This is a genomic window from Bacillus sp. NS1 (assembly GCF_058248265.1).
The window spans coordinates 1-57,671 of the sequence record NZ_JBZAZF010000002.1 but is presented as its reverse complement, the minus strand read 5'-3'; the positions used below and the strand labels follow the sequence as shown (position 1 = coordinate 57,671).

The window sequence follows — 57,671 nt, the reverse complement described above, 5'->3', positions numbered from 1 at the left end:
ATGCCGCCTTTTCCGCCTCCTCCCACTGCCAATAATGCTACAGGCTTATATTTGAATTGTTCGCTGCTTAGAAAATCCAGTGCATTTTTTAAAGCGCCGCTCATGCCGCTGTGATATTCAGGAGATAATAAGACAATCGCATCCGCTTTAGTGACGCGCTGCTTAAGCTCCTGTACCTGCAAAAGTTCGGATTGCTCCGCTTCACCGTTAAAAATCGGCAATATAAACTCGCTTAGATCAATTAGGTCTGTGTGATACAGCGCTGAAATATAGGATGCGGCAATTCTTGTTCTGCCATGTTTTCTGGGCGTACCATTTATGACTAACATATTCATTTTGTGATCTCTCCATTCAAGTTATATTTCACTGCGAAAAGCGCTGCTTGTGTGCGGTCGGCCACTTCAAGCTTTGCCAAAAGATTCGACACATGGGTTTTCACTGTTTTTTCTGAGATAAACAAGGCTGCCGCAATCTCTTTATTGCTTTTCCCGTTCGCAATTTCGTTCAGAACGTCCTTTTCCCTGCGTGTTAATTGATAAAATTTTTCTTTTTCCGGATCGTGCTGATTTCTCATATGTGTCAGCACATGGGGCATAATAGCTGAAGAAAGCCTGTATTCGCCGGCATGCACTTGTCTTAGTGTTTTCACCAATTCCTCGGGCTCTGTATCCTTTAATTGATACGCTTTCGCACCTGCCTGAAGCGCAGGGATGACATGCTCCTGATCGGAATAGCTCGTCAGCACAATGATATTGATCCCCGGAAAATGCTGTACTGCTTTTTTTATGGCTTGAATGCCGTCCATCTCAGGCATAGAAAGATCCATTAGCACAAGATCAGGTTTTGTCTCTTCGATGACACGAAGAGCTTCTGTTCCAGTTGCTGCCTCGCCGGCAACTTCAATGTCATCCTGGGTGGCAAAGAAAAAACGAAGCCCCTTTCTGACAACATGGTGGTCATCCGCAATTACAATTTTCATTGTACTGTCCTTCCTTTCTGATTGGTAAGCGGAAGCCTAATGGACAGCTTTGTTCCCGCTCCAAGCTCTGACTCAATCAAAAACGCCGCGCCGGCTTTTTCTGCCCGTTCTTTCATACCCTTGATGCCGAGTGAAGGCAGGCCTTCATGCACTTCATAACAAAACCCTGCCCCATGATCGATTATATCCAGCTCCGCACGGCACGAAGAAGCCGTCAGACTGACATACGCCGTATCAGTTCCGGCGTGCTTTTTGCAGTTATTTAAAGCTTCCTGTACGACACGCCACAGCATATGCTCCTGCTCATCAGTAAAAACAGGACAGCCTTTTTGTGTGAAAATGACATTCAATCCAATGAGCGCGCCATAGCTTTTAATAGCTTCAGACAGCCCTTTTTCCAATCCTCCGGGGCGAAGCTGCCATATTAACGCTTTCATTTCTGCGAGCGCGTCCTGTGATAGATTTTGAATGAAATCAATCATCTGCTGCAGATTCTCATCTTTTGTTAGTGTCTTTGCCGCTCTAGCTGTTAGACTGACGGAAAAAAGCATTTGATTGACAGAATCGTGAAGCTCCTGAGCGAGGCGGTTACGTTCCATTAAAAGAGCATTTTTTTGTTTATATTCAGAAAGCTTCATGCGCTGGATCGCCGTTCCGATCTGAAAGGCGACAGATTCGAGTAAATGCAGCTCTTCCTCGTCAAACATGGTTTTTCCGGCCGCCGCTACATTTAACAATCCGAATCTCCTGTCCCCGTCTTCTAAAGGAACAGTTGCATGATGCGTAATCCCTTCTGTGTCAAAACAGTGCAGTTCCTCAGCTGATTCTATGCGCTTGCAGTTCATTATATTAGCCGCCCTTCTAAGCCCTCCGTTATTAAATTTCGTCAGGCAGTAGCACTCCCCTTCACACATCAATACTTTTTCCTTGCGGCATAAAGCTGGGGGAAGATAAGCGTCGGCCGCTAACGTATAGGACCCGTCTTCTTCGATCAGAAAAATCCAGCCGGATTGAAGGTTCGTCAGACTCAGCAATTCTTTTAAAACCTCATCCAGTGTTGCTTTGACATCGTGCCCTTGGTTTAAGGTTTCCGCAATCGTTTTCAGCGTTTTTAATTTTTCCATCCTCGTTTTGCTCACATTTCTCACTCCGGCATCGGTCTTGTTATTTAAGATTATACCAGTTTTTTGTATGTCACTACTTCGCTTGAGGGAGGATTTTCTTTCAGACTTTTGGATGAGAAAAAGAAAAAAACCGGATCATTTATAATGATCCAGCTTAAACTCGAATTATTTTGCTGTAGCCTCTACAATGTCATCTACCGTCTTCATTACATCATCAGAAAGAGTGGAAAGACGCGTTTCACTGTCTTCTAAAGAGGTGCCTTTTACGGCGAAATAGAATTTGACCTTTGGCTCAGTTCCGGAAGGACGAAGGCAGAACCAAGACCCGTCTTCCAGGAAGTATTTCAGTACATTTGATTTTGGCAAGTCGATCGCTTCTTCTTTATTTTCCTTCAGAAGCGTGCGTTTGCTTACAGCGTAATCTTCGGCTGTAACAACCTGTTTGCCGGCCATTTTTTGCGGCGGGTTTTGTCTGAAGGAAGCAAGGATCGCTTCAATTTGCTCTGCTCCTTGTTTTCCTTTCAGCGTCAGGGATTTCAGCCCTTCACGGTAAAAACCGTACTCGTTAAAGAGATTGATGAGCGCTTCATACAATGACATTCCTTGTTTTTTATAGAACGCGCAAACTTCAACTGCCAAAAGCGCCGCCTGAATGGCGTCTTTGTCGCGGGCAAAGTCCCCGATTAAGTAACCGTAGCTCTCTTCATAACCGAATTGGAAGGTGTACTGGCCTGATGCCTCGTATTCCTTAATCTTTTCACCGATAAACTTAAAGCCTGTCAGCGTATCAATCGTATCAAGACCGAATGAAGAAGCGACGGCACGCCCGATTTCACTTGTGACGATTGTTTTAAGAACAACACCATTATCAGGCAGGATGCCTTGTTTTTTCTTTTCAGAAAGCAAGTAATGAAGCAGCAGTGCACCAGTTTGGTTTCCTGTCAGCACTGTATATTTGCCTTGATCGTTTTTCACCGCAATGCCAAGGCGATCAGCATCAGGGTCTGTTGCAATGAGAATATCTGCGTTCTGCTCCTCCCCAAGCTTAATGGCATATTCAAATGCCGCATGCTCTTCCGGGTTTGGAGAGCTAACAGTAGAGAAGTCTGAATCCGGCTGCTCCTGTTCTTTGACAACCGTTACATTTTTGTAGCCGAGTGCTTCAAGACCGCGTCTGACCGGTTTATTCGCAGTTCCATGCAGCGGTGTGAACACAACGTTTATATCTACTTCTCCAGATAATTCAGGATGAACGGAAATGGACGTCAATTTTTCTGTATAGACTTTATCAATGTCTTCACCAATGATCTTGATTAAGCCTTTTTCTTTTAACGCATTTTCATCGTCGACAGTGATCGTCAGCTCATTTTCAATCGCGTTTACCTGCTCAATGACAATGTCCGCTTCCTTTGGAGGCAGTTGGCCGCCGTCATCTCCGTATACTTTATAGCCGTTATATTCAGGCGGGTTATGGCTTGCCGTCACCACAATTCCCCCATAGGCGTTCAGCTGTCTGACAGCGAATGACAGCTCCGGCGTCGGGCGAAGCTCATCAAACACGTATGTTTGGATGCCTTGTGTCGCAAGTGTTTTAGCCGCTTCCATCGCGAACTCCGGCGATTTATGGCGGGAATCATAAGCAATGACAACGCCCCGCTTTTTCGCTTCCTCACCTTGCTGCGAGATATATGCCGCAAAACCTGCTGATGCTTTGCGAACAGTGTAAATATTCATCCGATTAGTCCCGGCGCCGATTTCTCCGCGCATTCCGCCGGTACCGAATTCAAGGTTTTTATAGAAGCAGTCCTCAAGAACCTGTTCATTCCCCTCTAACTCAGTGAGGCGCTCTTTCAGTTCCGGATCTAAATTTTCAGTCTGTTTCCAGCGTTCATAGCTCTTTCTCCAAGTCATATTCGTCCTCCTATGTATCAGCTTATGCCATTATTTTATATGAAGCGGGTGCCTCTGTCACTTGATAACCTGAGGTCTGGCACTTTCGGCACGTAAAAAGAAATAACGGGCTGACAGACAGCCCGTTATGATTTATTGTTCGAGCGGTACAACCGCATCGTGTAAAAGCTTGTTGAGGTTTTCTGTATGTTTGTTTTTCGCTTGCTCATCCCATTGGAATCGCTCGCTCATAAAATCAATAACGGCATCTTTATATGTTCTTACCCAATTGATATCAAAAAATAAACGTCCCGTTCTGCGGACAAAGAAGTCAGCAGGTGTTGCCGTCATCTCTTCTTCTATACTGTATTCTGCCTCAGCAAGAATATGAACCGGAATGTGGCGTTTTGCGGCCTCATCTTTCAGCGCTTCCACTCGGTTAAAGACTCGCTCTACGTTAGAGCCGTATCTGATCGCCAGCTGTTTTGCGTCTTTTTCTGATAAGCCGGCTGCGATTCCTTCTTTTGTTTTCGCAGTAACGAAGGACATAAGATTTTTAGAACCGCCGACGTGTCCTCCAGAGATTGGCATGTTTTTCGTTTTACATGGTCCGAAATCCTTTTCGCCTTCTTCTTTTAAGCGATCACGCACAAGATCGACGATGTGCTCTGCCATTTTTCTGTATCCGGTCAGTTTTCCGCCCGCGATGGTGATCAAGCCTGAGTCAGATGTCCAAATCTCGTCTTTCCGTGAAATTTCAGAAGGGTCTTTGCCTTCTTCATGAATCAGCGGACGCAGCCCCGCCCAGCTGGATTCGATGTCATTCGCAGTGATATTCAGTTCCGGGAACATGTAATTGATTGAATTGATGACATAATCACGATCCTCCGTTGTCATTCGAGGATGCTCTAGCGCCTCTTTGTAAACGGTGTCTGTTGTTCCCACGTATGTTTTGCCTTCTCGAGGAATCGCAAATACCATACGGCCGTCAGGTGTATCGAAATATACTGCCTGTTTCAGCGGAAAGACAGACTGGTCAAATACAAGGTGAATGCCTTTTGTATGCTGCAAATGCTTTCCGTTTTTGGAATGGTCTTTTTCTCTGAGCTGGTCTACCCAAGGGCCTGTCGCATTGACAATTTTTTTCGCGTACACTTTATATTCTTTTTTTGTCAGCATATCTTCAATTAATACGCCGACTGCTTTGCCTTTTTCGTAAAGGAGCTCCTTCACTTTGGAATAATTCACAGGCTCTGCACCGAATTTAACCGCTTCCTTCATGACCTCGATTGTCAGTCTTGCATCGTCAGTGCGGTACTCAACATAATAACCGCCGCCTTTTAAGCCGTCTTTTTTCACCAAAGGCTCTTTTTGCAGCGTTTCTTTTGCTGAAAGCATGCTTCTTCGTTCTGATTTTTTCACACCTGCTAAGAAGTCATAAACTCTTAAACCGATAGAAGTTGTGAATGAACCGAATGTGCCGCCTTTATGAAACGGAAGGAGCATCCATTCCGGTGTAGTAACATGCGGACCGTTTTCATAAACGATTGCCCGCTCTTTTCCTACTTCAGCGACCATTTTCACTTCAAATTGTTTTAAATAGCGCAAACCGCCATGCACAAGCTTCGTTGATCGGCTTGATGTTCCCGCCGCGAAATCCTGCATTTCGCTGAGCGCGACCTTCATTCCCCTTGATGCCGCGTCAAGAGCTGTTCCTGCTCCTGTAATTCCTCCTCCGATAATAAATAGATCATATGTTTTTTTCGTCATGTCTGTCAGCATGCGATCTCTTTCAAGACTTGAAAATTGATGTTTCATTATTGCTCCTCCTTGTTGTCACGGTGTGTAAATAGAAAAAGAGACCACAACAGCCAAAGTGCATGTTTACACTTTGGTGCTGTGGTCTCTCCTCATCTCAGGACCGTTCTTATTAACTTGTAACTATTATATCATACTTTTACTTTATTTAAAAGCCATAGCTGCTTTCACGGCTTTTTGCCAGCCTGTATACAGCTCATTTCGTTTTTCTTCTTCTAATTTCGGTTCAAACCGTTTATCCAGATTCCACTGGTTCGCGATTTCAGAACGGTCCTTCCAGAATCCCACAGCAATACCTGCCAAATAGGCCGCGCCAAGCGCAGTTGTTTCATTAATTTCAGGTCGTTCCACAGGAACATTCAGCAAATCGCCTTGGAACTGCATCAAGAAATTATTTTTCACAACTCCTCCGTCTACACGAAGCGTTTTTAATGAAATGTTTGAATCAGCTTCCATTGCGTCAAGCACATCTTTTGTCTGATAAGCCAATGACTCCAGTGTCGCACGGATAAAATGTTCTTTTGTTGTGCCTCTTGTCAAGCCGAAAACCGAACCGCGCACATCGCTGTCCCAGTAAGGTGTTCCTAAGCCGACAAATGCGGGAACAACGTATACGCCGGCAGTTGAATCCACTTTCTCCGCGTAAGATTCGCTTAGCGAGGAATCCTGGAACAATCTCAATCCGTCTCTGAGCCATTGGATGGCGGAGCCTGCGACAAAAATACTTCCTTCTAAAGCATATTCAACTTTTCCGTCAATGCCCCAAGCGATTGTCGTCAACAGCCCGTGTTCGGACTTAATTGCTTTTTCCCCTGTATTCATCAGCATGAAACATCCTGTGCCGTACGTGTTTTTTCCCATGCCTTCTTCAAAGCATGCCTGACCGAACAGTGCGGACTGCTGATCGCCTGCCGCTCCCGCAATCGGGATATTTTTTCCGAAGAAGTGGTAATCAACAGTTTCAGCATACACATGGGAAGATGGCTTCACCTCAGGCAGCATGGATTTCGGTACGCCTAAAATCTCAAGCAGTTCATCGTCCCATTTTAAATCATAAATATTAAACATCAGCGTCCTGGAGGCATTGGAGTAATCAGTCACATGCGCTTTTCCGCCTGACATTTTCCAGATGAGCCATGTATCAATCGTTCCAAACAGCAGCTCGCCTTTTTCCGCTTTTTCTCTCGCACCTTCCACATTGTCTAAAATCCATTTCACCTTCGTGCCGGAGAAATATGGATCGATTAATAGTCCTGTTTTTTCTCTGAATAGATCATTATGTCCTTTTTCACGAAGCTCCTCACAAACGCCAGACGTCTGTCTGGACTGCCAAACGATCGCATTATAGACAGGCTTTCCTGTATCCTTATCCCACACAACCGTCGTCTCGCGCTGGTTCGTGATACCGATGCCGGCAATTTGAGAAGCACTGATCCCAGATTCAGAAATGACTGATGCGATAACAGCGAGAACAGAGCCCCAAATTTCATTCGCATTATGCTCAACCCAACCTGGATGCGGGAAGTATTGTGTAAATTCCTTTTGAGCGGAGTGAACAATTTTGCCTGCTTTATTAAACAGAATCGCTCTTGAACTTGTCGTCCCCTGATCTAAGGATAAAATGTACGTTTCCATAAGATGTCTCCCCTTTGATTAAATATATTTTGAATTTGATAATGTTTTAGCTGAATGTGATTTCGTATAAACATAGAGCCCTAACAATACCACAACCAATATAACGCTTACAATCCAGAAACTGCTCGTGATCTGCCCTTTAAATGCGGCGTTGTAAAATACGCCGCCAAACGATCCGCCCAAAATCGGGCCGACTACCGGAACCCATGCATATTTCCAGTTTGACGATCCCTTGCCCGGAATCGGAAGAAAAGCGTGCGCAATCCGCGGACCTAAGTCGCGGGCCGGATTAATCGCATAGCCTGTGGTGCCCCCAAGAGAGATACCGATCGCTACAATAAGAAAACCGACGATTAAAGGATTAAGCCCTTCTGTAAATTGATTTGCCCCAATGGCCAAGATTCCAAGCACAAGGACAAATGTCCCGATCACTTCACTTAAAACGTTTGCAAATATATGCGGAATGCTGGGACCTGTTGAGAAAACACCCAGCTTGGCAGCGGGATCATCCGTTGCCTTCCAATGCGGAAGGTAATGCAGATAGATAATCACTGCACCGATGATGGCTCCAATCATTTGCGCCGCAATATAAGCCGGAACCTCTTCCCATGGAAAATCTCCTACAAATGCAAGCGCTATTGTTAGCGCCGGATTCAAATGGGCTCCGCTGATGCCGCCAACTGCATAAGCCGCCATGGCAACACCCAATCCCCATCCAAATACAATAACAATCCAGCCAGACTGGAATGAAAGCGATCTCTTTAAATTGACACCTGCACAAACACCTGCCCCAAAAATAACAAGCAGCATCGTACCGATGACTTCTCCCCAAAATGCTGTCATAGCACATTCCTCCTAAAGTCACGATTAAGAAGTATGATAGAGAAGAAGGGTATAAAAAAACCACAACAAACCGCTTTACGGGTGCATAAACATTTACCGTAAAGAGCTGCTGTGGTCTCCGAGTTCTCCATCACAATGTATTAACCTAGTGCAATTGTATCAGTGGATGAAAGCGGTGTCAATCATTTTCCGTCAAAAAGTTTTCATATTTCTTCCATAATTTGGTATTTGACGTTGTAACAGCAACAGCCCCCGCTTTCAATGCCTGTTCCACATCCTCTTCCGTACGGATGAAACCGCCAGCAAAGATGGGAATCCCTGTTTTCTCTTTTATTTCCCGAATAAGTGACGGGACGATGCCAGGCAGCACTTCAATGAAGTCAGGTTTATGCTTGCCGACAAACTCCATGCTTTTCTCCATTGCGCTTGTATCAAGAAGAAACAGGCGCTGAATCGCATAAATTTTCTTTTGCTTCGCTTTGGCAATCACGTTCGATCTTGTTGAAATAATCCCGGCTGGCTTGATGTCCTGGCAAATAAACTCCGCTCCGTATTCATCATGCTTGATCCCTTGAATCAGATCGACGTGCACCATCATGTTCTTTCCATGCTTTTGCGCTTCTCTGATCACGCCCTTTAGCTGGCCGAGATGAATATCAAGAATAACACCGTAGGAAAATGAACTGTTCAAAAACTCATCAAATTGCTTCATATTGCGAATAGCCGGTAAAATGGGCTGTTTGTGAAAACTCATCGTGTGCTCCTTTAACAAATCACTTTTATATTAAATCGTCTTAAAGCTATCTTTCACCGTTTTCACGATAAAGGAAAGGTCCTCTTCTGTCAGGCAAAATGGCGGTGCGAGCTGGATAACGTTGTTGTAGCCGGCGACTGTATCGCCGTTTTTGCCGATGATCAGGCCTTTTTCTTTGCACGCCGCAACCACTCGGTTTACTTTGTCGGCATCAGCTGGCTCTTTTGTCAATTTATCTTTGACGAGCTCGATTCCGATCAGCAGCCCTTTACCTCTCACATCTCCGACTGCCGGGTGTTCTCTTAAAGCCTGAAGCTCACCCAAAAGCGTTGCCCCAAGGTCGCGGGATCGCTGAATCAGCTGTTCGTCCTCCATAATTTGCAGGTTTTTCAACGCCAATGCACAGGCCGCCGGGCTTCCGCCGAACGTGTTCACGTGGCGAAAACGGTCATAAGGCGCTTCACCCTGGTACGCTTCGAAAATATCCCGTTTAACAGCAGTCGCTGACAATGGCAGATACGCGCTTGTGATTCCCTTTGCCATCGTAATGATATCAGGCTTCACGCCGTAATGCATAAACCCGAACGGCTCGCCTGTCCGTCCAAACCCACAGATGACTTCATCGCAAATCAAAAGAGCTCCGTGGCGGCGGCAAATGTCCTCCACCTTCTTCATATATCCGTCCGGCGGCATTAAGATGCCTCCGCCTGTAATGATGGGCTCCATGATGACCCCGGCAATCGTTTCGCTTAACTCCCATGTCATGATGCGGTCAATTTCGTTTGCGCTCTCAAGCGTGTCGGCATCCTCAGGATTCCGGTATACATCTGGCGGAGCTGCATGCAGGAACCCTTGGCTTAAAGGCTCATATTTATATTTCCGCTGTGCCTGTCCGGTAGCTGAGAGCGCCCCCAATGTGTTGCCGTGGTATGCTCTGTATCTTGAGATGAATTTATAACGGCTGTGGTCACCGTTTTGCAGATGGTACTGGCGAGCGATTTTAAAAGCGGTTTCGTTTGCTTCCGATCCGCTGTTGGAAAAAAAGATGACATAATCGCCGCCAAGCCATTCATTCAGCTTTTCCGCCAGTTGAATCGCCGGTGCGTGACTTTGCGTTAACGGGTAGTAAGGCAGCTCCTTTAATTGCTCATAGGCAGCCTCCGCAAGCTCCTTTCTGCCGTAACCAATATTGACACACCACAAACCGGACATCGCATCCAAATAGCGTCGTCCGTCTATGTCGGTCACCCAGGCCCCTTCAGCCTTTTGGGCAATCAGGCTGTCAGCTTGATGCGCTCCCTTCATGGCATGCCACACAAATTGCTCATCTTTTTGCTTTAATCCCTGATTTTGCTGAATGTTTTCCATCCCCATCATCTCCATTTCATTAGCGTTCACTAAAGTGCCAATTCAATTGAAACAGACCTTCTTCTCTTATGTGATGTCTTGGTGATGATTTCCCTGCCTTCAATATAAAGCCAGACGGGGCTAGAGTCAATAAAGCCCGGAAATAATAAAACATCCTCTTTCTCAAGACGAAAGAGGATGCAGCATCCAAAGCAGAACAGGCAAGGTGACAATGCTCAGCATCGTGCTGATAAAGGTCGCGCTCGAAACGACTTCCGGTCTTGTATTAAACTGGACAGCCATTAAAGTCGTGTTGGCAGCGGTCGGCATAGCGGCCACGAGAATCATAATTTGTTTTGTCATGTCATCCACCGGCAATATCATTGTGAAGCCTAGCGCAATCATCGGAGATACCATCAGCTTCAAAAGCAATGAATAAGAAATTTTTCTATATTCAATATTTTTGAAAGAAATCAATGCAAGCTGCATGCCAAGAATGATCATAATCATAGGAATGGCCGCATTTCCGACCAGCTCAATTCCCGTCATTAACTCTTTAGGGATTGAAATATCCATAAGCTGAAGTATTGCACCGAAAAGTGCCCCGTACGCAACAGGCATACGAATAACCCGGGTCATGACCATTTTAAATCCGCCTTCCTCCGAACCTCCTTTTGCCGCATAATACATGCCGATCGTACTCATGATTAATTGCTGCAACACCATTAACACAACGGCCGTGTCCAGTCCGGCTGTCCCAAACACCAGCAGAACAACAGGCGTGCCGTAATTGCCGTTATTCATAAAAGCGGATGACAGGATTATTGCACAGCGATCTTGGTTCGGGTACTTATGAAAAAAAGATAAAAAGTAGACAAACAGAACAAGGACCAGGCAAAGCCCCAGCACAAAAATAGAGAGATAGACATAAACCATCGTCAGCTTGTTAGTATAGAACGTATCAAATGCAAGAAAAGGAGACATTAAGTATAAGGACATTTTGGACAGTGTTTGAATATCAAAGCCGAGCGTTTTCTGTCCAATATAACCGATTGCGAAAATTCCGAAAACGGGGACTAAAACAAGCAGAAACTCCATAGGGCACCTTCTTTTCCGATATACAATTTACTTTTATTTTAAAGAAAGCGCGTAATCGTTTCAATTCCGTTTTTGATCAAAAAACCCGCCAATATTCGGGCGGGTTTCGGGATTATTTTTTATATTGAATATGATAAACATCACGCCGTCTGTCCTTTAGCTGACGCACTGTACCATTTTGGCGCTGTCTTCTGAGTATTTCCAGGTCAACATCGCCGATAACGACCATTTCAATATTAGGGTTTGTTTCACCGACAATGCCGTCTCTTGCGAATTCAAAATCAGATGGTGCAAAGATGCCTGACTGAGCATATTGGATATCCATATTTTCCGTTTGCGGAAGGTTTCCAACCGTTCCTGAGATAACCGTATAAATTTGATTTTCAACCGCTCTTGCCTGCGAACAGTATCTGACACGCAAATAGCCTTGGCGGTCTTCTGTACAAAATGGCGTAAAAATGATTTTTGCGCCTTTGTCCGCCGCAATCCGGGCAAGCTCAGGAAATTCAATGTCGTAACAGATCTGAATCGCGATTTTTCCGCAGTCCGTATCGAACACGCGAACCTGATCTCCGGCGCTGATTCCCCACCATTTGCGTTCATTCGGCGTAATATGGAGTTTATATTGCTTCTCGATCGTTCCGTCCCGTCTGAACAGGTAAGCGATATTATAAATCTTGCCTTCCTCTTCGACGAAATGAGATCCGCCGATAATGTTGACGTTGTACTTCACGGCCAAATCAGTAAATAGACTGATGTAATCTTCTGTATACTCAGTAATTCTCTGTACCGCCAAGCTCGGTGACCGTTCCTCAAGGAAAGACATCAGCTGGGTTGTGAAAATTTCCGGGAACACCGCAAAATCAGATCTTGCGTCAGAAGCGACATCGACATAGTATTCTACTTGATTCGCAAATTCATCAAAGGAATAAATTTTCTTCATTTCGTATTGAATCACACAAATTCTCACAGGGAACGCCGATTTATAATAGCGTTTTGTCTGCTGCGGAAGATAATCGACATTATTCCATTCCATCAGCGTCGCATACTTGATCGAAGCCGTATCATCAGGGAGATAATTCGGGTTAATCCGCATAAGGGTAAAGCCGTTCATCAACTGAAAAGATAGGACCGGATCGTAAATTTGGTGGCGAGTCACCTGTTCAACATACTCTCTCGCCGTCATTTCGTCTGCATATTTATGATAGTTTGGGATCCGTCCGCCTATAATGATGCTTTTCAGATTTAAGCGTCTGGCCAAGTCCTTTCTCGCCTCGTACAAACGGTGGCCGATCTTCATTCGTCTGTATTTCGGATGCACCATGACCTCAATTCCGTACATATTCAAGCCGTCCGGATTATGGTTGGTGATATAACCGTCATCTGTAATGTCCTGCCACGTATGGCGGTCATCATATTCATCAAAATTAATCAGGAGACTTGAGCACGAACCGATAATTTCACCTTCGAATTCTGCACAAAACTGCCCTTCGGGAAAATGCTCCAAATGGCTGATTAAATGCTCCCGCTTCCAAGGCTCCATCCCCGGAAAGCAATCCTTTTGAAGATCGATAATCTTATCGATGTCTTTCTCTTCGATATTGCGAATGACCATTTTCTTTTCAAAACGGGTCAAATCTAATTTCTCAGACAATCTACTCGCTCCTTTCTAGCGTTGTTTATTCAGATGATCAAGCAATAGGGCGAGCTCCATCTCCGCCATTGATTCAAGCCTGTGATCATAGTCTTCAAACATCAAGGTGCCCGTGACTTTATTCGGGACAATGACACACTTCATGCCCGCTCTTTTCGCAGCAATCGAACCGTTGACAGAATCCTCAAACGCGAGACATTCCGATGGCGATACACCAAGATTCTTTGCCGCTAATAAATACAGTTCAGGATTCGGCTTCACCTCTTCCACATCATCCGCCGTTTGAATGACCTCAAAATCATCAAACAAGCCGATTTGCTTCAAATGGCCAGACACCCACTTATAATCAGAGCTGGAGGCAAGGCCTACTTTTAAGCCTAAATCCTTTGCCGCATTCAGATACGCTTCGACACCCGGTCTCGCTTTTTCTGTTTCCATGCGTTTGGCAAACCGCTCTCTTCTCAGTTTTGTCAGCTCTTCATGGTTCAGCTTTTTGCCGATCTGCTCTTCTAAATAATCAAAAGGCCGAAATCCTGCGGCTGTTCCAATTACCTCTCCCCAGACAGACAGCGGCAGGACTGAGCCGTGTTCCTCAAATATTTCCTGAAGGACTTCATATTCATGTGTTTCTGTATCTAGAATCAGTCCGTCAAAATCAAAAATTAACGCTTTAATCACTGCGTACAACTCCTTTAGTCCGAATTGAGACATATGTATACACTCACTATACCCCGAAACATGACTGCTTTCAAAAAGTAAGGTTTATGTGAAGAAAGAGCCTGCACACCGCAAGCTCTTTCTTATTAATGAATGTTATGATGAGAAATGTTTGTCAGCGCTTCTCCTGCAGACTCGTTCGACATCTGATTGACTGCCAGGTCTCCAAGCGCAACGATCCCGACTAGATTGTTTTGATCTACAATAGGAAGGCGGCGGATTTGGTGCTGGGCCATCAGCTGCGACGCGTCTTCCAGACTCATATTAGGATTTCCTGATACGAGGTCTGTTGACATCACTTCTGAAACGGGTGTCTGGCCATCTCGGCCCTGAGCTGTAGTTCTTAATGCAATGTCACGGTCAGTCAGCATTCCTTTTAAAACACCTTGCTCTACAACGGGAATTGCCCCGACGTTATGCTGTTTCATGAGAGAAGCCGCTTCCTGAATCGTTTGATTCGGAGAAACGGTTGCCACCTGCGTTGTCATTGTATTTCTTACTGAACTCATTGTCAGCACCCCTTTCAATCATTAGTATGTTCAGACACGTGCCGATTAAAAAGGGAGTTAGAGGAAAGGTTTTATGATATGATTTCTCTGATGCAAAAAAGAGCTTTTCTGAAAATGGAAAAGCTCTTGCTGCCTAGTTATATCAGCCTTCTATGACCAAAAAAGGCTTTGTTAGTCTTCGTTTGAAAGTCGGAAAAAGAAAATGGAAAATAAATTCCAAAATCATTCAGCATCTTGCTGTTTTTTTCAAAAATCGCCTGATCACTCAAATCTGTGTGCGGCGAAGGCTTGGTCAGGATAATATGTATCATTTGCAGACAAGCCATGATTTGAAATGCTTCTTTTAATGTTCCTTGGTAATAATGGTTATTTAAAGACAAAACGCCTTTCTTTTTAAAGCGCTGAATGTCCAGTTCGGAGAAATAAAGAGGAAATACATCATGGATCAGCTCCATTGACAGCTCCTTGATAAAGCTCTCCTGTTCTGCAGTTGCTGCGTTCACAATTCTCACGTCAATCACCTTTCTTGCCATCGAATATCCTAAGTCTTAATCAAGAATAGCACAGAAAAAAACACGAAAGCTAAGGTAAGTGTTTCCTATGAGAAACAGCAGCCTTCCGCTTCGAAAAGGAGCCATTTGACATGAAACAAAAAGGCAGAGGGCTTGAGTTCCTCATCAATGAAAAACAAGATGGCCAATGGCTGTTTTCTGTACTGAAAACAGCGCTCAAAGCCTCTAAACCCGTGATTCAAGACTGGATGTCCCATCATCAGATAAAGGTCAATCACGAAGCCATCATAAACAATGTTATCGTAAAAAAAGGAGACCGTGTGTTCATTGATCTTCAGGAAAGTGAAGAATCCTCCGTCATACCACATTATGGAGAGCTTGACATTTTATTTGAGGACAATCACATGCTTATCGTCAATAAACCTGCGGGCATAGCGACGCATCCGAATGAGGATGGCCAAACTGGCACACTGGCTAATTTGATTGCATACCATTATCAGGTAAATGGGGAAATATGCAAGGTGCGCCACGTCCATCGTCTTGATCAGGATACCTCCGGCGCAATCGTTTTTGCCAAGCATCGTTTGGCACAGGCCATCCTGGATCAGCAATTAGAGAAAAAGACGCTTAAACGCACGTATACCGCCATCGCTGAAGGAAGGCTAAAGTCAAAAAAAGGGACAATTGATTCACCGATCGGCAGAGACAGATCACACCCGACAAGACGCCGGATTTCACCAGGGGGTCAAACAGCCGTCACTCATTTCAAGGTAATTGCCAGCAATGCGAAAGAGCGGCTGTCGCTCGTTGAATTAGAGCTGGAAACAGGCAGAACACACCAAATTCGTGTTCATATGGCGAGCATCGGCCACCCGCTGACAGGAGACTTGCTTTACGGAGGCGGGAGCAAGCTGCTAAACAGACAGGCGCTCCACGCCAAAAAGGTACAAGCCATTCACCCGATAACCGGCGAGCTGATTGTTGCCGAAGCGCCTTTCCCGGCTGATATAGAAAACCTTTGCCACACTTATTTTTCATGAAGAAAAGCCGCAGGAATGGCCTGCGGCTTTTTAAGTGACTCGTTTTCCGTATATAATATAGCGCTTCGGGGCGTTTCCGACATATGAAAACGGATAACAGGTCGTAAGAATAAGCTCTTCCTTTTCATGCTGGAGCGTAATAATGGATGTGTCATCCTTATCGACAATTTTTGTTTTTACAATTTCATATGTGAAATCTCCATATGACAGGAGTATACGGAGCTGATCCCCCTTTTCCAGCTCTCCCGTCCGGCGAAACACGGTATCCCGATGTCCTGACAACACAATTTGCCCGTTTTCATCAGGATAATAGCTGTCCTTGTAATGCCCGACACCTTTTTCTAAATCATCTGCATCAGTGCCCTCCACGATCGGAAGCTCTGCGTTGATTTTCGGTATTTCTAAGATGCCGCTCGCTTGGCCGGTCTCAGGCTTAAATGATGCTTTGTTCCCTGCTTGACCTGCGCTTTGTTTCGTGTCCGAAGCTTCCTGCGGCTTTTCAGCCGCCAGTTTTGCTTCTTTTAATGTCTGTTCGGTCTTCATATTCGTATCGATCAATTTAAGGCCTCCATAGCCTGTGATCAAAAGACCGACCGCAATAATGACGAGTGGAATAATCTTTTTCACGTTCTGGAGGCGCTCCTTTTTCTTCTGACATATAGATAAGTTCCTGACAGTGTCACCGCCGCGCCGATTACCATAAAGTTATAGTGGCCCGCTGATGTATCCGGAAGCTGATGATCAGACCCGCCTTTCGAAGTTCCGTTTTGTAAAGGCAATGTGCTGATCTTACCGGCTGTGTCAGCATTTTTTTCATCGCTCGGCATTTCACCTAATCTCAAAATGTCTGAAGGCGTCAGCTGATGAACCGGCACAGTGCCTGGAGTCTCTTTTATATCTGTCTGGTCTTCCCCAGGTGCTGGGTCCTCTTTAACCGGCTGCTCCGTTCCCGGGTCATCTCCCGGCTCTTCCGTAACTGGATCTTCTGTTACAGGGTCTTCAATGCCGCCGGCTTCAGCTAGTTTAATTCTTCCCTCTTTTGTATACACAATAGGCTCATCAAAGCTTTTTACGTACTCAACTGTCGCGTCCAAATCCTCAGGCCCTGTTACCGGATTTTTCCCAAGCAGTCCGATTGGCTGATATTTGGTTCCTGTTGCTGTCGCCATAAAATTGTTGACGGTCAATGTATATGTGGTATCGGGCTGAATCTCGGTGCCATCTGCCATTTTCATATCGACAGCTTTTCCGGTTTCTTTGTCCCACGTATACGTAAACCCGCTGATGCTGTAGTCAGGCCCAAAAACCGGCGAGATTTGCGCATTGACAATCTCTCTTAAATCTTTCCCTTTAATCTCAAGCTTCGTTAACACATTTCCGAACGGCTGGATATTGTAAAGATCTCCCCACATAATGGGTCCCTTCTTCAGCGCTTCACGTATTCCGCCGCCATTCATTAGGGCAAAATCTGTTTTCATGGCCGCTCGCATGCCATCCGCAATCAGGTTTCCAAGAGGCGTATCACCATCATTCGAATACCCCCCTTCCATATCAACAGCCGCTTCGCCGACGACCTCGCTGATAATCGGCTCAGCAAGTGTTTGATATTTCTTTAAAATGGCTGACGCTCTGGCATCCGGTTCTATTTTACTTTGATCAACATATAGGATTTCCGCCGACTTTTTGACAATGTCTTTTGTCGTTTTATCGAGCTCTACATCAACAACACTTATGGCTTTTCCATATTCAAACGCCTGAACAATCAGTTTTCCATTCACTTCACCGTTAACAACCTTATGATTATGCGCTGCAAAAATCACGTCGATTTCAGAATCTGTTTTGTTTGCAAGATCAGCAGATTCACCGGTAATTGCGGTGCCATTCTGTTCGGCTGACATATGCGCGAGAACCGCGATGGCCTTTACGCCTTTTTTCTTCAGCTCTTCTGCCGCCTCATTCACCGCTGTTACTTCATCTGTAAACTCGATGTTTTTTATTCCGTCTGGCATGACCATGCCCGCGGCCGACTGTGTGACAACCCCGATAAAAGCAACGGGTATGCCCTCCACATTTATGATGTCATATGCCGGCAAAAAGGGCTCTCCTGTAGATTTCATTTTACAATTGGCGCATACGAGGGGAAAGTTCTGTCCATCATATCCGCTTGTGCCTTTCGGGTGGTCTCCGCCATTTAAGATCCTCAGCAGTTCATCCGTGCCTTCATCGAACTCGTGATTGCCGACAGTTCCGACATCAAATCCGATGTCCTCCATCAGCTCTACAGTCGGTTCATCTTGAAGAAGAGATGAAACTGGAGAGCTGCCTCCAATCATATCTCCCGCGTGCACAATCAGCGTGTTTTTCTTTTCGGCCTTTTTCTCCTTCAAATATGCGGCGGCATAGTCCATGCGTCCAAATGTGCCGTCTGCAGCTCCGTTCCCATCGAGATCAAGCTCATATTGCTGATCGATCTTGCCATGCAAATCATTCATGCCGAGAATTCTAAGCGGTATATTTTCTTGAGGTGCCGTTTGCCTCTTTTTATATCCTGCGTTCCCCGCTTCACTTGCTGAGGCGAAGAAAATTCTGTTTTCCACAGCTACCTGCTTCCAGTCGGCCGGCTGCACATACGTTTTATTTGACGAATCTCCCACATATCTTGTCAGGCCTTTTCCTTGCTCTCTAGCTCTAAATTCAAACGGCATTTCCAAGAGGGGATCGTCTTCATTCCAAATTCCTTTTTGCTCTTTCTTCGCGGCAGCAACGGCAGCCTGAAACTGCTGATAATCCTCTTCATTGTCAACCGGCCAAATAAAATATGTCGGAGCATAGCCATTTTTCACAAGCTCTAAGTTCACGTTTGAACCCGATTCGGTTATGACCTGCCCAAGAAGTCTGCCATAGCTGTCCTTGGCTTCACTTCCGACCTTAACCGTAATTTTATCTCCTGAAGACAGAACCGTTTTTAGATAGTCAGATGCTTTTTTGCCAAATCTTAATTGATTTTCGTCTGCTTCATTTTTGGGTGTGTGATACGTTTCAGGTGTATCTACATTTACAAAACGGATTTTTGTCGTTCCAAGTACCGGAGATTTAAGATGGATGGTATCACCGTCAACAACCCGGTCAACAATACCTTCATATTCACCCTCCACAGCTGGAGGTGCGGGCTGTTCTTCTAGCAGCTTCACGTCAGACGCTTTTCGCGGAAGTAGCTGAAGGGATTGGTATCTGCTTAATACACCGGTAAATTCATACCATTTACCCTCATCAAGTTCGTCTATCACCCCTGTTTCATTCATAACCCGGAGCGTCATAGCATGGTGGTCTTCATCAATCATCGTTACATTGTAACCGCCGCCGGCAGGAGAATTTGGAATTGAGGAAACAAACGCTTTTAGTGTTACAAGGCGGCCTTCAAACTGATCACCCAGACTGCTGTTAACCAGTTCATCGATTGTTGAATGTTTAGGAGCGGGGAGAGATTGGTTTGACTGGTTGATTTTGATGCCTGATGATTTTGGAACAATTTCTTTCAGCCCTTGGTATGTTGTGATTTTCCCTGTCACCGTGATATCCATGCCTTCTTTTAATTCAGGAAATTGCCCCGGTACAGCCGAATAAATGTTAATGCCCCCGGTTTCATCCTGCATATAGGTCGACAGCTTCCCGCCTCCGACCGCACTTTGATCAGCAGTGACGATCCCTTTTATCGTTACTTCTTCATTCAGCCGTCCCCGCGCTTCATGTATTGTGACTGGCTGTTCAGCCGGCGGAGTTTTCGTGTCATCAGTTACATCCATCGACTGAACATTCTTAAGTCCTGTCGTATTAAAGTAATCTTCAAGCTTTCCTTGAACAGTTATCTTTTTTCCTAGAAGAAGCGGATTGGTTTGCAGCCCAAATTGGCTTCTGAAGGCGGAGGGGATTTGCACAGGAAGGATGTGATCAGACGATGTCTCGTTTTTACTGTCTGCCAGCGCGACATTATAATCATTTGAAAAAGGGCTTGTCAGCTTATAATGCTGCGGGGAAACAGCCTGGCCGACAGCATATCCTTCAACAAGCGCCTGTCCTTCTTTTTGCTGTATCGCCTTATCAACCGTTAGCGGCTGTTGTGGCTCAGCTGCCTTTACAGCTTCGCACGTGTACATCACATTCAAGAACATCAATGCTGTGATCAAGACAATATGCAGAATACGCCTCATCATTTTTCCTCCCTTAATATACACATTATGACAACGACTTTGTCTGCTTATCATTTCGACAGACAGCATATAATTCCTTTCGGGCTTCTGCATAAAACGCGCCAGACTGACACATAATACAGCTGATCTGAAAAAAAAGGAGGAATTCGGTTTGGATCAGTTAAATCAGCAGCAGCAATCCCAAATGAATAAAGGTATTCCTGGCAAGCCGCATAAAAATCACGGCGGACATGAAATGTTTGATATGCACGAGGTGCTTTCCGGAACACTTACTGTGCTAGATCAGTTTATGATGCTGAGACAATTTTGTAAGGATCAAGAACTATTAAACATCCTTGATCGTCAACATCAATTCATTACGTCTCAATACAACTTAACTGCAGAATGCTTCAAAACAGGAAGCGAACCTTCACAAAAAACAGCAACTTACATGATGAAGGAAGACAACCAGACTGTTTACGGCATGCAGCCGTCACAACCTAAAAAACCTGTTCAATCTATGAATGATATTGATGACAGTATCATCAGCCGACAAATGCTTTGCGCGATTAAAGCACAGGCTTCTATGCTGACGATGGCTTCTCTGGAAATGACAAACCCAGCCGTCAGACGAGTACTGTCTGCGCAAATTCAGCAGTATGTTGAAATGGCTTTTGAAATTTTCCTATACCAAAACAAACACGGCTATTACCAAGTTCCTCAGCTAGATGCGCAAGATATGGAACAATTGAGAAATTCATTTGCTCCGGCACAAGGGCAAATGCCTCCAACTCAAGGCGGTATGGGACAGCAACAGCAAGGACTTCATTAAATAACAAAGGCATTGGATTGATACTATCCAATGCCTCACTGTTTTCTTCAAATGTTTTCTTAAAATCTTTTTCAAATTGATCAAGACTTTCATTTGTTGCCGATTGAAACCCTTTTTTAAAGTTCCCTTTTTTTGCCGTTTCCTTTATCATTTCTGAAATAATGTCTTTCCCGTATTTGTCCGTCAGCTCATTGATCATATAAAAGCTTTGCAAATAGACATCAGTCTCAAATTCAGCTCGGGCTTTCTGCCAGTCTTGATCTGACTGTAAACGGTCAAAGGGCACAACAGAAAACGTGATCGGATCTATGAGCAATTCATAGTTCGCGATCCACTCGCTTAGCCCTTCATGAAACCATAGCGGAAACTTATCGGGATCTGCTTCAAGCTCCTTCAATTTCTGGTGAAAGGCATGGTGCGTGTATTCATGAATCAACAATCTCTGGTACAAATAAACCGCTACCTCGTCACCTTCTAACAATTTCTTTTTCTCTTCAGGCAACAATCCGATCAACTGCTCCCGCTCAGAATAAAAACCGACGACATCCAATAAACCGGAGTAAGCCTCCATCTGTTTTTCATTAGAAAAAAAAATAATATCAATAGGCTTTTGATTCGAATATCCAATCATAATCTGATTAATACTGACCGCATATTCAAGCGTATCTTTCGTCAATGGCAGTAAGGACTTTTCCTTAGAAGTGTAATAAATATCGGCCTGTTTAAATGACTCTTTCTTCATGTGCTTCGTCACTTGTTCTTTTGTTATACCAGATGCCTGCCCTGGCAAAGACAGTATATACATCGTGCTTGATACGATGGCCGAGCTTACAGCCAGCATCACAAGGACTCCGCACAGGAATAGAGCGGATGCCGCACGCTTTCCTATGCCATCCCGCAAACGTCTCCCTCCCTGAGCCGGTCCGTCTTGTACCTTTTATTTTTACTCTATGCAGCCTGCGTTTGCGGTGTGTCATTAACGCAAAGAAAAAGCCGCACAAATTATGCGGCTTTTTTCATTTATTCAGCTTGCGGGAATATACGCTGTACAGTTTCACTGAATTCATCGAAGAATCCTGCAACCGGATCGCCATTTTGTATCCGCTCGCCATATCCCTGCATTCGGTCTACAAAGTCTGGATTGGCAGAAACATAAACATTATCCATGTTTTTATCAGTGTCTCTTACTTTATCGGAAATTTTCTTTTTCAGATCTTTTCCAACTTCTTTATTTCCATTTGTTAATACAACAGCAACATATGCTTGATTTCCGGCAACGATTACATTTGCATGTTTTACTTCTTTCATATCTGTGATTTTATCAGCAGCATCGTCAGCAACTTCTAATTTGCGGTTATCATTACCGTTGTTGTTGTTGCCGTTATCGTTGACATTGCCAGTTAGATTATTATCGACATTGTCACGATTATTATTGGCATCGTTCATATTTCTTGTGCCATTATTGTTTACCGGGTTGCGGTAATTAACGTTTTCTGGATTTGCATTATCACGTCTGCCCTCACCCTGATTGGCCATACCGCAGCCAGTCATAAGCAAAGGGATAAGCAGCATGGACGCAAGGACTTGTTTTTTTCCAAGCATGTGAATTCCTCCTTTATCACTTTACTTATAGGTTTTTCTAAATGGTTTTAATTATGCATGTTATTCTGAAGGAAATGCTTTCCCGGGAAATAAAACGGTTAATTTGTCTAATGAGAGGGGAAAATATCAATACACTTATAAAGGAGGGATCACGTTGTTCAACCAGCGAAAAGGAATCAGTCCGACAGCCTTATTTATTGGTTCAACTATGCTTATTGCTGCTTTATCACCACAGATCCGCCAAAGAATCAGCGGTTTTATTACAGGTCAAATGAACAAACAGAATTCTAAAAATAACATGTTTGGTGCTTCTAATGTAGGAAACATGGTCAAACAAGCACTTGGCGGCGGTAATCATCAGGAACGTTCGCAAAATCAAAGCCAACAGCAAAATGGCCGTCAGCATCAACACGCCGGAACGCAGCAAACCCAGCATCAGCATACACAGACTCAAACTAGGCAAACTGAGACAGCAGCGAAAAAAAGACAGCCGCATTATGCTGAACCTATTCAATTTGAACAAAGCGCAATGAATGTGATGGACGACAACACCATGATGGAAATGCTGGAGGACTTAGAACCCGGCCGTTAAAAAAAACGTGTAATCCAAGATGGATTACACGTTTTTATATGTTACGCTTCTTCAGCTTCAATCACTCTGGATTGATCATTAAATACCCCTGGATCAATTTCCTTCGTAACCTTACTCGTAATGAGACCAGATGTCATACTTCCGCTGACATTCAAAGCAGTACGCCCCATGTCAATTAACGGTTCGATTGAAATTAATAAACCGGCGAGGGCTACAGGCATATTTAATGATGATAAAACAAGAAGCGCCGCAAATGTCGCTCCGCCGCCAACTCCGGCAACACCGAAGGAGCTGATGGCAACGACAGCGATAACTGTGATGATAAATACCGGGTCAAACGGATTTTGGCCAATAGTCGGGGCAATCATCATCGCCAGCATCGCAGGATAAATGCCTGCGCATCCATTTTGACCGATTGAAAGACCGAACGAACCGGCAAAGTTTGCTATTCCTTCCGGCACACCCATGCTTCTCTGTGTTTTAATATTCAACGGCAAAGCACCAGCGCTTGACCGTGACGTAAACGCAAATACAAGTACAGGGAGAGCCTTTTTCAAATAAACAATCGGATTCAAGCCGCTGAGCGTCAGCAGAAGCAAATGAATGATAAACATTGTGATTAACGCGGCATACGAAGCAACCACAAACATTCCTAATTTTAGAATGCTGTCAATATCACTCGTGGCAATCGTTTTAGTCATAATGGCCAGCACCCCATAAGGCGTCAGTCTCAAAATGAGGGTGACCACACGCATGACAATGGCATAAACGGCATCAACCATTTTTTTAAATATTTCTGCCTGTTCCGGCTGTTTATGTTTCACGCCTAGGAATGCCATTCCAAGGAAAGCGGCAAAAATAACGACTGCGATTGTTGAAGTCGGTCTAGCTCCCGTAAAATCTAAAAATGGGTTTCCCGGCAGCAGTTCAACAATCTGCTGCGGCAGCGTTTTCGCTGTCATATCCTCTGATTTCTGCTGAAGCTCCTGTCCCCGTGAAAGCTCTGTACTTCCTTGGTCAACCTGAATCGCCTGCAGATCAAATGAAAGCGCGGACGCGATACCGACAGCTGCAGCAACAGCTGTTGTTGCTACTAAAATCCCGATAATCAAACCGCTGATTTTCCCAAGATTTTTTGTCAGCTTCAGCTTTGTAAATGCGCCGAGAATCGAAATAAAGACGAGCGGCATGACAACCATCTGAAGCAATTTGACATATCCGCCCCCGGCAATATTAAACCAGTCGGCTGTTTGAATGACTATATTTGAAGTCGGGCCGTATATCAGCTGAAGCGCAAATCCGAATACAATCCCCAGCCCCAGCGCAGTAAATACACGTTTAGAGAAGGAAACATGTTTTTTCTGCATAACAAAAAGCCCAAAGATAAGTAAAAATAAAATAAATACATGTAATACGACTAGTAAAGTCTCCAAAGCAGGTAAACTCTCCCTTCAAATTTTCTTATTTACTATATTACACTAATTCCGATGGGTCAAGTGTGAATTATTCCAACTGATGATTCAAGGTAAAAAAACCTTATATTATCCCTTTTTTGTCCTTTTCTTTCCCTTCCATCTTTAGTACCTTATATAAGGGTGATAATATTTGCTGAAAGAACTGTTTGTAAACTTGACGATTTTAATCACATTTAATTATCTCTTCACCCACCTGTTTAAAGAAAGGTTAGTACATAAAAAAGACAGCATATCCTTCCAAGCTGTTAAAGGACTGGCCTGCGGTTTGCTCGGGGTTATTCTGATGGTTTTTGGATTTACCTATCATAATTCAATCATTGATCTTCGAAATATCCCTATTATGATCGCCGCTCTTTATGGAGGCTGGGTTTCAACGGCAATGGCCTTGGTTATGATTGCCGCAGGCCGCATGCTGATCACGGTCAACACATCTGCAATATACTCGGTTATTACAATTTGTATTGCTGCCATCCCGTCACTCATTGTTTCTAAAAGAAAAAAAATTCAATTTAAACATGCTTTCTATCTTTTAATGATCACAAATAGTCTGATCTCCTTTTCCTTTTATTTTCTTATAGATTTATATTCATATGAACTTTACTTATATTTTTGGATCATCTCAATAGCGGGCGGCATGCTCAGTTTATATATTATTGATCATGAAACAAATGCACATCTTCTTTTTAAACAATATAAGTTTCAGGCGCACTTTGACTTTTTAACGGGCATCTATAACCGAAGAAAGTTTGAAGAAATCACACAAGCTCTGTATCAACAGGCGGCTAATACCCCGCAATTTCAATTCGCACTAATTTATATAGATATTGACCATTTTAAAACCATCAATGATCAATACGGCCATCATGAAGGAGATCAGGTACTGAAAGAGCTGGGTTCACGCCTGAAGCAGAGCATCCGAAATACTGATCCTGCCGCACGGATTGGCGGTGAAGAACTTGCCGTGCTCCTGCCGAACTGTACGCTTGATAAAGCTGCCAAGATCGCGGAAAGGATCAGATGTGCTGTCAGTGACGCACCAATTAAATTAACAAATGGTGAGGAGCTGTCAGTGACAATATCACTAGGGGCTGCTCATTATCCCAATAATACGGAGCATCCAGAGTCTTTGCCGATTCTTGCCGATCAAATGCTGTACAAAGCCAAAGAAATGGGACGAAACAAAGTATGTTTTTCAGAAAAAAAAGAATGAATTCAATGTTCGAATTCATTCTTCCAATCTGAAAGACGTTTCAAAGGCAGAAAAGCCGGTACAAGGTCCCCCTGATACTCTTTTTCTATAAATGCTGCTGTATCATCAGCTTGATAGAGCTCAAGAATGGTTTGCAGTGCTTCCCGATCTTGATCCTCCGCTCTGACAACAATCAAATTCATCTCTTCCTTAGACATCAGTCCGCCGCTCTTTATGGTATGTTTTTTCGGATCAAGTCCCGCTTTTTTTGCTTCAGACGGCCTCATGACAAACACGTCGGCACTGCTGACTGCATCCTGTTGCCTGGCAGCTTTTAATTTCAAGTGTCTCGGATTTTCTTTAATCATATCGACTGAACCTGTCCCGTTAAATCCATTTTTCAACGTTAGCAAACCCGCCTGCTGAAGCACCGTAAGCGCCCTGCCAAAATCGAACGCTTTATCCGGAACAGAAACGACAGCTCCGTGCGGTATATCTTGGATTCGGTCATATCGTTTTGAATAAATGCCCATAGGCGTTATGTATGTTGTACCGAGCGGTGCCAGCTTAAGTTTGTATTTTTGAATGAATGACTGAAAATATGAAATGGTTTGAAAGGCGTTGGCATCAATTTCTTTGTTAGCAAGCGCGATATCAGACTCCGCATAATCAAAAAAAAGTACCAGCTGAATATCCAGCCCTGCTTCTTCAGCTTTTTGAGCAATATAGTTCCATATTGCCTCGTCAGACTCAGCAATTCCGATTTTTAATGTTTCATGTTCTGCTGACGGTGAGCATGCAGTAAATGAAACGAGAAGAACAACAACGAAACTGCATATAAGCCACTTTTTCATTGTGACCATACTCCTATCTATGTATTAGAGCATGCAAGCAATATCAGACATAAAAATCATACGCTCTCTTAGTTGATAAACGTTGTCATTTGTAATATTGATTAACTTTTACCTTACTCATATCCAATAAGGTTGTCAATTCCTATACATTGTCTTCTCGAAAAGAAGGAATATCTAAGGCAAACGTATGATCACATATCGAGAAAACAGATGAATTTCCGTAAATAAATATCAAATTGAAAAATAAATATGGTATTTTCCGAAAAAAATTTCATTTAGCAGTTGTTTTTTCCGAAGATTACTGGTAGAGTAAAGGTAATTATTTTTGTTCGAACTATCTTTAAGAAGAAAGTTTTGTAAGAGTTTTCGTCTTGAAAGTTTGTTAAGAGCAAGAATAGTGAATTTAAGCGTTATGATCGCTTTAGGAGGAAATTTCATGTTAGAAGGTAAAGTAAAATGGTTCAACTCTGAAAAAGGTTTCGGATTCATCGAAGTAGAAGGTCAAGACGATGTATTCGTTCATTTCTCTGCTATTCAAGGCGAAGGCTTCAAAACTTTAGAAGAAGGCCAAGCTGTTTCTTTTGAAATCGTTGAAGGAAACCGCGGACCACAAGCTGCTAACGTTACTAAAGAAGCGTAAGCATAAATTGATATGAAAAACTGCAGGTGCAAACCTGCAGTTTTTATTTCGATAAAAAAGCTGTTTTGCTTAAGCAAAACAGCTTTTTTTCATCAGTTCGCAATATCCCGTTTCATGAAGATTCCGAAAGCAAGCAGCAGGAAGACAACAAAATAAACTGCCAGCATGACAACGGAGAAAGTCATGGTCATCCCTTCCACTAACGGTGTCCCCTCTACATATTGCAGCAAATTCACATTGGCAAATAAAATATACTTGGCCCATTCAAATTTCGCTGCAATAAATGCAGTGGCTGTAGTGCCGGCTACCAACAAAAAGATGGAAAATCCTACTGCAAGAGAGCTGTTTCTAAATACAGCGGACAGCATAAATGCCATCGTCGCCACCATTAAAGCCGCGACGGATTCAGAAAGATACGTTGAAGCCAAATGTCCCATCATGTTTTGCTCAATGACATGGCCATCCTTATAGATTAAATGAATATTCGCGGCAGTGTCACCGCCTGTCCCGAAAAAGATCAGCCCCAGCAAAGTAGAACCCATAAATAAAACAAACAGCAATAAGAAACCAAACACGAGAACTGTAATATATTTGGAGAGCAAAATCTGAAAACGGCTAAGCGGCCGGATCATTAATAGCTTAATGGTTCCCCAATTAAATTCGTTCGCGACAATTCCGGCTGCGATAATAATGGTAAACAGTCCGGTAAGGATTGTAAAACCAGCTGAATCGGTTACATAAGACCACACAGTATAGCCTGTGTCACCGGGGATGTTATGCTCTATCCGATAGTTGTTAAGGGTGATTGTTTCTTCATATTCACCTTTCAGTGAAGGATTTTCTTTGATTTCTTTCTTCAGTACGGCGTTTTCCGCTTGGAGTTCTTGTTTCCAATGGGGATTTGAATCACCAGCAGAAAAATGATTCGCCAGAAATGCATATCCAACCATTGTTAATCCCAGAATCCCGATCATCACCCATGTTCCGGCACGGCTGAAAATTTTGATCCATTCATTGTAAATCAAATTAAACATGTTGAACCTCCTCTTTTGCTTCACCTGTTATTTCTAAGAAACGGTCCTCTAATGATTTTGTCATTACTTTGACTTCATAAATGCGGATTTGCTGCATCACCAGCAATTCAATGGCCGCAGGGACTTCTCCTTTAGCCAGTTTGACTTCTACACCATTTGTCTTCTTCACCAAATTGTACTCCTTCAAAACAGAAGCGGCTTCATTCGGCTGCGCAACTTGAAAGAAATATGTATCGTTCTCATCAGTGATTTCATCTCTCACATTTTGAATATCAATAAGCTTTCCTTTTTGCAAAATCGCAATTCGATCACACATTAACTCCATTTCTGACAACAGGTGGCTTGAAACGATGACAGCCATTCCTTTTTCCCGTGTCAGCTTCTTTAGATGATCCCTGATTTCCCTGATCCCTGCCGGATCAAGGCCGTTTGTCGGTTCATCCAAAATCAGCACTTTCGGATCATGAAGAAGACATTGTGCCAAGCCAAGACGCTGTCTCATCCCAAGAGAATACGTTTTCACCTTGTCATGGATTCTGTCTGTTAAACCGACCAGTTCTACGACTTCATCTATTTTTTCCTTTGTGACGCCCTTGACCATTCTTGCGTATTGCTGGAGATTTTTATATCCGCTCAAAAATTTATACAGCTCTGGATTCTCTACTATAGCCCCAATATGTTTAATCGCCTTGGCATAATCTTTCGTAATTGATTGGCCGCAAATAAGCACATCACCTTTTGACAGCTTCATTAACCCCACCATCATCCGAATGGTTGTCGTTTTCCCTGCGCCGTTCGGTCCCAAAAAACCGAATACTTCGCCTTCACGAATCGAAAAACTCAGATGATCAATGATCGTTCGGCCTCTGATGTTCTTTGTTACATTTTTCAATTCCAAAACTGTTTTCATCGAATTCCTCCTCTAGCAAACTTCCATTTTTGATTTAAACCATTGCAATACAGACATGCCTTCCTGCTCACGAATATCCTCTACATCACGCTGCGCAACTTTTTCGCCATTTGCCAGTATGATTACTTCGTCTAGCAAAGTTTCAATTTCATCAATCTCATGCGTTGCGATCACGACAATCTGCTGCTCAAAGTCAATGTATGACACCAGACTGTTTACGATGGAGTCCCTGACCATCGGATCAAGCCCTGAAAAAGGTTCATCAAGCAAGATGACAGATGCCCGTCTTGCTAAAGCAAGGACGATTTTCAGCCTTCCCCGATTTCCCTTTGATAGCTTTTTGATCTTTTTTTCCGGGTCAAGCTGCATCTCATTCAACAGCTTATAAGCTTGTTCTGTTTGAAAATCGGGAAATTGGGACTCATAAAAATTCACCATATCCTTTACAGTAAAATGCGGATAAAACATGTCAAGCTCTGTAAGATAAGCCGTTTGACGCACCATATCTCTCATAACCGGCTTTTCGTCCGCTTTCACGAATCCTGAAGTCGGAAAGAGAAGGCCAGCCATCATTTTTAAGATCGTTGACTTGCCGCTGCCATTAGGTCCGATCAGTCCATAAATCCGCCCGGATGATAAGGTGATCGACACATCATTGACGGCAATATGGCGGCCGTATTTTTTTGATACGTGTTCTAAGTTGATTTCCATTTTAGCCCCCCTCAGTGAATGTTTTAATCCTTTCTACCATTTCCTCTTTCGTTAGCCCTAGCTCTGTCATTTGTTTCACAAAGCCTTCCAGGACTTCACGTGTCAGCCTGTCCTTCAGCTCATCTACGATTTCTGCTTTCTCTGCAATAAATGTGCCTTGACCTCTTCTTGTCTCCACAATACCCAGCCTTTCCATCTCACTGTATGTTCTTTGAATTGTATTGGGATTTACCTTGGTTTGAATCGCCATTTCTCTAACAGAAGGAAGCTTGTCTCCTGGGAGCAGCTCCTTCCTGACCAGCCGATAAAAGACCTGATCTGCGATCTGCAGATAAATCGGTTTCGAGGATTGAAAGTGATTGTCCATATTCACACCTCTACTTTACGATCAAGCAGTTTTGAAGCCATGATGAGCAGCAAGATCGTGATGATTACAGCAATAGGAAACCCGAGAACAGACAGATGTATCGGTTTTAATTCCAATCTCCAAACGTCGCGGAAGTGAAAATCAAAATTACAATAGACTGTTACAGGCCAGAAATGCTTTTGAGATTCAACCAAAGGGCTTATGATGTATTCATCGAAGTAGAACCACACTGCGACCAACAGCCCCATCGCAGCCCATCGCATTCCGCGCCAATTCCTGAGAGAGTGAAAAACAGTCCAAAACACAATGACTGTTACTGACATATCTAACGAGGAAATAAGCCCGTACATATTCAGCAAAACCACTGTACTTGTTATATCAGTCTGATGCTCAAGGAGATTTTTTACAGTGAACATATGATACATCCAAATACCATAAGCCGTTAATGCCAATTGAATCAGAGATTGATAGAGCAAAGATGCTGCCAATTTAGAAGAAAACAGCCAGAAACCGCCATTTGAATTGTACAGCCAAAGCTGTGATTTCCCTTCTTTGCGAAGATGATAAAACACAAAAACAGGAGATAGGAAAAGCACAAAAAAAGCAACAGCAACAAAGAAACCAAACATGACAAGAGGTTCTTTTGTGCGAGAAGCTATGATATGACCTGTCACTAATAAGAAAATGATTCCGCATATCCATACGAGCAGCCACATTCTTGAAAGCTTTATATCTTTTTTTAACAAACCTAAAAAAGAATCCATGTCTTTACCTCCCGGAAGTCTCTTCGGTGTATGAGTAACATAGTACACTAGATCAAATCCAATTACAACATATTCCATGGATGTAATTGATAAAAAAACATACTTCATACATATAAACAGCAAAAAAGGCAAATCCGCCATAAGTAAACGGATTTGCCTTTTTGATTACTTTTTCTTATTTTTCATGGAGAGCAGCGCATCACGATAGCTGCGGTCCTGCATTTTGTCACTTTCTTCAGTGACCTCTTCTTCTGTCTGATCTTCATCAGAACGCTTAAACTTTTGCAGCGCCTGCCTGTAAATATCATCACCCATTGTCTCACGTTTCTCTTTTGGAGAATCGCTTTTTACAACGGATGGCGTATGCTCAGCAGCCCTTGCTTCAGCAGGGTAATGCGCTTCGTTTTTTTCCTCTTCTGGAGGGGCGATTCTATCGGTTGCTTCTTGCTTCTCGGGTTCAGGTGAGGCGTTGCGGACGTTAAATGTAATAAGGGCCGCAATGACAATGACAGCAGCAATAATTGCTATAATAATGGCCATTTCAACCTCTCCTTACTGTCCTGCTGTTAGGTTTCCTGTGACTTGGCTGACGCGTCTTCCTAAGGCGCGGCCAAGCTGAATACCTTCCTCAGACATTAACTCATCACTGTCAACCGGACAAGTGACGCCTGCTCCGTAATAAGAGCCGTACAGTGCGTTTTCAGGCACATTGCCAGGCAGACCGACAACGATCATGCCTTGGTGGAACATCGGCGTGATCAAGTTGTGCATTGTCATTTCCAAGCCGCCGTGTGTTGTTGCCGTTGTGCAGAAAACAGCGCCGACTTTGTTGATCAGCTCGCCTTCAGCCCACAAGTAGCCAAGTCTGTCGATCCAAGCTTTAAGACCGGAGCTGATGGTCCCGAAATGCCCCGGGCATCCCCAAATAATCGCATCCATATCTTTCAGCTTGCGGATATCTGCTTGATCGACGTGGTCGATTAATACCTCAGCCGCCTCGTTTTCTCTCGCGCCTTCAGCAATCGCTTCTGCAAGAACCTTTGTATGTTCACCTTCACTGTCATACACTACATAAATTTTCATTCAGGAAACCTCCCTGTACAGATTAAGATTCCTTAGCTTCTTTTGGAGCAGGAAGCAATGAAAGCTCCTCTTTTTTCTTCTTACGCAATTTATCTTTTCTGACGTCACGCAGGAAGATACTTAAAATCAAACCTGCTACACAGAATAAGGTTGCCCACATAAAGGCATCATTTATCCCCATGACATTGGAATCAAGGGACGCGTGTTTATAAATATGTGAGTAAACATATGTTTTTGCCGTATCATAAGACACATTCATGTTCACCATTAAATTCGAAACTGCATTTTGGAACGCATGAAGGAAGTTCGGGTCCGCCGTGCTTGTTTTATCTGCAATTTGTGAATAATGGAATGTCGTCCGGTTTGTATAAATCGTCGTAATTAAACTTGTTCCGATTGATCCGCTGATTTGGCGAAGCGTGTTGCTCATCGCCGTTCCGTGGCTGTTCAGACGGGCTGGAAGCTGGTTCATCCCGGCTGTCATGACTGGCATCATTAAGAGAGACATACCAAATGCACGAATTGAATAGATCAGCATGATGTGCGTATATGGTGTATCAATTGTTAATTGCGTGTATTGATATGTTGTTACCACTGTCACGAGAAGCCCGATAATCGCAAGCGGTCTCGGACCGAATTTATCAAACAAAATACCTGAGATCGGTGACATAATCAGCATGACGATCGCACCCGGAAGCAGAAGCAGACCGGATTGAAGCGCCGTAAAGCCGACCAGATTTTGCAGATAGATCGGTAACAGGAACATACCCGTGTAAAGTGCCACTGTAATAATGATATTGATTACACTTGAGAGTGAGAAAATGTCATATTTAAACACCCTGAAATCAAGCATCGGATCATCATGACGCAATTGCTGAACAACGAAAGCAACAATTGCAATGGCTCCGATAATAACTGTAGACAGTACAATCGGGTCGGTCCAGCCATCAGATCCGGCTTCACTGACTCCGTATAATAAGGATGCGAATCCGACAATCGAGAGGATCGCTCCAAGTGTGTCGAGTTTGATTTTTTGCGGCTCCACCATATTTTTAAAGATGAAGAAAGCCACAATAATAACAATTGCGCCGACCGGCACAAGTCCGTAAAACATAATGCGCCATGTATAATGCTCAATAATCCATCCGGAAAGAGTCGGGCCGACCGCTGGAGCAAACATCATCGCAAGCCCGAAAATCCCCATTCCTTTCCCCCTACTTTCAGGCGGGAAGATTAACAGAATGGTTGTCATAACGAGCGGCTGCAAGATACCTCCGCCCACGGCCTGAATCAAACGTCCGATCAGCATTGTAGAGAAGTTCGGCGCGATACCGCAGACTAACGTTCCAAGCGTGAAACAGAACATCGCGACGAGAAAGAGACTCCGTTGGCCGAATCGTGTAATCAGGAAGGCAGATAACGGAATCAATACGCCGTTAACAAGCATGTAACCTGTTGTCAGCCACTGAATCGTCGTTGCACTTACACCAAATTCAGTCATTAAGTGCGGCATTGCAACGTTAAGAAGTGTTTGGTTTAGAATTGCCAAAAATAAACCTGCCATTAGCACAATCAGCAATGACATTGGGCTTTTTGCATTATTTTCTTTGCCTGTAGCCATCTAAGACAACCTCCTTTCATGGTTTGATGACTGATCTGTTTTACTCAGAAATCTTAACAGATGCATTCATACCAGGAAGCACCTTATCAGATGGGTTTTTGATTGAAATTTTAACAGGAATTTTTTGCGTTACTTTTGTGTAGTTTCCGCTAGAATTTGTAGATGGAAGCATATCAAAAGTTGAGTTAGTCGCATAGCCAATTTCTTCTACAGTACCATCAAATGTTGTATCAGGGTCTCCGTCAACTACTACGTCTACACTATTTCCTACTTCAATATCCGCAATATCTGTTTCTTTAATATTTGCAGTGATGTATAGGTTATCCATGTCAATGGTTTGCGCAATTGTTGTACCAGCTTGTACGGTTTGTCCGTTTTTCACTTCGTTTTTCACAATTGTTCCATCCATGATGGATTTTACGTCAACAGTTTGTTCACCTTTGATTTTTGCAACTGTGTCGCCTTTTTTCACTTTTTTTCCTTCTTCAAGATCCCAGTCGGATACTTTACCTGCTGCTGGAGCTGTAATAGCAGCCATATCGCCGGCTACTTTTGCTTCATCAGTTTTTACATAGTTTGTGCTTTGATAATAGTAGTAAGCACCTCCGCCTATAATTGCAAGAACAACAATCAAACCGATAATGTTGGTCAGAATTAAACGTCCTCTGTTCATTTTGTTTTCTCCTTTCGTTTCATCCTCTATCATTTTGTGGAAAACTGGTGAAAATATGTGAGAAGTTTTTAATTACCGCTTTTTTCTGAACAGCCTTCAGCAAGCTTCGTTAGGCTTCCGGCAAGCTTGCGCAAATATTGAAACTGAGATGTGTCGAGCTTCTGATAAAGGCCCGCACCCATTTTTGCATACTGTACAGCGGCTTTTTCTATCAGTTCTTCCCCCTCTTCGGTTAACTGAATCATGACGATACGGCGGTCATCCGGACTGTCATATCGATTCATCAATTGGCGCTTATACAGAATATCTGTCATCCGAGTCACAGAAGCAGGCTTAAGATCAAGCGACATTGCCAGCTTACTTAACGGAGTGCTTCCGCTTTGATGAATTTTAAACATCAGCAAATATTGAAGGACTGTAATATCATAAGGCTCAAGCACAATCTCCAATATCTTCTTCTGCTTTTTATAGATAGCCCGAGACGTATCGAAGAGCTGTTCAAAAGTGAGCAAAGCACGTTCTGATTCAGTCAACTCCTTTTCACCTCATTCCTCAATAATAGTTCACAAGATAAAATATTAATAAATGAAAGAAGATTTGTCAAAGGAAAAACTTCTTTTTTGTCCGTATTTTTTTCGCAACCGTTTTCTTACTATTATTAAATAAAAAAAAGCCCTGAGATGGGCTTTTTTTTACGAAAATTGATGGCTTACGCCTGACTCTTCATTTCTGAAAAAGTTCTTCAGCGCCTGAAAAACATCAGATTTCTGTTTTAAAATATAGTACTTAAATTTCTCGTCTTTCACATTTTTGTATGCAGACATTAACGTTGAATGCCTGTTGTACTGATTGACCTCACCGTAGCAGAAAAGATTTGCTTTCTTCATAATATCATTAACCAGTTTCACACAACGCGCATTGTCAGATGTCAGGTTGTCACCATCAGAAAAATGAAACGGGTAAATGTTATAGCGGGCGGGATTGTACTTTTCGTCAATAAGCTCAAGCGACTTCCGATATACGGAAGAACAGATTGTTCCGCCGCTTTCTCCTTTTGAAAAGAAGTCCTCCTCCGACACGACTCTTGCTTCTGTATGATGGGCAATAAATTCAATTTCCACAGTCTCATATTTCGTCCGCAAAAAACGGGTCATCCAGAAAAAGAAGCTTCTGGCCATGTATTTTTCCCAAACACCCATACTGCCGCTTGTATCCATCATTGCTAATACGACGGCTTTTGATTCGGGCTTTGTTATGTCATTCCACGTCTTATACTTCAGGTCCTCCGGGTAGATCGGATAGAAAGACGGCTTCCCTGACATCGCGTTTCGTTTAAAAGCTGACATCATTGTTCTTTTCTTATCAATATTACCGGTTAACCCTGTTTTACGGATATCATTAAATTCAATATCTGTATGAATGATATTGTCCCGCTCTTTTTGCTGGAGATTCGGAAGTTCTAATTCTTTAAAAAGCGCTTCTTCTAAATCCATTAATGAAACTTCTGCTTCATAATAATCTTCGCCTGCCTGATCACCGGCGCCCTGCCCTTTTCCAGGTCCCTGTTTTTTGTCTGATCCATCCCGGGCTACAACATCTCCAACCTGGCTGTCGCCTTCTCCTTGCCCTACGTGTTTATTTTTATCATAGTTATAACGGATTTTATACTCATCCAGTGAACGGATTGGGATCTTCACTACATCTTTTCCATTAGACATAATAATGCTTTCCTCAGTTACGAGGTCCGGAAGATTGTTTTTGATCGCTTCCTGCACTTTTTTCTGGTGGCGCTGCTGGTCATCGAAGCCTTTGCGATGGAGGGACCAGTTTTCCTCAGAAATCAAAAAATGGCCGCTGTCATTTTGGGACATGAATTCCCCTCCTTAACCATTTGTGGTCGTTATACATACGTATTCCGGCTTGTGCCAGATTATGAAACAAGTCTTTCGAAAAGATTTATATTCATCATATGCACAAAAGTACGGTTAATTGACAAACTATTTAGAAAATGGGACAAAATAACCCGCCCTATTCGGACGGGTCACGTTGCTTATCGGTTCAGCAGGCTGCCGACATATTTCAGCAGCTCATTGGCGCTCGTCGAGTTGTAGCCGTGCTCATCAATTAAACGGGCCACGACTTCATTTACCTTTTTCAGCTGCTGCTCATCCGGCGTTTTTGTTGAAGTCGTAATTTTAACGACATCCTTCAGATCAGCAAACAACTTTTTCTGAATGGCTTCACGCAGTCTTTCATGAGAATTATAATCAAACCGTTTACCTTTTCTCGCATAGGCTGAGATGCGGATTAAGATTTCTTCGCGGAACGCTTTTTTGGCGTTTTCCGAAATGCCGATCTGCTCTTCGATTGATCGCATCAGCTTTTCGTCAGGGTTCATTTCTTCTCCTGTCAAAGGATCACGAAGCTTGTTTTTATTGCAATAGGCCTCTACGTTATCGAGGTAATTGTCCATAAGTGTTTTAGCTGATTCTTCATATGAATACACAAACGCTTTTTGAACTTCCTTTTTCGCAATGTCATCATATTCCTTGCGGGCGGCAGAAATAAAATTCAAATACCGCTCCCTGTCCTCGCTTGAAATAGAAGGATGCTGATCTAGACCCTCTTTTAAAGAGCGAAGAACATCAAGTGAATTAATCGATTCCATATTTTTTCTGATAATCGTTGAAGAAATCCGGTTGATCACGTACCGCGGATCAATGCCGCTCATGCCTTCATCATTATATTCCTTTTTCATATCCTCAACGTCGACAGAATTATAACCTTCCACACTTTCTCCATCATACAATCTCATTTTCTTGACCAGATCAATATCCGACCGCTTCGGTTCTTTTAATCGGGTAAGAATCGAGAACATCGCAGCGACCTTCAACGTATGGGGGGCAATGTGAACATCCGACACATCGCTCTCCGCGATCATTTTTTCATATATTCTCTCTTCCTCAGACACTTTTAAATTATAAGGGACCGGCATCACAATAATTCTCGAGTGCAGGGCTTCATTCTTCTTATTAGAAATAAATGAGCGATACTCCGTTTCATTCGTGTGAGCCACGATCAGCTCATCAGCAGAAATTAACGCAAACCGCCCCGCTTTAAAATTCCCTTCCTGTGTCAATGAAAGCAAATGCCAGAGAAATTTCTCATCACACTTCAGCATCTCCTGAAACTCCATCATCCCGCGGTTCGCTTTATTCAACTCTCCGTCAAACCGGTATGCGCGCGGATCTGATTCTGAACCGTATTCAGCAATTGTTGAGAAATCAATACTCCCTGTCAAATCGGCAATATCCTGAGATTTCGGATCAGACGGGCTGAATGTTCCAATTCCCGTACGCTTATCTTCGGAAAAGAAGATGCGCTCAACCTTCACATCCTCAATTCTTCCTCCGTACTCTTCCTCCAGCCTCATGACATTTAAAGGAGAAAGACTTCCTTCTATTCTAATGCCGTATTCTCTGTAAAAGTCATCACGCAAATGATGGGGAATTAAATGTAGAGGGTCCTCGTGCATCGGGCAGCCTTTAATCGCGTATACAGCTCCATTATCCGTCAGGGTGTACGCTTCGAGACCTTTTTTTAGCATCGTAACCAGCGTGGATTTACCTCCGCTTACAGGTCCCATAAGCAATAGAATCCGCTTTCTGACGTCAAGACGTTTCGCGGCCGGATGAAAATACTCTTCCACAAGACGCTCCAAAGATTCCTCAAGCCCGAACAGCTCCCGGTCAAAAAAGCTGTACTTCTTACGTCCGTCAATCTCCTCTATCCCGCTGTCTTTTATCATATTAAAAACACGAGAATGAGCAGATTGCGCGACCATTGGATTTTCTTTAATAATCTCCAAATAATCGGCGAATGTTCCTTCCCATTTCAGCCGCTGCTCTTCCTCTCTGTACTGTTCAATTTTCTTTAATATATCCATAAGGACCTCCTCCATCATGTTTGATGCGCTATGCAAATAAGGTACTTTGATACAATCTATGCCGCCATCCCGTGATACATGCTTTGCTTTCTTAAAAATAAAGATACTTATACGGCGTTGACAAGGCAGACCGCGACCGTTCATAATAAAGGAAAATACAGAATCATCCAGACTCGGACATCTCGGAAAAATTGAAGAGGGGGAGAGACGGTGAAAACAATCATCATGATGGGTGTCATTGTCACTTTTTTAGTATCAATTTTTACTGCAGGGTACGAAAGCAAGCCGGGAAAACAATAAAAAAGGGTGCTCCTCATAAGAGCACCTTTTTGTATAACAGAACATTGTTTTACAGTTTTATACTTTCTTTTATCTTTGAATGATGATCGCATCGGTATTTGTTTTTGTACTCAATTGTTCCGATGCTGCAGCCCGGCCCAACGACCACTTCTTTTCCCCTGACAACTGCCGCCTCGGTGTTCTCCAAATAAACCTGATCTCCTTCTATGACGTCGGCAATCAATTTTACTTTCTTCCGGTTAAAAAAGCTCGCGCGTCTTTTCACTGTAATGGTTGTTCCGCCGATTTCCCGCACATGGCTTACATCATGGCATAATTCAAGCTTGGTATCACCCGCATTTAATAAACCTGATACATCAACGCAGCCTGTGACATGGAACATTTCCGTTTCACAATCACCTTTAACGCTTAGCTTCCCTTTCACACCGCATGATTCTCCAGTCACATTCCCGCAAATTTCAGTCAGGCCTTTCAGATTGAATCGATCAAATTGAAGTGAGCCGCTGACTTTCATTGTACCGTAAATATTGATTATGCCGGCTGTCAGGTTGCCTTTAAACTCACTTTCTCCGTGCACACGCAGCCGCTCAGTCTCTGCTTTCCCGAGAAAAAGGCCTGTTCCGAATATGCGGCAGCCCGCAGCAGACAGCCCTTCACCAATCACACCTTCACCTTTGATGCTGACATGGTGGTATGCGCCGCCTGTAGCGTGTCCGGCGCCATATAATTTTAAATTTACCAGTTTTGTTGTCTCCATTACGATCCTCCTCACATCTTCGTGCAGGTTACTACCGATGCGCTCGGATCACAAGTATAGTCCCCGCTGTATTCAACAGTTTCAATCTGGCAATCCGGACCGATTTTCACTTTATTTCCTCGTACGGTTTTCGCCTTTGTATTTGTCAGTTCAATTACATCACCTTCGATCAGTTCAGCCGTTAAAACAGGCTGCGGCATCAGTCTAAGCAATGTCAGCATTCCTTTTCTGCCGGTTACTTGAAGATGGCGGCATCCGATTTCCCGCACATAACTTTCCCCGGCAGAAAGCTTAATGGTCACCTCGTCAGCGTTCAAAAGCCCGCTGACTTTGCATTTCCCTTCTGATTGAAAGGTTTCCGTTTCACAATCGGCTTCCATGACCGCTTTTCCGCTAATGACAATGCCATCAGCCTTGACTGTGCCGCCAAATGTTGATGATCCAGCGATTTTCAATTGTTTTGAGGATACCTCTCCTTGGATAAAACCTGTTCCGTTAATCCGAATAGATTCTGCTTCAACGTCTCCATGTATCTTTCCTGAACCGCTGATGGTTACCGTTTTCGCTTTGACGCTGCCGTCAGCTTTTCCGGTTCCATTAAAAGAAAAAGTGTCACACTCTACGTCTCCGGCCACTGTTCCGCTGCCGTTAATTTCAACTGATTGAAATGTTCCTCCCTTTGAACTTCCTGATCCGTTTATCACCAGCTTTTCCATTACATCCATTGATGGCCCTCCTGCATATATGTTGTTTTTAATTCCTCTGACGCCTTTTCTAAATCTACCCGTTCCACAATCTTAACGGATGATTCAAACAGAATGCTGTCCGCTGCAGCCGCTATAAAACAGGTTGTAACACCGAGCTTACGCAGCACAATCAGCTCCGTCTGTTTCTTGAGCTCTTCAGTATCATACTGCTTTAACACCTCTGCAGCCATTTTCGCTTCTGCCAGACTGACATTTCCAGACTGCAGCAGCCCTTCAAGCACATACAGCGAAAGCAGATCTCGCGAAGAAAAAACCGAATTCCCGCCGCCTTCTGAAAAGACATCAAGAGCAGTCCTTGAAATCAAACCTTTATGAATCAAATCATCAGCGGTCATGCTGACATCCTTCATTTTCGGCGACAGCATTTCCCTCATTTCATCCAGTGATAAATTTTCCTTCATCTTTTGAATCATTGAAATGCGTTTTAAAATATCCTCTCTCGGAAAAAACGTCTCTTGCCCTGTAAATGTGGACTTGCGAATAAACCATTCCTCAGGAATTAAGTTCTTCCGCTTCCACCGATACAGCTGACCGTAAGAAATCGATGTTTTTTCAAGTAATTCTTTTTTAGAGATTAATTGTTCTTCCATAAGTCCAGCTCCTTCGATGGATACATTGTAACATAACACTGTTACGTTGTTAAGCCCAAAAACAAAACACAGCATCTCAAATCACATAAAAAAAATCCGCCCATCATTGATGAGCGGATTTTTTTGCTATTTTAAATCACGGTAATTTTGCTGGCGCAGCGCTTCATAAACGAGAATCGCCGCAGTGTTGGACAGGTTTAACGATCTAACGTGCTCTGTCATCGGGAGACGCAGGCAGCGGTCCATGTTATTTTGAATTAAATCCTTTGGCAAACCACTTGTTTCTCTTCCGAATACGAAGAAATAATCCTCGTTAAGATCAGTGTAATCAAACGATGTATGAGGCTGCTGGCCGAATTTCGTGATAAAGAAAAACTGGCCTTTTTGATATTCCTCAAACAATTCCTCTAAAGAATCATGATACACAACGTTAACAAACTCCCAATAATCGAGTCCGGCACGCTTCAGCATTTTATCATCCGTAGAAAAGCCGAGCGGACGAATCAGATGGAGCGTTGTATTAGTTGCTGCACAAGTACGTGCAATATTCCCTGTATTGGCGGGAATTTCTGGTTGATATAAAACGACATGTAATGCCACAATGTTCACCTCTGTTTTTCTTATCCGCCCATCATTATATCATTAATTACTCTTTTGTCGTATCATCAACGATATGAAAAAATGCATATCGTATAGACGGCGTATATGCCGTAGAATCCTCGTATGACCAATACCTCATCCGGCTGTCATAGGACTGGGCGTTGACAAGCGGCATATTGCCTTTGTCCTTCGCCACAACAATCGTTGTATGATTAAACCTGCCGTCTCCTTCAAAGTCATAGCAAATCACATCGCCAGGCCTCAGCTCTTCCGCGGATTTCACCCGCACCGCACGCAGGCCGGCCTTTGAATTCGACAAATACATTTTCATAGAATGAGCCACCGTCCAGCTGTAACTCCATGAGTTTTGTTTCATCCACCAGCCTGACCCTCTGTTCGGATGGCCTCGCATCGGTGCGCCTCCCGCATGAAGACACTGAGAAATAAAATTCGTGCAGTTATCGCTGAAATTTTTATAAGCCGGGTTGCGCTTGTTCCAAAATTTCTCGGCATATTGCACAGCGCCGAGACGATCGTATTGAAAGGCCCTGCCAAACTCTTCCCTTTCCTCTTGAGAATAGTCAATAATACTGGTCCCTTCATGAAATCCAGCCGGCTTTTTCGTAATTTCCTGGTCACTAATCAAAATATGATCATAAAGGAAAGCCATCCGCTCCTCTATGTGCTCTTCCATATACAAGCTGTCGTCCCGTTCCTTACACACGTATTCGTAATGGATGGTATACGTAAGGCAAGTCGTTCCGTCATCCTCAATCCGCACATGACCGATGACGGCCTTTGCTTTCGCTTTTATGATGTCAACTTTACGTTTATCCAGAAGCTTCTTCTTTCGCTCCATGACTTCAAGGTCTCCGACTTCAGATTCCTGTCTCATAGCATGCCCGTTAACCAGATAGCTCAGCCGCTCCTCCGCTAATTGTTCTAAAATGTGCTTCAAGCTCACCCCACCCGCCATACTTTTTTATAAAGAAAAAACACTTGGATACATCTCAAGTGTTTTTTTCCTTCTGTTCTATACGTATGTCAGGACAGACCTTGTTTAGTCATGCCTGAAGCTTTTAGCAAATCAATTCCTTTTTCAATTTCCAGCTTTGCCTCTTCATCCTTCTCTTTTTCCAACGCTTTTTCAAGCTCTTCCGCGTATGCGGGGTCTCCGATTTTACCGATCGCCCATGCAGCTGTTCCTCTGATAACAGGACGCGGGTCCTTATGCATCAGATCCGTCAATTCAGGCAGTGCGGAAGCATCCTTAAAGTGGGCAAGGGCGAGAATGGCGTTACGCTGAATCGGCTTTTTCCCGCGCCAGGAACCTGAGACATGTCCGAATTTCTCCTTAAATTCACGGTTGCTGATGGTCAAGAGCGGCTTCAATAACGGTTTGGCTATCTCAGGGTCAGGCTCCATTTCCGGATGAAGATGAAAGTCCTTCCCTTTATTGAGAGGACACACGGTTTGACACGTGTCGCACCCATACAGGCGGTTTCCAATCTTTGTCCGGAATTCATCAGGCAAAAATCCTTTCGTCTGGGTCAGAAAAGAGATGCAGCGCTGTGCATTCAGCTGCCCCGGATTAACAAGTGCTCCCGTCGGACAGGCGTCCAGACATTTCGTGCAGGACCCGCACATATCTTCAATCGGCACATCAGGCTCAAAAGGTATATTTGTAATCATTTCTGCCAAATACACATAAGAGCCGTACTCAGGCGTTGTAATCATACAGTTTTTCGCACTGAAGCCGATGCCGGCCCGCTCTGCAACTGCCCGATCAGACAATTCGCCTGTATCAACCATTGACTTTGTTCTGATATCCTCATGCTTGCTTCTCAGAAATTCCTCCAGCAGATCGAGCTTTTCCCTCAGCACATCGTGATAGTCTTTGCCCCAGGAGGCTCTGCAAAAAATGCCTCTGCGCTCAGTTCTCGTGCTTCTCGGCGCATCCTTCATTCTCGAAGGATATGCGAGAGCAATCGCCACAATTGATTTCGCTTTTGGCAAAAGCAGCTTCGGCGTCACCCTTTTCTCGATATCTGGCTCTTCAAAGCCGGAGAGATAGCCGAGTGATTCTTGAAGAATCAAACGGTCTTTTAAACTGTCAAAAGTATCGGCGGTCGTAAAACCAATCTTGTCCACGCCAATGCTTTTCGCGTATTCAATTAATTCTTCTTTGAGCTGATAAACGTTCATGTTTTGCACAGCCTCCTTTCTTTGTGATAAAACGATACAGCGTTTATAATAGGTTGATATCCCGTAATGGAGTGATTGCAAATGAATATCAAACTTGATTCTGTAATTACCGAACGCGCAGCCGGCTTACATGCGGCGGCTGTGATTTATAAGAATATCGAAGTCGGCTCCTCTCCACAAATGCTGAAAGGCAGGCTTCGCCTATTTCAAGAATCCCTGTTTTTCGATTATGCTGACGGCGGAATATCCGATGAATCCTTCGTCAAGGAATGGCGGGAACTCTTTAAACAGCTTAACCCTTCATTTGAGGGAGAAACAACCCCAATGGAGGACATGCTGATCCCGATATCCACAGAACAATTCATGGAAAGCAAGGATTCAGCCCATGACACCATCGATTTTTTCGCATTAAAATATTCTCTGCCCATTATGATTTATGATGCCGGCAAGCTTCATGAGCCAGTCCGAATCTCATTGGGAGAAAAAGAAAACATCCTGCTTTTCTCTGATGAAAACGGCATATTTGGCGATTTAAAAAACAACATCAATCGCTATCCCGTTTCAAACGAGACCAAGAACATGCTGCAAATCATTTTTTTTCCGCCATCCATTGAAAAAAGCAGCGCTGTTAAACTCTTATCATCATTAACGAAAATGTTTGAACAAATTCACGGCGGAGCCCATACAGTACATTGGCTTACGTAAAAGAACACGAGTGACGTGTTCTTTTTCACATAAAAAAACGCAATACTTCGTTTATCTAAGAAACGAAACACTGCGTTAATAACGTATGTATGGAGCGGGTGATGAGAATCGAACTCACGACATCAGCTTGGAAGGCTGAGGTTTTACCACTAAACTACACCCGCATTTGTGTTTTGTCAGTAACATTACCGCTCTGACTTGTCTAATATTACACGTTTATTATTTTTTCGTCAAGGGAATATAAAAATTTTGTCGAAAAAAAGTTTTCTTTTTGTAAAGATGTTAAGTCACATTTACATAATGTTAAGTATAGTATACAATATAATTAATCGAGAATGTGAAGGGGACAGACGTCATGATGAAAAATAAAGTAAAAGAGCTAAGGGCACGCTTCGGCTATTCTCAGGAAAAACTCGGAGAAACGGTCGGCGCCACAAGACAGACTGTGGCAGCTATCGAAAAAGGTGATTATGTTCCCTCACTGTTGTTAGCACTGAAAATCTGCAAAGCCTTCTCCATGAAAATGGAGGATGTCTTTTGGTTAGAGGAGGAAAACTAAGATGAGCATGAAAACAAAAGCAGCTTTTCAACTTGTTTTATTTGGCCTTGCATGCTGGACGTTAATTGCATACTTTGAAGCTTCAGAAGGCATTGCATCCTTTTTCCGCACAAAGAGCGGCGAGATGGTGTTTGAATTAAACCTCACTCCCTTTATTCTGTTTGTTGCGGCGTCTGCGGTTTATTTGTACTTACAGAAGAAAAGCCGCCCTGCTTCAAAAAAGCTTCTTCTGCCTGATGAGTTTGAAGAGCAGGATGAAAGAGAGCAGATGATGACGGCAAAAGCATGCCGCGCATCATATATCGCCGTCTACTTCTCGCTACCTGCCGCAGCGGTTCTTCTCATTTTTTATCCGCTGTTTCAGTCCCGTGTTCCATTTTTCCCTATTATTATTGTGTTTGTCATCATGATCATCCAGCACCTATCCTACGTCATCTCTTTCAAGAAAAACGAAAAAAACTCCGGCGCGCTATAAGCGGCCGGAGTTTTTCTTACCAGCTTGCTTTTTTGACACCGGGAATCTGGCCTTTATGTGCCAGCTCCCTAAAAGCGATTCTGGACATTTTAAATTTCCTCATATATCCTCTCGGGCGCCCCGTTACCATGCAGCGATTATGGAGCCTTCCCGGTGCAGAATCTCTCGGCAGCTTGCTGAGTGCCTCGTAATCTCCTTTTTCTTTTAACTCGCGTCTAATAGCAGCGTATTGTTCAACAAGCTGTTGGCGTTTTAACTCTTTTGCCACTTTTGATTTTTTAGCCAAGACGTAGCCTCCTTTTTTAAATCGAAATTATTACGATTTAAAATGTATCATGCACCATACATAAAAGCAAGCATAACGCTTTGTAAAACAACTGCCTGAAGCTGCCCATTTCTAATGATGCAATTCTACATCATAGGGTAAGGCATCTTAATGCTTAATAAGCTCTTTTTTATATTCAGATGGGGTGCACGGGCTCGCCCGTCCCTTTTATACTGCTGCCGATCAAAACAGGTCTCTAGAAAAAGTCGGTTCCGCGATGAAATATTCTGAGTCATTTCCTCTGTTGCGCTATCATTACGTTTCACCGATGAACTGGCCGCGCATTTCCCTGTTTATCCGCAATGCCAAAATGAACAGTGTTGCGTTTATTCTTTCCGTCTCCCTCTTCATTTCAAAATAAACAAATTGTTATGTATCGGGTTTTTCCTCTGAATAATCTGCACTTACCGGACCAATCTCTAACAAGCTCTCCATTTTGATAATGTTCCCAGCTGGAGAAATACCTTCACTGATATTATCAGCAGTGAATCCTGTGAAGCTGCAACAGTCATTCTGTTTTTTCAAAACCTGATATGTCCGCCCGCTTTGATTTCCGTCTGCTTTGAATATCCGCATGCTCACAGCATAGCTAACAGGCAAATGACTGATGGCTTATCAATGTGTTCAGAATAACAGCCCCCTTTTTTGAATACCATGTTCGGGGGCTGTGTTTTACTTAAACCGACTCATTTTTTTCTTTGACAAAATAAGTGTTCCCGACGGCTTCACCCCTTTTGTTCTGAAGCTTTCTCGTCCGTTCATTTTCAAAAGGCAAAAGCGGAAACACAAGCTCTGCAAAATAATACGCTTCTTCTAAATGCGGATAGCCCGAGAAAATAAACGATTCTATGCCGAGTGCCTGGTATTCCGCTATCCGGTCAGCAATCGTCTGCGGATCACCGACAAGAGCTGTTCCTGCTCCGCCTCTTACCAGGCCGATCCCCGCCCACAGATTCGGACTGATTTCAAGCTTCGACCGATCGCCTTGATGAAGGACGGCCATCCGCTGCTGGCCTGAAGAATCGTAACGGCTCAAAGCTGCCTGTGCTTTGGCAATGGTGTCATCATCTAAGTGGCTGATCAAGCGTTCAGCCGCTTCCCAAGCCTCTTGTTCGGTTTCACGGGCAATGACATGCAGCCTAATGCCGAATCGAACGGATCTCCCCTCTTTTTCCGCCTGCTTTTTGACTCTCTCAATCTTTTCTTTTACTTGTTCAGGCGGCTCGCCCCATGTTAAATACACATCAGTATGCTTTGCCGCAGCTTCAATCCCTGCCTGTGACGATCCTCCGAAATAGATAGGCGGATGCGGCGCTTGCTGCGGCGGGAAGAGCAGATTGCTGTTTTCCACTTTTATATGATTTCCTTCATAGGAAACCGTTTCACCCTGCAAAAGTCTCCGCCAAACGGTTAAAAACTCGTCTGTCGCTTCATAGCGTTCATCATGGCTGATAAACAGGCCATCTCCAGCCAATTCGTACGGATCGCCTCCTGCCACAACATTGATCAGCAGCCGGCCGTCTGAAATGCGGTCTAAGGTGGACGTCATTCTGGCTGCTAAAGAAGGCTGCATTAAACCGGGTCTTACTGCGACTAAAAACTTTAAGTCCTTTGTTTCTCCTGCCAAAGCCGATGCTGTAAGCCACGGATCCTCGCACGATCTTCCCGTGGGCAGAAGAACACCCGTATACCCCAGCCTGTCAGCCGCCTGCGCCACTTGTTTAAAATAAAGATGATCCGCAGTCCGTCCATCGCTTTCAGATCCTAAATATCTCGCGTCTCCATGAGTCGGTATAAACCAAAGAATTTCCATTTCCATCTCCCTTTCACGTATATTACCCTTCGTAACTGTTTCTCCACTTTAATAGTTTTTGTTCAAGCAGCCTGACAAAGGAATCCGTGAGCTTTCCAACCACTGCAAAAATGATAATCCCAGCAAACACTTTGTTCGTTTGTGAAAACTGTCTAGCATCCATGATCATATAACCGACTCCTGAGCTTGAGCCCATCAGCTCTGCTACAACAAGTCCGAGCCATGCAATGCCGAGCGATAAGCGAATGCCGAGCAGTATATTCGGCAGGGATGCCGGCAATATCACTTTGGAAATCTGCTGATGCCATTTAAATTCAAGCACCCGGGCGACTTCAAACAGCTTCGCGTCAACCCCACGGATGCCGTTAAATGTATTGATATAGACAGGAAAGAAAGCGCCGAGCGCAATCAGCAAAATTTTAGATACCTCATCAAAACCGAACCATAAAATAAACAGCGGCGTGACCGCCAGATGGGGAACGGTTCTGAGCATTTGCAATGACGGATCAAGATAAAGCTCCGTCCGTTTGGAGAATCCGGCCAAAATCCCGATCATCAAGCCAAGCCCCGCGCCAAGCAAAAAACCAAGCGCCGCCCGATAGATACTGATTTGCAGATGGCCGAACAGCTCACCGGACAAAATAAGCTCTTTAAACGTCAGGACGATTGCAACGGGTGTGGGCAGCACTGTAGCGGACATAATTCCAAGGCCGCCAATGATCTGCCAAATGGCGATGATGACAGCGGGCAGCAAAAGTCCCTTCATCCAGCCGTATTTTATCCTTCCGGGCTTTTTTCGCACCGCTTCCGCATTCGTCTTCGGCAGCGAGCCTGCAGCCTCTGCTTTCATCATTGATCACCTCCGGAGGAATTTTCCTTTAATGCTTTTTTAATAAATGTGTTATCTACAACCTCTTTCACATCAATCTTCTTGTCTATCGCCTTCGTTCGATATTGAAAATCTGCTGTCTCCTGCTGCGCTTTCACAATGTCGTCACTGATGACCTCATTCAGAGGCTCAGTATTTTTCAGCACATTTTCGACGACCTTTTTATCGAGATCTTTAATGTCTGCATACAAGTCAGCGGATTCATCCAGATGTTCCTTTTGCCACACAACAGCCTTATTAAAGACCTTCAGAAAACGGACCACTTCGTCCGGGTGCCCTTCCGCAAACTTTGTTCTTACTAAAGTAAATCCGGGTGAATATAAATCTGTGCTTTCCCCGTTCACAAGGATTTTTGCTCCGTGTTTGATTGTTTCTAAAGACAAGTACGGCTCCCAAATGGACCAGGCATCAACAGATCCGTTTTCAAACGCGGAGGCCGCTTCATCAGGCTGAAGCTGAATGATCGTCACATCATTAGCTGTCAATCCCGCTTGATCAAGTGCTTTATACAGAAAATCAAAACCGCTGCTGCCTTTGGCAACTGCAATTTTTTTTCCCATTAAGTCCTTGACGTCCTGAATGCCGCTGTCTGGATTCACAAGGATGCCGTTCGCTTTCAAACCGTCCTGAGATAAACCGATTTCTTTAAAATCAATGCCTGCCGCCTGTCCTGAGATCACAGGCGAATTGCCGACTTGAGAAAAATCAAGTTTGTCTGCCGCAAGGCCTTCAAATTGGGGCGGACCGCTTTGAAACTCCACCCATTTCACTTTGATGCCTTCTTTTTCAAATGCATCTTCAAACCAGCCTTTCTCCTTCGCAATCAAAAGCGGGCTTAAGCTTTGCTGAATACCGATTCGAATTTCTTTCAATTGTTTATTGTCACCGCTGGCTCCATTTGCTCCGCAGCCTGCCAGCAGAAAAAAAACGGTAACCAATACAATGAGTCTTTTTTTCATTTCTGCTTCCGCCCTTTCTATATCCCTGATCCTTCAGCGTACTCTAGATCTTCTGTTTTCTCGAATTCAGACAGTACTTTCTGTCTGATCGCTTGGAAATCCGGAGTCGTCCGGTTTCGCGGATATGCCAGATGAATGGGCATCAGCTTATGGATGTTCCCCGGTTTGGCTTTAAGGATCGCAAGCTCATTTCCTAAATAAACAGATTCATCTATATCATGAGTAACGAGAATCATCGTTGTTTTTTTCCTCCGCCATATATCCAGCAGCACGTCCTGCAGGTGTTTTCTAGTAAAAGCGTCCAGCGCACCAAACGGTTCATCTAAAAGCAGCACCTCAGGCTCCCGCAAAAGAGCACGTGCGATAGCGACTCTTTGTGACATACCGCCTGACAGCTCGCGCGGATATGCTTTCTCCGATCCCTTCAATCTGACAATCTCGATCAGTTCATCTACCTTTTGTTTGACTGTTGGATCTTTCAAGTTCAAATCGGCGGCAATATTCTGCTCAACCGTCAGCCAGGGAAAGAGGCGGTGCTCCTGAAAAATAAATCCTTGCTGAATCCCCGGAGCTGTTACACTGCGTCCGTTAACTTCAACACTCCCGTCATAATCTGAATCAAGTCCTGCAATAATCTTTAACAGAGTGCTTTTTCCGCACCCGCTCGGTCCGATGAGTGTTAGAAATTCACCTGGTGCGATTGATAATTGAATATTCTCTAAGACCGTTGTTTTGCGGCCCTCTTGAACAAAAGTCTTTTCTTTGATGCTGATGGTCACAGCCACTTTTATCCCTCTCTTTCTGCCAACCCCGCCTTCTAAAAAACAAAAAGGCCCCCATCTCTGTTCTTTGTAGAGATGAGAGCCTTCGGCGGTCCGATCAGCTGCCCAATTGTTTTTTTGTTTGAATATCATGTTAATTCAAATTATTCCGATATGTCAACTCTTTTTTAAACGAGATTTTTAACATCCTTGTTTATCACTTACTCAGCTTGTTTCGCAAATAGAGAGGAAGAAATTCATTTCTTCAAAAAGCTTTATTCTCCCTTAATGGCTGTTATAACAAGGTTTATCAATATTTTTAATACTAGATATCGCTTAATATAGATAACTATTTTATAATAATTATAAAATAATATTGACTTTTTACTTAGAGATGATATTATGTTTTTATAAATTCCAAGAGGTGATCACATGAGTTCAAATAAACTGACAACTAGCTGGGGCGCTCCAGTTGGAGATAATCAAAATTCGATGACTGCCGGTTCTCGCGGACCAACTTTAATCCAAGATGTACATTTACTCGAAAAATTGGCCCATTTCAACAGAGAACGTGTTCCAGAACGTGTCGTTCACGCCAAGGGTGCAGGCGCACACGGATATTTTGAAGTGACAAACGATGTAACCAAATACACGAAAGCCGCTTTCCTATCTGAAGTCGGCAAACGCACACCGTTGTTCATTCGTTTCTCAACAGTTGCCGGTGAACTTGGCTCGGCTGACACAGTTCGCGACCCGCGCGGATTTGCTGTTAAATTTTATACTGAAGAAGGAAACTACGACATCGTCGGTAACAATACACCGGTATTCTTCATCCGCGATGCAATTAAATTCCCTGATTTCATCCATACACAAAAAAGAGATCCAAAAACACACTTGAAAAACCCTACAGCTGTATGGGATTTCTGGTCACTTTCACCAGAATCACTGCACCAAGTGACAATTCTGATGTCAGACCGCGGAATTCCCGCGACACTTCGCCACATGCACGGCTTCGGAAGCCATACATTCAAATGGACAAATGCCGAAGGCGAAGGCGTATGGATTAAATATCACTTTAAAACAGAACAAGGCGTGAAAAACCTTGATGTCAATACGGCTGCTAAAATTGCTGGTGAAAACCCTGATTACCATACAGAGGATCTATTCAACGCGATCGAAAACGGTGATTTCCCTGCATGGAAACTATATGTGCAAATCATGCCTTTAGAAGATGCAAATACGTATCGCTTCGATCCGTTTGATGTCACAAAAGTTTGGTCTCAAAAAGACTATCCGTTAATCGAAGTCGGACGCATGGTTCTAGACAGAAATCCAGAAAACTACTTTGCAGAAGTAGAACAAGCGACATTCTCACCTGGAACACTTGTGCCTGGTATTGATGTTTCTCCTGATAAAATGCTTCAAGGCCGGCTGTTTGCTTATCATGATGCACACCGCTACCGTGTCGGTGCAAACCATCAAGCGCTGCCAATCAACCGTGCACGAAACGAAGTGAACAATTATCAGCGTGACGGACAAATGCGCTTTGACAATAATGGCGGAGGATCTGTGTATTACGAGCCTAACAGCTTCGGCGGTCCGAAAGAGTCACCTGAGGATAAACAAGCCGCATATCCGGTACAAGGAATCGCTGACAGCGTAAGCTACGATCACAACGACCACTACACACAAGCCGGTGACCTCTATCGTTTAATGAGCGAGGATGAGCGTGCCCGCCTTGTTGAAAATATCGTTAACGCCATGAAACCGGTAGAAAAAGAAGAAATCAAACTTCGCCAAATCGAGCATTTCTACAAAGCAGATCCTGAATACGGAAAACGCGTAGCAGAAGGCCTTGGATTACCGATTAAAAAAGATGAATAATAAAAAAGCAAAACCCGCTTTTAATTAGCGGGTTTTTTTATATTTTGTACGCACTGCCGTATGCTTCTCATCAATCTTTATATAAATTTCCTCCATAAGCTCCGCGCTGTTCATAATCTCTAGTTTGTTTTTTTCAATCAGAATCTCAAGCGGCAAAATCTGATTCCCGTATGTTTTTCGCTTCCTGAATCGTTTTCTCCCCTTCTCTTTTTTGATTCCCATCTATGATCCCTCCTTTTTCATACAAAAAAGGCCCTTATCTAAAAGATAAGAGCCTTCGGTGTCCCGATCAGCAAATACTGGAAATGTATATTGACTATATTAAAACGTATTCCATTTTGCCTGTCAATCTATTATTTATACAGCTGGCTGCCTTGATTCACAAATTCTTCAGCTTTTTCTTTCATCCCCTCTTGAATGGCATCCCATTCACTAAGATCTTTGTCCTTCGCATAATCCCGAATATCCTGGGAAATTCTCATGCTGCAAAACTTCGGTCCGCACATTGAACAGAAATGAGCGGTTTTTGCTCCTTCAGCCGGCAGGGTTTCATCATGATATTCAAGCGCTCTTTCCGGGTCAAGGGATAGATTAAACTGATCTCGCCAGCGGAATTCAAAGCGGGCTTTCGATAACGCATCATCCCGTATTTGTGCTCCGGGATGCCCTTTGGCAAGGTCTGCCGCGTGCGCAGCAATTTTATATGTAATGACCCCTTCACGAACATCATCACGGTTTGGCAGTCCCAAATGCTCCTTGGGCGTTACATAACAAAGCATTGCTGTTCCATACCAGCCGATCATCGCCGCTCCGATCGCTGAAGTAATATGGTCATAGCCCGGCGCAATATCTGTCGTCAGCGGCCCCAAGGTGTAAAAAGGCGCTTCTTTACAAATGTCCATTTGTTTATCGACGTTCTCTTTGATTTTATGCATCGGCACATGCCCCGGTCCCTCAATCATTACCTGAACATCATGCTTCCAGGCAATTTGCGTCAGCTCTCCAAGCGTCTCTAATTCAGCAAACTGCGCTTCGTCATTGGCATCAGCGATTGATCCGGGACGCAGACCATCCCCAAGAGAAAAAGCAATATCATACGTTTTCATGATTTCGCAGATTTCTTCAAAATGTGTATACAGAAAGCTTTCCTGATGATGAGCCAGACACCACTGCGCCATAATCGCTCCCCCGCGTGACACGATTCCAGTTGTCCGTTTGGCAGTCAGCGGCACATACCGAAGCAAAACACCAGCGTGTATCGTAAAATAATCCACTCCCTGCTCTGCCTGCTCGATCAGTGTATCACGATAAATCTCCCACGTTAAATCCTCCGCTACGCCGTTTACCTTTTCAAGCGCCTGATAAATCGGAACAGTTCCCACAGGGACAGGGCAATTGCGGATAATCCATTCACGCGTCGTATGAATGTCTTTTCCGGTAGAAAGATCCATCATTGTATCCGCTCCCCAGCGGATGGCCCACGTCATTTTTTCCACTTCTTCTTCAATGGATGACGTAACCGCTGAATTCCCGATATTCGCATTAATCTTCACATGGAAATTCCGGCCGATAATCATTGGTTCACTTTCAGGGTGATTAATATTTGAAGGAATGATCGCCCGGCCGCTTGCTACCTCATCTCTAACAAATTCAGGAGACACATGCTCGCGAATTGCGATAAACTCCATCTCAGGTGTAATGATCCCCTTTTTGGCATAATGCATTTGAGTGACATTTTGGCCAGCTTTCGCCCTCAGCGGTTTCCGCTTTAGTCCTGGGTAGCTCACGTTTGGATTTGCTTTTTTATAACCGTTATCTTCTGGTTTTATCGCCCGTCCTTCATATTCTTCGACATCGCCGCGCTCTGTGATCCATTTTTGGCGGAGAGGCTTTAATCCTTCTTGAATATTGATGGTCACCTCAGGGTCCGTATACGGTCCGCTTGTATCATAAACACGCACAGGCGCGTTTTCCTCTTCGCCGAACGACCCTGTCGTCGGACTTAACGCGATTTCCCTCATTGGCACTTGGATGTCCGAAGTAGAACCCTCCACATACACTTTCTTGCTCCCCGAAAAACTTGACATAATGGAAATGTTGGCTTGCTGCACTGAATCGTTTTGCATCACTGATCCTTCCCCTCTCTTCGTTTGAAAGGACAAAATCAAGCCCATAACCAGCACAAAAAACCGGATTCAAATAATGAACCCGGTTGCAGTCAGAAAGAAACATATTATTGCCCACACGACAATAATAAAAGCTATTCCTCTACTTCCCCACGCTGGTACGAACCAGATCAGGTCCAAAGGGTTAAGAAGCTTACCTTCTCTCTCAGCCCGAAAGCGGGCACCCCCAGTAACTATTGATTTCGCACTCATCTTAACATAAAAACAATCTGAAAAAAAGAGAAATGTAGAAAATATTCAGCCAATTCACCCTAAATATCTGACGGGCAGCGGGGTTTCAGATATGTCATGTTCACCCTTCATCACCCGATATGCCTTTGCATCCTGTCTTGAACTCACTATCTGAAACAGCTGTTCATTTATGAAATGAAGAGCCGCTCCGTCGTCCGCCGCATAGCCATCGCACAAGAATTCGTTAGATATCAGCTGGTGGTATATCGGTCTCCGATCCTTTTCACCGTCATAATGAGGACAGAAGCTCCCTTGCAAAAAACCTAAACTTTTCATGCTTGTCAGCGGTCCGGCTGAATCTGTCACCCCTTCTTCAAACCAGCAGATCGCACCGGCACTTAATCCAGCTAAAATCACACCGTTCTTCCATGCCTCTCTAAGAATAAGATCCAGCCCCCACTCCTTCCACAGCACAAGCATGTTCCGCGTACTCCCCCCGCCAACATAAATCACGTCCTTTTCCATAACAAAAGAAGTTAAATCTGTTGACGGCGGCTTAAATAAGGATAAATGAGACGGCACACAATCCAGTGTTTGAAATGCATGATAAAATCGCTGAACATAATTTTGGGAATCACCGCTCGCCGTCGGCAAAAAACAAATGCGAGGCGGCTTCCGTTCCGATTGATTGATGATGTATTGATCGAGGGCCAAATTTTCCGGCTCCATCGAAAAACCCCGGCCATCCATTGCAATAATCTGTTTCATCATCCCACTCCCCGGAAAAATTTGTTACTCATTATAGCATTTTGTATAAATGCATGATATAAGGTTAAATACTTAATAGGAAGATCTAGGAGATAAAATCCCTGACATAACAGGAGGTGAAGCCATTGAACGATTTCTTAGTCTCTACCAGACCTATAATGATTCTTGTTTGCTTAACAACAATAAAAACCAGCATTAAAAAGTACATGGTCGCAATAACAGAAACAACTAACCCCGACCTCAGAACAGCGTTGTATGATCAATTAGATGCAGCTGTTCATCTGCATAGAGAACTATCTGACCTCCTGATGGAAAAAGGCTGGCTACTGGATAAACCATTTCAAATCGATTCACTTTATCTTGCAGAGAACTGTAACAAAGTCATACAAAAAAGACGGTATCTCTGAGATCCCGTCTCTTCATTTTATTGCTCCACTCTTCTTAAAGCCTCGTTTACAGTTTCTTTTATAAACGCGTCTTCACCGCTTAATCGGTCTAAACTGAGATCTCCGTTTCTCAACCTTTCGGAAATATTGTTTATATCCTCCTCTACCGTGATTTGCAGCTCACCAGCCAAAAACATTCTGTGTAATTCATCAGCAACCATACTTTCTTTATCCATTTCAATCCGCTCCTTTGTTTTCAATATTATTCTTAGTCTGTCCCTAGGCCGGACGAATAATAGGTAAAAAGTACGTATCAAACGAATCTTTTTTCTCTTTCTTACGTATATCTGTTGAGAAAAAGAAAAAGGGGAAGATCTAACATGTCATTTTTTAAGAAGCTTGCGGCAAGTGCTGGTATTGGTGCTGCAAAAGTGGATACAATTATAGAGAAAGACGCATATTATCCAGGAGAAGAAGTACGGGGGACTGTCCATGTCAAAGGCGGAAAAATCGCTCAGGACGTCCGCTATATTGATTTACAGCTTAATACTCGGTACGTCATTGTAAAAGACGATGAAGAGCATCGGAAATATGCTACAATTCATTCTTTACGGGTTGCTGATTCATTCACCATTCAGCCTGGAGAAGAGCATCAATTTCCGTTCTCATTCACCCTCCCTCTTGATACACCGATCACTGTAGGGAAAGTAGAGGTCGCTGTGGTAACAGACCTTGATATCGAAGGCGGTATCGATAAGTCCGACCATGACCGCATTTTCGTTGAAGCGCATCCTTGGATTGAAAGTGTGCTGGGAGCAATCGAAAATCTGGGCTTCCGTTTTAACGAGGCAGACTGTGAACAAGCGCCTTACTTCCAGCGCCGCCTTCCGTTTGTTCAAGAATTTGAGTTCATTCCGACATCAGGCTACTATCGTCAGATGCTCGATGAGTTAGAGCTTATTTTCCTTTTAGACGAAAACGGTTTAGACATTATTTTCGAAGTCGACCGCAGGGCAAGAGGACTGCGAGGATGGCTGGAAGAGATGTATAATGACGGAGAACAGCTCGTACGCGTCCGCATTAGCCAATCAGAGCTTGAAGATGCAGAAGGGCTTGAAGAGGTGTTAGGAGAGATCATAGACCAATACGCTGAGTGAATGATAAAAAGGAGCCTCAATTAAGGTAGGCTCCTTTCTATGATATAAAAAATAAAAACCCGTTTCTTCATAAGAAACGGGTTTTTCAGTATACCGGTGGTCGGGGTCGAACCGACACTCCAGAAGGAACACGATTTTGAGTCGTGCGCGTCTGCCAATTCCGCCACACCGGCAAGTTTTACGTCGTATCTAACCGACGAATATAAATATATCATGGATTTTATAAAGTGTCAACGTATATCAAAAAAGTTTTTTTGGAAATATAAAATAAAAAAGTATTAAGAGACTTAGCTAAACATAAAGGCTCAAGCAGCTTTATGATCATGTATCGGAACTTAGCTGCTTATGATAAATCAAAGCAATAAAAAAATGATCTACACAAGTAGATCATTAATATGATTAGTTATAGTTTAAACGAACAAACACCAATTCAACTTAACCTGTAAGTAAAATTGGTGCCGAGGGCCGGACTTGAACCGGCACGGTAGTCACCTACCGCAGGATTTTAAGTCCTGTGTGTCTGCCAATTCCACCACCCCGGCGTGGATGGTATAGTTGGAGCGGAAGACGGGATTCGAACCCGCGACCCCCACCTTGGCAAGGTGGTGTTCTACCACTGAACTACTTCCGCATCTTAAGGGACTCAATACATCATATGCAGTTGATATAAAAAGTGAGACTGGGCTAGCTGGATTCGAACCAACGCATGACGGAGTCAAAGTCCGTTGCCTTACCGCTTGGCTATAGCCCAATGATAATATGGGGCGATTGATGGGAATCGAACCCACGAGTGCCAGAGCCACAATCTGGTGCGTTAACCACTTCGCCACAACCGCCATAATCTCAAGATATTATAAATTTGGCAGGGGCAGTAGGAATCGAACCCACACCGGAGGTTTTGGAGACCTCTGTTCTACCGTTAAACTATGCCCCTATAAATGGTGGAGGGGGGCAGATTCGAACTGCCGAACCCTGAGGGAGCGGATTTACAGTCCGCCGCGTTTAGCCACTTCG

The 57,671-nt window shown here is 43.8% G+C and carries 57 protein-coding genes, 7 tRNA genes, 1 pseudogene and 1 riboswitch (1 of these 66 running past the window's edge); of the genes and pseudogenes, 11 read left to right on the top strand and 54 right to left on the bottom strand.

The window, feature by feature from the left end; genetic code table 11:
• The 14 genes from yhdA to AC4CV5_RS05685 form a co-directional block, all read right to left on the bottom strand.
• Nucleotides 1-335, bottom strand: the 5' portion of a protein-coding gene (gene yhdA, locus AC4CV5_RS05750) for an FMN-dependent NADPH-azoreductase (protein ID WP_490922245.1). Its footprint begins 190 nt before the window's first position; only the first 335 of its 525 coding nucleotides appear in the window; it begins with the start codon at nt 333-335; the stop codon falls past the left edge of the window.
• Nucleotides 332-979, bottom strand: coding sequence for a response regulator (locus AC4CV5_RS05745; protein ID WP_222142495.1), 648 nt, complete (start codon nt 977-979; stop codon nt 332-334). The genes yhdA and AC4CV5_RS05745 overlap by 4 nt, the downstream gene beginning before the upstream one ends.
• Nucleotides 976-2,118, bottom strand: coding sequence for a GAF domain-containing sensor histidine kinase (locus tag AC4CV5_RS05740; protein ID WP_166853800.1), 1,143 nt, complete (start codon nt 2,116-2,118; stop codon nt 976-978). The genes AC4CV5_RS05745 and AC4CV5_RS05740 overlap by 4 nt, the downstream gene beginning before the upstream one ends.
• Before the next feature lie 150 nt (nt 2,119-2,268).
• The gene (locus tag AC4CV5_RS05735; protein ID WP_490922244.1) at nt 2,269-4,014 is read right to left on the bottom strand and encodes a phospho-sugar mutase; all 1,746 of its coding nucleotides are present in this window, start codon (nt 4,012-4,014) and stop codon (nt 2,269-2,271) included.
• Nucleotides 4,015-4,146: 132 nt separating this feature from the next.
• A complete protein-coding gene (gene glpD, locus AC4CV5_RS05730) occupies nt 4,147-5,814 on the bottom strand; it encodes a glycerol-3-phosphate dehydrogenase (protein WP_166854699.1) in 1,668 nt (555 codons plus the stop codon).
• Between the two features lie 141 nt (nt 5,815-5,955).
• On the bottom strand, nt 5,956-7,446 hold the full coding sequence (gene glpK / locus AC4CV5_RS05725; protein WP_490922242.1) for a glycerol kinase GlpK: 1,491 nt from the start codon (nt 7,444-7,446) through the stop codon (nt 5,956-5,958).
• Between the two features lie 18 nt (nt 7,447-7,464).
• Nucleotides 7,465-8,289: a glycerol uptake facilitator protein GlpF gene (glpF, locus tag AC4CV5_RS05720; protein WP_166853803.1), complete on the bottom strand. Its 825-nt coding sequence runs from the start codon at nt 8,287-8,289 to the stop codon at nt 7,465-7,467.
• Nucleotides 8,290-8,467: 178 nt separating this feature from the next.
• A complete protein-coding gene (gene glpP / locus AC4CV5_RS05715; protein ID WP_166853804.1) occupies nt 8,468-9,043 on the bottom strand; it encodes a glycerol uptake operon antiterminator GlpP in 576 nt (191 codons plus the stop codon).
• A 30-nt stretch (nt 9,044-9,073) separates the two neighbouring features.
• The gene (locus tag AC4CV5_RS05710) at nt 9,074-10,426 is read right to left on the bottom strand and encodes an aspartate aminotransferase family protein (RefSeq protein WP_456521004.1); all 1,353 of its coding nucleotides are present in this window, start codon (nt 10,424-10,426) and stop codon (nt 9,074-9,076) included.
• A 147-nt stretch (nt 10,427-10,573) separates the two neighbouring features.
• Nucleotides 10,574-11,488 (bottom strand): AEC family transporter, encoded by a 915-nt coding sequence (locus AC4CV5_RS05705; protein ID WP_490922240.1) that lies wholly within the window; start codon nt 11,486-11,488, stop codon nt 10,574-10,576.
• Nucleotides 11,489-11,600: 112 nt separating this feature from the next.
• Nucleotides 11,601-13,142, bottom strand: a complete 1,542-nt coding sequence (locus AC4CV5_RS05700) for a bifunctional GNAT family N-acetyltransferase/carbon-nitrogen hydrolase family protein (protein ID WP_222142490.1) — start codon at nt 13,140-13,142, stop codon at nt 11,601-11,603.
• A 15-nt stretch (nt 13,143-13,157) separates the two neighbouring features.
• Complete coding sequence (locus AC4CV5_RS05695; RefSeq protein ID WP_166853807.1) at nt 13,158-13,820, bottom strand: HAD family hydrolase; 663 nt, start codon at nt 13,818-13,820, stop codon at nt 13,158-13,160.
• A 125-nt stretch (nt 13,821-13,945) separates the two neighbouring features.
• Entirely contained in the window at nt 13,946-14,368 is a 423-nt protein-coding gene (locus AC4CV5_RS05690; RefSeq protein ID WP_490922238.1) for a CBS domain-containing protein, read from the bottom strand.
• A gap of 137 nt (nt 14,369-14,505) precedes the next feature.
• Complete coding sequence (locus AC4CV5_RS05685) at nt 14,506-14,901, bottom strand: YhcU family protein (protein WP_166853809.1); 396 nt, start codon at nt 14,899-14,901, stop codon at nt 14,506-14,508.
• 110 nt (nt 14,902-15,011) lie between these two features.
• Between AC4CV5_RS05685 and AC4CV5_RS05680 the strand changes: the two genes are divergently transcribed.
• Complete coding sequence (locus tag AC4CV5_RS05680) at nt 15,012-15,920, top strand: RluA family pseudouridine synthase (RefSeq protein WP_326221058.1); 909 nt, start codon at nt 15,012-15,014, stop codon at nt 15,918-15,920.
• A gap of 30 nt (nt 15,921-15,950) precedes the next feature.
• Here AC4CV5_RS05680 and srtA read toward each other — a convergent pair whose 3' ends face one another.
• A complete protein-coding gene (srtA, locus tag AC4CV5_RS05675) occupies nt 15,951-16,547 on the bottom strand; it encodes a sortase SrtA (protein ID WP_326221060.1) in 597 nt (198 codons plus the stop codon).
• Entirely contained in the window at nt 16,544-20,128 is a 3,585-nt protein-coding gene (gene yhcR / locus AC4CV5_RS05670) for a sortase-dependent nonspecific endonuclease YhcR (protein ID WP_490922237.1), read from the bottom strand. The genes srtA and yhcR overlap by 4 nt, the downstream gene beginning before the upstream one ends.
• A gap of 151 nt (nt 20,129-20,279) precedes the next feature.
• On the opposite strand from yhcR, the gene AC4CV5_RS05665 reads away from it, so the two are divergent.
• A complete protein-coding gene (locus tag AC4CV5_RS05665; RefSeq protein ID WP_166853813.1) occupies nt 20,280-20,939 on the top strand; it encodes a spore coat protein in 660 nt (219 codons plus the stop codon).
• On the opposite strand, the pseudogene AC4CV5_RS05660 reads toward AC4CV5_RS05665, so the two are convergent.
• Together AC4CV5_RS05660 and AC4CV5_RS05655 are read right to left on the bottom strand one after the other, a co-directional pair.
• A pseudogene (locus AC4CV5_RS05660) lies at nt 20,865-21,840 on the bottom strand (gluzincin family metallopeptidase). The gene AC4CV5_RS05665 and the pseudogene AC4CV5_RS05660 sit on opposite strands and share 75 nt — an antisense overlap.
• Nucleotides 21,841-21,959: 119 nt before the next feature.
• Nucleotides 21,960-22,541: a YhcN/YlaJ family sporulation lipoprotein gene (locus AC4CV5_RS05655; protein ID WP_248602568.1), complete on the bottom strand. Its 582-nt coding sequence runs from the start codon at nt 22,539-22,541 to the stop codon at nt 21,960-21,962.
• A 208-nt stretch (nt 22,542-22,749) separates the two neighbouring features.
• On the opposite strand from AC4CV5_RS05655, the gene AC4CV5_RS05650 reads away from it, so the two are divergent.
• Entirely contained in the window at nt 22,750-23,133 is a 384-nt protein-coding gene (locus AC4CV5_RS05650; RefSeq protein WP_166854701.1) for a hypothetical protein, read from the top strand.
• Nucleotides 23,134-23,174: 41 nt separating this feature from the next.
• Here AC4CV5_RS05650 and tcyP read toward each other — a convergent pair whose 3' ends face one another.
• On the bottom strand, nt 23,175-24,566 hold the full coding sequence (gene tcyP / locus AC4CV5_RS05645; protein WP_222142484.1) for an L-cystine transporter TcyP: 1,392 nt from the start codon (nt 24,564-24,566) through the stop codon (nt 23,175-23,177).
• Between the two features lie 172 nt (nt 24,567-24,738).
• On the opposite strand from tcyP, the gene dgcK reads away from it, so the two are divergent.
• On the top strand, nt 24,739-25,818 hold the full coding sequence (gene dgcK, locus AC4CV5_RS05640; RefSeq protein ID WP_490922234.1) for a diguanylate cyclase DgcK: 1,080 nt from the start codon (nt 24,739-24,741) through the stop codon (nt 25,816-25,818).
• Between the two features lie 2 nt (nt 25,819-25,820).
• On the opposite strand, the gene AC4CV5_RS05635 is transcribed toward dgcK, so the two are convergent.
• Nucleotides 25,821-26,651 (bottom strand): MetQ/NlpA family ABC transporter substrate-binding protein, encoded by an 831-nt coding sequence (locus AC4CV5_RS05635; protein WP_490922233.1) that lies wholly within the window; start codon nt 26,649-26,651, stop codon nt 25,821-25,823.
• 436 nt (nt 26,652-27,087) lie between these two features.
• On the opposite strand from AC4CV5_RS05635, the gene cspB reads away from it, so the two are divergent.
• The gene (gene cspB, locus AC4CV5_RS05630; RefSeq protein ID WP_003224086.1) at nt 27,088-27,291 is read left to right on the top strand and encodes a cold shock-like protein CspB; all 204 of its coding nucleotides are present in this window, start codon (nt 27,088-27,090) and stop codon (nt 27,289-27,291) included.
• 92 nt (nt 27,292-27,383) lie between these two features.
• On the opposite strand, the gene AC4CV5_RS05625 is transcribed toward cspB, so the two are convergent.
• The 18 genes from AC4CV5_RS05625 to queG all read right to left on the bottom strand — a co-directional run bounded on the left by AC4CV5_RS05625 (nt 27,384) and on the right by queG (nt 43,619).
• The gene (locus tag AC4CV5_RS05625; RefSeq protein ID WP_166853822.1) at nt 27,384-28,325 is read right to left on the bottom strand and encodes an ABC transporter permease; all 942 of its coding nucleotides are present in this window, start codon (nt 28,323-28,325) and stop codon (nt 27,384-27,386) included.
• Nucleotides 28,318-29,235, bottom strand: coding sequence for an ABC transporter ATP-binding protein (locus AC4CV5_RS05620; RefSeq protein ID WP_490922232.1), 918 nt, complete (start codon nt 29,233-29,235; stop codon nt 28,318-28,320). The genes AC4CV5_RS05625 and AC4CV5_RS05620 overlap by 8 nt, the downstream gene beginning before the upstream one ends.
• A gap of 12 nt (nt 29,236-29,247) precedes the next feature.
• Nucleotides 29,248-29,946: an ABC transporter ATP-binding protein gene (locus AC4CV5_RS05615; RefSeq protein ID WP_166853824.1), complete on the bottom strand. Its 699-nt coding sequence runs from the start codon at nt 29,944-29,946 to the stop codon at nt 29,248-29,250.
• Nucleotide 29,947: 1 nt separating this feature from the next.
• Nucleotides 29,948-30,313 (bottom strand): GntR family transcriptional regulator, encoded by a 366-nt coding sequence (locus AC4CV5_RS05610; RefSeq protein WP_166853825.1) that lies wholly within the window; start codon nt 30,311-30,313, stop codon nt 29,948-29,950.
• Nucleotides 30,314-30,315: 2 nt separating this feature from the next.
• Nucleotides 30,316-31,077 (bottom strand): hypothetical protein, encoded by a 762-nt coding sequence (locus tag AC4CV5_RS05605; RefSeq protein WP_166853826.1) that lies wholly within the window; start codon nt 31,075-31,077, stop codon nt 30,316-30,318.
• A 165-nt stretch (nt 31,078-31,242) separates the two neighbouring features.
• On the bottom strand, nt 31,243-31,617 hold the full coding sequence (locus AC4CV5_RS05600) for a hypothetical protein (protein ID WP_490922231.1): 375 nt from the start codon (nt 31,615-31,617) through the stop codon (nt 31,243-31,245).
• 12 nt (nt 31,618-31,629) lie between these two features.
• On the bottom strand, nt 31,630-32,160 hold the full coding sequence (locus AC4CV5_RS05595; RefSeq protein WP_014113147.1) for an NAD(P)H-dependent oxidoreductase: 531 nt from the start codon (nt 32,158-32,160) through the stop codon (nt 31,630-31,632).
• A 22-nt stretch (nt 32,161-32,182) separates the two neighbouring features.
• Nucleotides 32,183-33,781: an MFS transporter gene (locus AC4CV5_RS05590; RefSeq protein ID WP_490922230.1), complete on the bottom strand. Its 1,599-nt coding sequence runs from the start codon at nt 33,779-33,781 to the stop codon at nt 32,183-32,185.
• A gap of 40 nt (nt 33,782-33,821) precedes the next feature.
• Nucleotides 33,822-34,487 (bottom strand): biotin/lipoyl-containing protein, encoded by a 666-nt coding sequence (locus AC4CV5_RS05585; protein WP_166853830.1) that lies wholly within the window; start codon nt 34,485-34,487, stop codon nt 33,822-33,824.
• 35 nt (nt 34,488-34,522) lie between these two features.
• Nucleotides 34,523-34,987: a MarR family transcriptional regulator gene (locus AC4CV5_RS05580; protein WP_166853831.1), complete on the bottom strand. Its 465-nt coding sequence runs from the start codon at nt 34,985-34,987 to the stop codon at nt 34,523-34,525.
• Between the two features lie 159 nt (nt 34,988-35,146).
• Nucleotides 35,147-36,325, bottom strand: coding sequence for a sporulation protein YhbH (yhbH, locus tag AC4CV5_RS05575; protein ID WP_003224054.1), 1,179 nt, complete (start codon nt 36,323-36,325; stop codon nt 35,147-35,149).
• A 179-nt stretch (nt 36,326-36,504) separates the two neighbouring features.
• Nucleotides 36,505-38,400: a serine/threonine protein kinase PrkA gene (gene prkA, locus AC4CV5_RS05570; protein WP_003224051.1), complete on the bottom strand. Its 1,896-nt coding sequence runs from the start codon at nt 38,398-38,400 to the stop codon at nt 36,505-36,507.
• 349 nt (nt 38,401-38,749) lie between these two features.
• Nucleotides 38,750-39,457 carry a hypothetical protein gene (locus tag AC4CV5_RS05565; RefSeq protein ID WP_490922229.1) on the bottom strand — a complete coding sequence of 236 codons (708 nt, stop codon included), beginning with the start codon at nt 39,455-39,457 and terminating at the stop codon, nt 38,750-38,752.
• A gap of 11 nt (nt 39,458-39,468) precedes the next feature.
• Nucleotides 39,469-40,182, bottom strand: coding sequence for a bactofilin family protein (locus AC4CV5_RS05560; RefSeq protein ID WP_166853834.1), 714 nt, complete (start codon nt 40,180-40,182; stop codon nt 39,469-39,471).
• Nucleotides 40,173-40,814 carry a YhbD family protein gene (locus tag AC4CV5_RS05555; RefSeq protein WP_373923939.1) on the bottom strand — a complete coding sequence of 214 codons (642 nt, stop codon included), beginning with the start codon at nt 40,812-40,814 and terminating at the stop codon, nt 40,173-40,175. The genes AC4CV5_RS05560 and AC4CV5_RS05555 overlap by 10 nt, the downstream gene beginning before the upstream one ends.
• 126 nt (nt 40,815-40,940) lie before the next feature.
• Entirely contained in the window at nt 40,941-41,423 is a 483-nt protein-coding gene (gene trmL, locus AC4CV5_RS05550; RefSeq protein WP_166853836.1) for a tRNA (uridine(34)/cytosine(34)/5-carboxymethylaminomethyluridine(34)-2'-O)-methyltransferase TrmL, read from the bottom strand.
• Between the two features lie 37 nt (nt 41,424-41,460).
• Entirely contained in the window at nt 41,461-42,390 is a 930-nt protein-coding gene (locus AC4CV5_RS05545) for an amidase domain-containing protein (protein WP_166853837.1), read from the bottom strand.
• Nucleotides 42,391-42,458: 68 nt separating this feature from the next.
• A complete protein-coding gene (gene queG / locus AC4CV5_RS05540) occupies nt 42,459-43,619 on the bottom strand; it encodes a tRNA epoxyqueuosine(34) reductase QueG (protein ID WP_166853838.1) in 1,161 nt (386 codons plus the stop codon).
• 81 nt (nt 43,620-43,700) lie between these two features.
• Between queG and AC4CV5_RS05535 the strand changes: the two genes are divergently transcribed.
• Nucleotides 43,701-44,324: a B3/B4 domain-containing protein gene (locus AC4CV5_RS05535; protein ID WP_166853839.1), complete on the top strand. Its 624-nt coding sequence runs from the start codon at nt 43,701-43,703 to the stop codon at nt 44,322-44,324.
• Nucleotides 44,325-44,414: 90 nt separating this feature from the next.
• Here the strand turns inward: AC4CV5_RS05535 and AC4CV5_RS05530 are convergent.
• Nucleotides 44,415-44,488, bottom strand: a tRNA-Gly gene (locus tag AC4CV5_RS05530).
• A 194-nt stretch (nt 44,489-44,682) separates the two neighbouring features.
• Here AC4CV5_RS05530 and AC4CV5_RS05525 point away from each other — a divergent pair.
• Entirely contained in the window at nt 44,683-44,883 is a 201-nt protein-coding gene (locus AC4CV5_RS05525; protein ID WP_166854703.1) for a helix-turn-helix transcriptional regulator, read from the top strand.
• A 1-nt stretch (nt 44,884) separates the two neighbouring features.
• Nucleotides 44,885-45,358, top strand: coding sequence for a hypothetical protein (locus AC4CV5_RS05520; protein ID WP_166853840.1), 474 nt, complete (start codon nt 44,885-44,887; stop codon nt 45,356-45,358).
• Nucleotides 45,359-45,374: 16 nt separating this feature from the next.
• On the opposite strand, the gene rpsN is transcribed toward AC4CV5_RS05520, so the two are convergent.
• From rpsN to AC4CV5_RS05495, 5 genes are all read right to left on the bottom strand, one after another.
• On the bottom strand, nt 45,375-45,644 hold the full coding sequence (gene rpsN / locus AC4CV5_RS05515; protein WP_019257859.1) for a 30S ribosomal protein S14: 270 nt from the start codon (nt 45,642-45,644) through the stop codon (nt 45,375-45,377).
• A gap of 715 nt (nt 45,645-46,359) precedes the next feature.
• Nucleotides 46,360-47,496, bottom strand: a complete 1,137-nt coding sequence (gene ssuD / locus AC4CV5_RS05510) for an FMNH2-dependent alkanesulfonate monooxygenase (protein ID WP_490922227.1) — start codon at nt 47,494-47,496, stop codon at nt 46,360-46,362.
• A gap of 22 nt (nt 47,497-47,518) precedes the next feature.
• On the bottom strand, nt 47,519-48,349 hold the full coding sequence (locus AC4CV5_RS05505) for an ABC transporter permease (protein WP_490922226.1): 831 nt from the start codon (nt 48,347-48,349) through the stop codon (nt 47,519-47,521).
• Nucleotides 48,346-49,344: an aliphatic sulfonate ABC transporter substrate-binding protein gene (locus AC4CV5_RS05500; RefSeq protein ID WP_490922224.1), complete on the bottom strand. Its 999-nt coding sequence runs from the start codon at nt 49,342-49,344 to the stop codon at nt 48,346-48,348. Before AC4CV5_RS05500 ends, AC4CV5_RS05505 begins: the two co-directional genes overlap by 4 nt.
• Nucleotides 49,345-49,361: 17 nt before the next feature.
• Nucleotides 49,362-50,129: an ABC transporter ATP-binding protein gene (locus AC4CV5_RS05495; protein WP_490922223.1), complete on the bottom strand. Its 768-nt coding sequence runs from the start codon at nt 50,127-50,129 to the stop codon at nt 49,362-49,364.
• A gap of 408 nt (nt 50,130-50,537) precedes the next feature.
• Here AC4CV5_RS05495 and katA point away from each other — a divergent pair, with 408 nt between their 5' ends.
• The gene (gene katA / locus AC4CV5_RS05490; protein WP_490922222.1) at nt 50,538-51,989 is read left to right on the top strand and encodes a catalase KatA; all 1,452 of its coding nucleotides are present in this window, start codon (nt 50,538-50,540) and stop codon (nt 51,987-51,989) included.
• A 24-nt stretch (nt 51,990-52,013) separates the two neighbouring features.
• Here katA and AC4CV5_RS05485 read toward each other — a convergent pair whose 3' ends face one another.
• The 3 genes from AC4CV5_RS05485 to AC4CV5_RS05475 form a co-directional block, all read right to left on the bottom strand.
• Entirely contained in the window at nt 52,014-52,211 is a 198-nt protein-coding gene (locus AC4CV5_RS05485) for an FbpB family small basic protein (protein WP_490922221.1), read from the bottom strand.
• Nucleotides 52,212-52,342: 131 nt separating this feature from the next.
• Nucleotides 52,343-54,115: a phosphomethylpyrimidine synthase ThiC gene (gene thiC, locus AC4CV5_RS05480; protein ID WP_326221090.1), complete on the bottom strand. Its 1,773-nt coding sequence runs from the start codon at nt 54,113-54,115 to the stop codon at nt 52,343-52,345.
• A gap of 130 nt (nt 54,116-54,245) precedes the next feature.
• A riboswitch (TPP riboswitch) is annotated at nt 54,246-54,353 on the bottom strand.
• A gap of 68 nt (nt 54,354-54,421) precedes the next feature.
• Nucleotides 54,422-55,114 carry a Type 1 glutamine amidotransferase-like domain-containing protein gene (locus AC4CV5_RS05475; protein ID WP_248602756.1) on the bottom strand — a complete coding sequence of 231 codons (693 nt, stop codon included), beginning with the start codon at nt 55,112-55,114 and terminating at the stop codon, nt 54,422-54,424.
• A gap of 125 nt (nt 55,115-55,239) precedes the next feature.
• Between AC4CV5_RS05475 and AC4CV5_RS05470 the strand changes: the two genes are divergently transcribed.
• Nucleotides 55,240-55,521: a spore coat protein gene (locus tag AC4CV5_RS05470; protein ID WP_248602561.1), complete on the top strand. Its 282-nt coding sequence runs from the start codon at nt 55,240-55,242 to the stop codon at nt 55,519-55,521.
• A gap of 17 nt (nt 55,522-55,538) precedes the next feature.
• Here AC4CV5_RS05470 and AC4CV5_RS05465 read toward each other — a convergent pair whose 3' ends face one another.
• Nucleotides 55,539-55,742, bottom strand: a complete 204-nt coding sequence (locus AC4CV5_RS05465; protein ID WP_072566821.1) for a hypothetical protein — start codon at nt 55,740-55,742, stop codon at nt 55,539-55,541.
• A gap of 138 nt (nt 55,743-55,880) precedes the next feature.
• Here AC4CV5_RS05465 and spo0M point away from each other — a divergent pair, with 138 nt between their 5' ends.
• Complete coding sequence (gene spo0M / locus AC4CV5_RS05460) at nt 55,881-56,657, top strand: sporulation control protein Spo0M (protein ID WP_490922220.1); 777 nt, start codon at nt 55,881-55,883, stop codon at nt 56,655-56,657.
• A gap of 91 nt (nt 56,658-56,748) precedes the next feature.
• Here the strand turns inward: spo0M and AC4CV5_RS05455 are convergent.
• From AC4CV5_RS05455 to AC4CV5_RS05430, 6 genes are all read right to left on the bottom strand, one after another.
• A tRNA-Leu gene (locus AC4CV5_RS05455) sits at nt 56,749-56,830 on the bottom strand.
• Between the two features lie 280 nt (nt 56,831-57,110).
• Nucleotides 57,111-57,199: transfer RNA gene (locus AC4CV5_RS05450), tRNA-Leu, on the bottom strand.
• A 14-nt stretch (nt 57,200-57,213) separates the two neighbouring features.
• Nucleotides 57,214-57,288 (bottom strand) — tRNA-Gly (locus AC4CV5_RS05445).
• Nucleotides 57,289-57,336: 48 nt separating this feature from the next.
• A tRNA-Gln gene (locus tag AC4CV5_RS05440) sits at nt 57,337-57,408 on the bottom strand.
• 9 nt (nt 57,409-57,417) lie between these two features.
• Nucleotides 57,418-57,493 (bottom strand) — tRNA-His (locus AC4CV5_RS05435).
• Between the two features lie 24 nt (nt 57,494-57,517).
• A tRNA-Trp gene (locus AC4CV5_RS05430) sits at nt 57,518-57,591 on the bottom strand.
• Nucleotides 57,592-57,671 lie beyond the last annotated feature (80 nt).

Bases quoted from the DNA above. Each gene is read 5' to 3' on its own strand.
- AC4CV5_RS05745 (WP_222142495.1), bottom strand. From the start codon at position 979: ATGAAAATTGTAATTGCGGATGACCACCATGTTGTCAGAAAGGGGCTT.
- AC4CV5_RS05735 (WP_490922244.1), bottom strand. From the start codon at position 4,014: ATGACTTGGAGAAAGAGCTATGAACGCTGGAAACAGACTGAAAATTTA.
- glpK (WP_490922242.1), bottom strand. From the start codon at position 7,446: ATGGAAACGTACATTTTATCCTTAGATCAGGGGACGACAAGTTCAAGA.
- glpF (WP_166853803.1), bottom strand. From the start codon at position 8,289: ATGACAGCATTTTGGGGAGAAGTCATCGGTACGATGCTGCTTGTTATT.
- glpP (WP_166853804.1), bottom strand. From the start codon at position 9,043: ATGAGTTTTCACAAACAGCCCATTTTACCGGCTATTCGCAATATGAAG.
- AC4CV5_RS05710 (WP_456521004.1), bottom strand. From the start codon at position 10,426: ATGGAGATGATGGGGATGGAAAACATTCAGCAAAATCAGGGATTAAAG.
- AC4CV5_RS05705 (WP_490922240.1), bottom strand. From the start codon at position 11,488: ATGGAGTTTCTGCTTGTTTTAGTCCCCGTTTTCGGAATTTTCGCAATC.
- AC4CV5_RS05690 (WP_490922238.1), bottom strand. From the start codon at position 14,368: ATGAGTTCAGTAAGAAATACAATGACAACGCAGGTGGCAACCGTTTCT.
- AC4CV5_RS05685 (WP_166853809.1), bottom strand. From the start codon at position 14,901: ATGGCAAGAAAGGTGATTGACGTGAGAATTGTGAACGCAGCAACTGCA.
- AC4CV5_RS05680 (WP_326221058.1), top strand. From the start codon at position 15,012: ATGAAACAAAAAGGCAGAGGGCTTGAGTTCCTCATCAATGAAAAACAA.
- yhcR (WP_490922237.1), bottom strand. From the start codon at position 20,128: ATGAGGCGTATTCTGCATATTGTCTTGATCACAGCATTGATGTTCTTG.
- AC4CV5_RS05655 (WP_248602568.1), bottom strand. From the start codon at position 22,541: ATGCTTGGAAAAAAACAAGTCCTTGCGTCCATGCTGCTTATCCCTTTG.
- AC4CV5_RS05650 (WP_166854701.1), top strand. From the start codon at position 22,750: ATGCTTATTGCTGCTTTATCACCACAGATCCGCCAAAGAATCAGCGGT.
- AC4CV5_RS05635 (WP_490922233.1), bottom strand. From the start codon at position 26,651: ATGAAAAAGTGGCTTATATGCAGTTTCGTTGTTGTTCTTCTCGTTTCA.
- cspB (WP_003224086.1), top strand. From the start codon at position 27,088: ATGTTAGAAGGTAAAGTAAAATGGTTCAACTCTGAAAAAGGTTTCGGA.
- AC4CV5_RS05625 (WP_166853822.1), bottom strand. From the start codon at position 28,325: ATGTTTAATTTGATTTACAATGAATGGATCAAAATTTTCAGCCGTGCC.
- AC4CV5_RS05620 (WP_490922232.1), bottom strand. From the start codon at position 29,235: ATGAAAACAGTTTTGGAATTGAAAAATGTAACAAAGAACATCAGAGGC.
- AC4CV5_RS05615 (WP_166853824.1), bottom strand. From the start codon at position 29,946: ATGGAAATCAACTTAGAACACGTATCAAAAAAATACGGCCGCCATATT.
- AC4CV5_RS05610 (WP_166853825.1), bottom strand. From the start codon at position 30,313: ATGGACAATCACTTTCAATCCTCGAAACCGATTTATCTGCAGATCGCA.
- AC4CV5_RS05605 (WP_166853826.1), bottom strand. From the start codon at position 31,077: ATGGATTCTTTTTTAGGTTTGTTAAAAAAAGATATAAAGCTTTCAAGA.
- AC4CV5_RS05600 (WP_490922231.1), bottom strand. From the start codon at position 31,617: ATGGCCATTATTATAGCAATTATTGCTGCTGTCATTGTCATTGCGGCC.
- AC4CV5_RS05595 (WP_014113147.1), bottom strand. From the start codon at position 32,160: ATGAAAATTTATGTAGTGTATGACAGTGAAGGTGAACATACAAAGGTT.
- AC4CV5_RS05590 (WP_490922230.1), bottom strand. From the start codon at position 33,781: ATGGCTACAGGCAAAGAAAATAATGCAAAAAGCCCAATGTCATTGCTG.
- AC4CV5_RS05585 (WP_166853830.1), bottom strand. From the start codon at position 34,487: ATGATAGAGGATGAAACGAAAGGAGAAAACAAAATGAACAGAGGACGT.
- yhbH (WP_003224054.1), bottom strand. From the start codon at position 36,325: ATGTCCCAAAATGACAGCGGCCATTTTTTGATTTCTGAGGAAAACTGG.
- prkA (WP_003224051.1), bottom strand. From the start codon at position 38,400: ATGGATATATTAAAGAAAATTGAACAGTACAGAGAGGAAGAGCAGCGG.
- AC4CV5_RS05565 (WP_490922229.1), bottom strand. From the start codon at position 39,457: ATGGAGACAACAAAACTGGTAAATTTAAAATTATATGGCGCCGGACAC.
- AC4CV5_RS05560 (WP_166853834.1), bottom strand. From the start codon at position 40,182: ATGGATGTAATGGAAAAGCTGGTGATAAACGGATCAGGAAGTTCAAAG.
- AC4CV5_RS05555 (WP_373923939.1), bottom strand. From the start codon at position 40,814: ATGGAAGAACAATTAATCTCTAAAAAAGAATTACTTGAAAAAACATCG.
- AC4CV5_RS05545 (WP_166853837.1), bottom strand. From the start codon at position 42,390: ATGGCGGGTGGGGTGAGCTTGAAGCACATTTTAGAACAATTAGCGGAG.
- queG (WP_166853838.1), bottom strand. From the start codon at position 43,619: ATGAACGTTTATCAGCTCAAAGAAGAATTAATTGAATACGCGAAAAGC.
- AC4CV5_RS05535 (WP_166853839.1), top strand. From the start codon at position 43,701: ATGAATATCAAACTTGATTCTGTAATTACCGAACGCGCAGCCGGCTTA.
- AC4CV5_RS05525 (WP_166854703.1), top strand. From the start codon at position 44,683: ATGAAAAATAAAGTAAAAGAGCTAAGGGCACGCTTCGGCTATTCTCAG.
- AC4CV5_RS05520 (WP_166853840.1), top strand. From the start codon at position 44,885: ATGAGCATGAAAACAAAAGCAGCTTTTCAACTTGTTTTATTTGGCCTT.
- ssuD (WP_490922227.1), bottom strand. From the start codon at position 47,496: ATGGAAATTCTTTGGTTTATACCGACTCATGGAGACGCGAGATATTTA.
- AC4CV5_RS05505 (WP_490922226.1), bottom strand. From the start codon at position 48,349: ATGATGAAAGCAGAGGCTGCAGGCTCGCTGCCGAAGACGAATGCGGAA.
- AC4CV5_RS05500 (WP_490922224.1), bottom strand. From the start codon at position 49,344: ATGAAAAAAAGACTCATTGTATTGGTTACCGTTTTTTTTCTGCTGGCA.
- katA (WP_490922222.1), top strand. From the start codon at position 50,538: ATGAGTTCAAATAAACTGACAACTAGCTGGGGCGCTCCAGTTGGAGAT.
- AC4CV5_RS05485 (WP_490922221.1), bottom strand. From the start codon at position 52,211: ATGGGAATCAAAAAAGAGAAGGGGAGAAAACGATTCAGGAAGCGAAAA.
- thiC (WP_326221090.1), bottom strand. From the start codon at position 54,115: ATGCAAAACGATTCAGTGCAGCAAGCCAACATTTCCATTATGTCAAGT.
- AC4CV5_RS05475 (WP_248602756.1), bottom strand. From the start codon at position 55,114: ATGAAACAGATTATTGCAATGGATGGCCGGGGTTTTTCGATGGAGCCG.
- spo0M (WP_490922220.1), top strand. From the start codon at position 55,881: ATGTCATTTTTTAAGAAGCTTGCGGCAAGTGCTGGTATTGGTGCTGCA.